This window comes from Desulfosporosinus sp. Sb-LF (assembly GCF_004766055.1).
GTDB lineage: Bacteria > Bacillota > Desulfitobacteriia > Desulfitobacteriales > Desulfitobacteriaceae > Desulfosporosinus.
Genome location: NZ_SPQR01000007.1, coordinates 1 through 57,671, shown reverse-complemented (window position 1 = coordinate 57,671; position 57,671 = coordinate 1). Strand labels below are relative to the sequence as shown.

The 57,671-nt window shown below is 43.0% G+C and carries 56 protein-coding genes, 1 tRNA gene and 1 rRNA gene (1 of these 58 running past the window's edge); 11 read left to right on the top strand and 47 right to left on the bottom strand.

Annotation, left to right across the window (positions count from 1 at the left end):
- On the top strand, window positions 1-666 hold the 3' portion of the coding sequence (locus E4K68_RS11865) for an MFS transporter (RefSeq protein WP_135379155.1). The gene continues 519 nt to the left of window position 1, outside the view; 666 of the gene's 1,185 nt are visible here — the last part of the coding sequence; its start codon lies beyond the left edge, outside the window; its stop codon occupies window positions 664-666.
- Between the two features lie 123 nt (window positions 667-789).
- Here the strand turns inward: E4K68_RS11865 and E4K68_RS11860 are convergent, their stop codons facing one another.
- The 7 genes from E4K68_RS11860 to E4K68_RS11830 form a co-directional block, all read right to left on the bottom strand.
- Complete coding sequence (locus E4K68_RS11860; RefSeq protein WP_135379154.1) at window positions 790-1,377, bottom strand: TetR/AcrR family transcriptional regulator; 588 nt, start codon at window positions 1,375-1,377, stop codon at window positions 790-792.
- An 87-nt stretch (window positions 1,378-1,464) separates the two neighbouring features.
- Window positions 1,465-1,752, bottom strand: a complete 288-nt coding sequence (locus tag E4K68_RS11855; protein WP_135379153.1) for a winged helix-turn-helix domain-containing protein — start codon at window positions 1,750-1,752, stop codon at window positions 1,465-1,467.
- A gap of 31 nt (window positions 1,753-1,783) precedes the next feature.
- Window positions 1,784-3,871: a ferrous iron transport protein B gene (feoB, locus tag E4K68_RS11850; RefSeq protein WP_135379152.1), complete on the bottom strand. Its 2,088-nt coding sequence runs from the start codon at window positions 3,869-3,871 to the stop codon at window positions 1,784-1,786.
- Between the two features lie 86 nt (window positions 3,872-3,957).
- Window positions 3,958-4,224, bottom strand: coding sequence for a FeoA family protein (locus tag E4K68_RS11845; protein WP_135379151.1), 267 nt, complete (start codon window positions 4,222-4,224; stop codon window positions 3,958-3,960).
- Window positions 4,225-4,360: 136 nt separating this feature from the next.
- Window positions 4,361-5,029, bottom strand: coding sequence for a hypothetical protein (locus E4K68_RS11840; protein ID WP_135379150.1), 669 nt, complete (start codon window positions 5,027-5,029; stop codon window positions 4,361-4,363).
- An 889-nt stretch (window positions 5,030-5,918) separates the two neighbouring features.
- A complete protein-coding gene (locus tag E4K68_RS11835) occupies window positions 5,919-6,242 on the bottom strand; it encodes a zinc-ribbon domain containing protein (RefSeq protein WP_135379149.1) in 324 nt (107 codons plus the stop codon).
- A gap of 161 nt (window positions 6,243-6,403) precedes the next feature.
- Window positions 6,404-6,901 (bottom strand): HD domain-containing protein, encoded by a 498-nt coding sequence (locus tag E4K68_RS11830; protein ID WP_135379148.1) that lies wholly within the window; start codon window positions 6,899-6,901, stop codon window positions 6,404-6,406.
- A gap of 104 nt (window positions 6,902-7,005) precedes the next feature.
- Between E4K68_RS11830 and E4K68_RS11825 the strand changes: the two genes are divergently transcribed.
- The 3 genes from E4K68_RS11825 to E4K68_RS11815 all read left to right on the top strand — a co-directional run bounded on the left by E4K68_RS11825 (window position 7,006) and on the right by E4K68_RS11815 (window position 9,404).
- Complete coding sequence (locus tag E4K68_RS11825) at window positions 7,006-7,986, top strand: glycosyl hydrolase family 18 protein (protein ID WP_135379147.1); 981 nt, start codon at window positions 7,006-7,008, stop codon at window positions 7,984-7,986.
- A gap of 130 nt (window positions 7,987-8,116) precedes the next feature.
- A complete protein-coding gene (locus tag E4K68_RS11820) occupies window positions 8,117-8,413 on the top strand; it encodes a late competence development ComFB family protein (RefSeq protein ID WP_135379146.1) in 297 nt (98 codons plus the stop codon).
- A gap of 316 nt (window positions 8,414-8,729) precedes the next feature.
- On the top strand, window positions 8,730-9,404 hold the full coding sequence (locus E4K68_RS11815; protein ID WP_135379145.1) for a Crp/Fnr family transcriptional regulator: 675 nt from the start codon (window positions 8,730-8,732) through the stop codon (window positions 9,402-9,404).
- Here E4K68_RS11815 and E4K68_RS11810 read toward each other — a convergent pair.
- The gene (locus E4K68_RS11810; RefSeq protein ID WP_135379144.1) at window positions 9,401-10,258 is read right to left on the bottom strand and encodes a hypothetical protein; all 858 of its coding nucleotides are present in this window, start codon (window positions 10,256-10,258) and stop codon (window positions 9,401-9,403) included. The genes E4K68_RS11815 and E4K68_RS11810 overlap by 4 nt on opposite strands.
- A gap of 141 nt (window positions 10,259-10,399) precedes the next feature.
- On the opposite strand from E4K68_RS11810, the gene E4K68_RS11805 reads away from it, so the two are divergent.
- Window positions 10,400-12,649 (top strand): DEAD/DEAH box helicase, encoded by a 2,250-nt coding sequence (locus E4K68_RS11805; RefSeq protein WP_135379143.1) that lies wholly within the window; start codon window positions 10,400-10,402, stop codon window positions 12,647-12,649.
- 51 nt (window positions 12,650-12,700) lie between these two features.
- On the opposite strand, the gene rd is transcribed toward E4K68_RS11805, so the two are convergent.
- The 5 genes from rd to E4K68_RS11780 form a co-directional block, all read right to left on the bottom strand.
- On the bottom strand, window positions 12,701-12,859 hold the full coding sequence (rd, locus tag E4K68_RS11800; RefSeq protein ID WP_135379142.1) for a rubredoxin: 159 nt from the start codon (window positions 12,857-12,859) through the stop codon (window positions 12,701-12,703).
- A 100-nt stretch (window positions 12,860-12,959) separates the two neighbouring features.
- A complete protein-coding gene (locus E4K68_RS11795; RefSeq protein ID WP_135379141.1) occupies window positions 12,960-13,409 on the bottom strand; it encodes a hypothetical protein in 450 nt (149 codons plus the stop codon).
- A 28-nt stretch (window positions 13,410-13,437) separates the two neighbouring features.
- Entirely contained in the window at window positions 13,438-14,130 is a 693-nt protein-coding gene (locus E4K68_RS11790) for an HAD family hydrolase (protein ID WP_135379140.1), read from the bottom strand.
- 418 nt (window positions 14,131-14,548) lie between these two features.
- Entirely contained in the window at window positions 14,549-16,717 is a 2,169-nt protein-coding gene (gene ldhH, locus E4K68_RS11785) for an L-lactate dehydrogenase (quinone) large subunit LdhH (protein WP_135379139.1), read from the bottom strand.
- A complete protein-coding gene (locus tag E4K68_RS11780) occupies window positions 16,718-17,296 on the bottom strand; it encodes a lactate utilization protein (protein WP_135379138.1) in 579 nt (192 codons plus the stop codon).
- Between the two features lie 475 nt (window positions 17,297-17,771).
- On the opposite strand from E4K68_RS11780, the gene E4K68_RS11775 reads away from it, so the two are divergent.
- The 3 genes from E4K68_RS11775 (at window position 17,772) to E4K68_RS11765 (ending at window position 19,165) form a co-directional block, all read left to right on the top strand.
- Window positions 17,772-17,847 (top strand) — tRNA-Ala (locus E4K68_RS11775).
- Between the two features lie 192 nt (window positions 17,848-18,039).
- Complete coding sequence (locus E4K68_RS11770) at window positions 18,040-18,819, top strand: tetratricopeptide repeat protein (RefSeq protein ID WP_135379137.1); 780 nt, start codon at window positions 18,040-18,042, stop codon at window positions 18,817-18,819.
- A 148-nt stretch (window positions 18,820-18,967) separates the two neighbouring features.
- The gene (locus E4K68_RS11765) at window positions 18,968-19,165 is read left to right on the top strand and encodes a hypothetical protein (protein ID WP_135379136.1); all 198 of its coding nucleotides are present in this window, start codon (window positions 18,968-18,970) and stop codon (window positions 19,163-19,165) included.
- 65 nt (window positions 19,166-19,230) lie between these two features.
- Here the strand turns inward: E4K68_RS11765 and E4K68_RS11760 are convergent, their stop codons facing one another.
- Together E4K68_RS11760 and E4K68_RS11755 are read right to left on the bottom strand one after the other, a co-directional pair.
- The gene (locus tag E4K68_RS11760; RefSeq protein WP_135379135.1) at window positions 19,231-20,829 is read right to left on the bottom strand and encodes a prenyltransferase/squalene oxidase repeat-containing protein; all 1,599 of its coding nucleotides are present in this window, start codon (window positions 20,827-20,829) and stop codon (window positions 19,231-19,233) included.
- Window positions 20,830-20,952: 123 nt separating this feature from the next.
- Window positions 20,953-21,405 (bottom strand): N-acetyltransferase, encoded by a 453-nt coding sequence (locus tag E4K68_RS11755; protein ID WP_135379134.1) that lies wholly within the window; start codon window positions 21,403-21,405, stop codon window positions 20,953-20,955.
- 239 nt (window positions 21,406-21,644) lie between these two features.
- Here E4K68_RS11755 and E4K68_RS11750 point away from each other — a divergent pair, with 239 nt between their 5' ends.
- Window positions 21,645-23,012: an ATP-binding protein gene (locus tag E4K68_RS11750; RefSeq protein ID WP_243450351.1), complete on the top strand. Its 1,368-nt coding sequence runs from the start codon at window positions 21,645-21,647 to the stop codon at window positions 23,010-23,012.
- On the opposite strand, the gene E4K68_RS11745 is transcribed toward E4K68_RS11750, so the two are convergent.
- The 7 genes from E4K68_RS11745 to guaB form a co-directional block, all read right to left on the bottom strand.
- Complete coding sequence (locus E4K68_RS11745) at window positions 22,987-24,237, bottom strand: hypothetical protein (RefSeq protein ID WP_199241755.1); 1,251 nt, start codon at window positions 24,235-24,237, stop codon at window positions 22,987-22,989. The two genes, E4K68_RS11750 and E4K68_RS11745, sit on opposite strands and share 26 nt — an antisense overlap.
- 126 nt (window positions 24,238-24,363) lie before the next feature.
- Window positions 24,364-25,443: a P1 family peptidase gene (locus tag E4K68_RS11740; protein WP_135379132.1), complete on the bottom strand. Its 1,080-nt coding sequence runs from the start codon at window positions 25,441-25,443 to the stop codon at window positions 24,364-24,366.
- Window positions 25,444-25,504: 61 nt separating this feature from the next.
- Window positions 25,505-26,287: an undecaprenyl-diphosphatase UppP gene (gene uppP, locus E4K68_RS11735; protein ID WP_135379131.1), complete on the bottom strand. Its 783-nt coding sequence runs from the start codon at window positions 26,285-26,287 to the stop codon at window positions 25,505-25,507.
- Between the two features lie 76 nt (window positions 26,288-26,363).
- Window positions 26,364-26,945, bottom strand: coding sequence for a TetR/AcrR family transcriptional regulator (locus tag E4K68_RS11730; RefSeq protein ID WP_135379130.1), 582 nt, complete (start codon window positions 26,943-26,945; stop codon window positions 26,364-26,366).
- 136 nt (window positions 26,946-27,081) lie between these two features.
- On the bottom strand, window positions 27,082-28,254 hold the full coding sequence (locus tag E4K68_RS11725; RefSeq protein ID WP_135379129.1) for a glycerate kinase: 1,173 nt from the start codon (window positions 28,252-28,254) through the stop codon (window positions 27,082-27,084).
- Window positions 28,255-28,259: 5 nt separating this feature from the next.
- A complete protein-coding gene (locus E4K68_RS11720; protein ID WP_135379128.1) occupies window positions 28,260-28,592 on the bottom strand; it encodes a hypothetical protein in 333 nt (110 codons plus the stop codon).
- A 53-nt stretch (window positions 28,593-28,645) separates the two neighbouring features.
- Window positions 28,646-30,100, bottom strand: coding sequence for an IMP dehydrogenase (gene guaB, locus E4K68_RS11715; RefSeq protein WP_135379127.1), 1,455 nt, complete (start codon window positions 30,098-30,100; stop codon window positions 28,646-28,648).
- A 172-nt stretch (window positions 30,101-30,272) separates the two neighbouring features.
- Here guaB and E4K68_RS11710 point away from each other — a divergent pair, with 172 nt between their 5' ends.
- A complete protein-coding gene (locus tag E4K68_RS11710; protein WP_135379126.1) occupies window positions 30,273-30,773 on the top strand; it encodes an HD domain-containing protein in 501 nt (166 codons plus the stop codon).
- 53 nt (window positions 30,774-30,826) lie between these two features.
- Here E4K68_RS11710 and E4K68_RS11705 read toward each other — a convergent pair whose 3' ends face one another.
- The 16 genes from E4K68_RS11705 to phoU form a co-directional block, all read right to left on the bottom strand.
- Complete coding sequence (locus tag E4K68_RS11705) at window positions 30,827-31,084, bottom strand: translation initiation factor 2 (protein WP_135379341.1); 258 nt, start codon at window positions 31,082-31,084, stop codon at window positions 30,827-30,829.
- 99 nt (window positions 31,085-31,183) lie between these two features.
- Complete coding sequence (locus tag E4K68_RS11700) at window positions 31,184-32,029, bottom strand: PHP domain-containing protein (protein WP_135379125.1); 846 nt, start codon at window positions 32,027-32,029, stop codon at window positions 31,184-31,186.
- A gap of 38 nt (window positions 32,030-32,067) precedes the next feature.
- The gene (locus E4K68_RS11695) at window positions 32,068-33,021 is read right to left on the bottom strand and encodes a dipeptidase (RefSeq protein WP_135379124.1); all 954 of its coding nucleotides are present in this window, start codon (window positions 33,019-33,021) and stop codon (window positions 32,068-32,070) included.
- A gap of 78 nt (window positions 33,022-33,099) precedes the next feature.
- A complete protein-coding gene (locus E4K68_RS11690; protein ID WP_135379123.1) occupies window positions 33,100-33,360 on the bottom strand; it encodes a stage V sporulation protein S in 261 nt (86 codons plus the stop codon).
- Window positions 33,361-33,529: 169 nt separating this feature from the next.
- A complete protein-coding gene (locus E4K68_RS11685; protein ID WP_135379122.1) occupies window positions 33,530-34,312 on the bottom strand; it encodes a TIGR00282 family metallophosphoesterase in 783 nt (260 codons plus the stop codon).
- 98 nt (window positions 34,313-34,410) lie between these two features.
- Window positions 34,411-34,935 (bottom strand): hypothetical protein, encoded by a 525-nt coding sequence (locus E4K68_RS11680; RefSeq protein WP_243450350.1) that lies wholly within the window; start codon window positions 34,933-34,935, stop codon window positions 34,411-34,413.
- Window positions 34,936-35,130: 195 nt separating this feature from the next.
- Entirely contained in the window at window positions 35,131-36,675 is a 1,545-nt protein-coding gene (rny, locus tag E4K68_RS11675) for a ribonuclease Y (RefSeq protein WP_135379120.1), read from the bottom strand.
- A 288-nt stretch (window positions 36,676-36,963) separates the two neighbouring features.
- Window positions 36,964-37,497, bottom strand: coding sequence for a RecX family transcriptional regulator (locus E4K68_RS11670; RefSeq protein WP_135379119.1), 534 nt, complete (start codon window positions 37,495-37,497; stop codon window positions 36,964-36,966).
- Window positions 37,475-38,521, bottom strand: a complete 1,047-nt coding sequence (gene recA / locus E4K68_RS11665) for a recombinase RecA (RefSeq protein ID WP_135379118.1) — start codon at window positions 38,519-38,521, stop codon at window positions 37,475-37,477. The genes E4K68_RS11670 and recA overlap by 23 nt, the downstream gene beginning before the upstream one ends.
- A 374-nt stretch (window positions 38,522-38,895) precedes the next feature.
- Window positions 38,896-40,509: a DEAD/DEAH box helicase gene (locus E4K68_RS11660; RefSeq protein WP_135379117.1), complete on the bottom strand. Its 1,614-nt coding sequence runs from the start codon at window positions 40,507-40,509 to the stop codon at window positions 38,896-38,898.
- Window positions 40,499-41,773, bottom strand: coding sequence for a competence/damage-inducible protein A (locus E4K68_RS11655; protein WP_135379116.1), 1,275 nt, complete (start codon window positions 41,771-41,773; stop codon window positions 40,499-40,501). Before E4K68_RS11655 ends, E4K68_RS11660 begins: the two co-directional genes overlap by 11 nt.
- Window positions 41,774-42,052: 279 nt before the next feature.
- Complete coding sequence (locus tag E4K68_RS11650) at window positions 42,053-43,522, bottom strand: AAA family ATPase (protein ID WP_135379115.1); 1,470 nt, start codon at window positions 43,520-43,522, stop codon at window positions 42,053-42,055.
- Window positions 43,523-43,549: 27 nt separating this feature from the next.
- Window positions 43,550-44,068 (bottom strand): hypothetical protein, encoded by a 519-nt coding sequence (locus tag E4K68_RS11645; RefSeq protein ID WP_135379114.1) that lies wholly within the window; start codon window positions 44,066-44,068, stop codon window positions 43,550-43,552.
- A gap of 278 nt (window positions 44,069-44,346) precedes the next feature.
- Window positions 44,347-44,904, bottom strand: a complete 558-nt coding sequence (gene pgsA, locus E4K68_RS11640) for a CDP-diacylglycerol--glycerol-3-phosphate 3-phosphatidyltransferase (RefSeq protein WP_135379113.1) — start codon at window positions 44,902-44,904, stop codon at window positions 44,347-44,349.
- Window positions 44,901-46,232, bottom strand: coding sequence for a 30S ribosomal protein S12 methylthiotransferase RimO (gene rimO / locus E4K68_RS11635; RefSeq protein ID WP_135379112.1), 1,332 nt, complete (start codon window positions 46,230-46,232; stop codon window positions 44,901-44,903). Before rimO ends, pgsA begins: the two co-directional genes overlap by 4 nt.
- 121 nt (window positions 46,233-46,353) lie before the next feature.
- Window positions 46,354-47,004 carry a phosphate signaling complex protein PhoU gene (phoU, locus tag E4K68_RS11630; protein WP_135379111.1) on the bottom strand — a complete coding sequence of 217 codons (651 nt, stop codon included), beginning with the start codon at window positions 47,002-47,004 and terminating at the stop codon, window positions 46,354-46,356.
- A gap of 246 nt (window positions 47,005-47,250) precedes the next feature.
- Between phoU and E4K68_RS11625 the strand changes: the two genes are divergently transcribed.
- Window positions 47,251-47,862: a hypothetical protein gene (locus tag E4K68_RS11625; protein ID WP_135379110.1), complete on the top strand. Its 612-nt coding sequence runs from the start codon at window positions 47,251-47,253 to the stop codon at window positions 47,860-47,862.
- Between the two features lie 98 nt (window positions 47,863-47,960).
- Here the strand turns inward: E4K68_RS11625 and E4K68_RS11620 are convergent, their stop codons facing one another.
- The 9 genes from E4K68_RS11620 to rrf all read right to left on the bottom strand — a co-directional run.
- On the bottom strand, window positions 47,961-50,234 hold the full coding sequence (locus tag E4K68_RS11620) for a YgiQ family radical SAM protein (RefSeq protein ID WP_135379109.1): 2,274 nt from the start codon (window positions 50,232-50,234) through the stop codon (window positions 47,961-47,963).
- 81 nt (window positions 50,235-50,315) lie between these two features.
- Complete coding sequence (locus E4K68_RS11615) at window positions 50,316-50,807, bottom strand: YajQ family cyclic di-GMP-binding protein (protein ID WP_135379108.1); 492 nt, start codon at window positions 50,805-50,807, stop codon at window positions 50,316-50,318.
- A gap of 28 nt (window positions 50,808-50,835) precedes the next feature.
- The gene (locus E4K68_RS11610; protein WP_135379107.1) at window positions 50,836-51,630 is read right to left on the bottom strand and encodes a helix-turn-helix domain-containing protein; all 795 of its coding nucleotides are present in this window, start codon (window positions 51,628-51,630) and stop codon (window positions 50,836-50,838) included.
- A 187-nt stretch (window positions 51,631-51,817) separates the two neighbouring features.
- The gene (gene mnmH / locus E4K68_RS11605) at window positions 51,818-52,867 is read right to left on the bottom strand and encodes a tRNA 2-selenouridine(34) synthase MnmH (protein ID WP_135379106.1); all 1,050 of its coding nucleotides are present in this window, start codon (window positions 52,865-52,867) and stop codon (window positions 51,818-51,820) included.
- 74 nt (window positions 52,868-52,941) lie between these two features.
- On the bottom strand, window positions 52,942-55,281 hold the full coding sequence (locus E4K68_RS11600) for a DNA translocase FtsK (RefSeq protein WP_135379340.1): 2,340 nt from the start codon (window positions 55,279-55,281) through the stop codon (window positions 52,942-52,944).
- Between the two features lie 267 nt (window positions 55,282-55,548).
- Window positions 55,549-56,250, bottom strand: coding sequence for an ATP-dependent Clp protease proteolytic subunit (locus E4K68_RS11595; protein WP_243450349.1), 702 nt, complete (start codon window positions 56,248-56,250; stop codon window positions 55,549-55,551).
- Between the two features lie 220 nt (window positions 56,251-56,470).
- A complete protein-coding gene (locus E4K68_RS20650) occupies window positions 56,471-57,076 on the bottom strand; it encodes a hypothetical protein (protein WP_199241754.1) in 606 nt (201 codons plus the stop codon).
- Between the two features lie 215 nt (window positions 57,077-57,291).
- Window positions 57,292-57,546 (bottom strand): hypothetical protein, encoded by a 255-nt coding sequence (locus E4K68_RS11585; RefSeq protein ID WP_135379104.1) that lies wholly within the window; start codon window positions 57,544-57,546, stop codon window positions 57,292-57,294.
- Window positions 57,547-57,586: 40 nt separating this feature from the next.
- A 5S ribosomal RNA gene (rrf, locus tag E4K68_RS11580) occupies window positions 57,587-57,671 on the bottom strand; the annotation flags it as partial.

The following is a 57,671-nucleotide window of genomic DNA, read 5'->3' as shown; positions in this document are numbered from 1 at the left end:
TTCGTTGCCTTATTACTCTTTTTCTTTGCCCCGAAAAATGATGTCTTAGGTGGAAACGCGCCGACCTTGTCTGAAGTCATTTGTTCCTTACGATCAGCGCGCTCGGAACTACTCGCTATTACTAGTGTTATCGCCATTCGTTCTTTAACTTATACTGGATTGTTAACAATCCTTCCGTTATATTTCCAAGCTCAAAAACTTTCTAGTATTGCCGCCAGTCATTTAGTCTTCGTAATGCTGTTCTCTGGTGCAATCGGAGGAATCTTGGGGGGATTCATTTCAGATCGCTATGGTCGAAAACCTTTAATTGTCAGTTCTCTTATCCTAGCTACCCCTCTCTTCTATGGTTTCACACAAACGCAGGGCACCCTCAGTATTGTTTTCTTAGCCCTAGCCGGCGCATCCCTCCTATCTAGCTTTTCCGTGACGGTAGTAGCAGCGCAAGAAGCCATACCAAATAATAAATCGTTGGCGGCTGGGTTAACTATGGGATTTGCTGGTGGAGTGGGTGGCCTTCTGGTCATTTTAATCGGTCGTATTGGAGATCTCTACGGTTTGTCCACTGCGATTTCCGTGTTATTCTTTCTACCCATCGCAGCGGGAATCATCGCCCTTTTTATGAAAAATAGGCCTACTGCAAAATCAGAACGTTTAGCCGCTCGGTGATCTTAAATTCGACTGAAAAATATATTGGACCATAAAAAAGGAGTTGAAACAAACCTCGCTTCCAGCTTGTTTCAACTCCTTTTTGTTCAAGAATTTGTTTTATTTTCCTTATTCAAAGAATGATTAATCTTTAATTTTAAAAGCTCCATTCATTAAATCAAAAATAATATTCTCTACCCCATTTAAAGAACGCGGTTTTTTAGAAAGCACCCAATCGCTCATCACAGCATCTAACGTCCCAAAGAACATCTGCCGGCCTACCTTGAAATCACTCAGAACCATTTCGCCCTTTGCAACCCCTTCTGCCAGGACTAGTTCAATCAACTGAAAATACTCTCGTAGAGGCCCCGAAATGGCTTCCCTAATCTGCGGATCGGACTGACGGATCTCAATCTGAGTGACCATAGCCAGAGAACGGTTTTTCTGCATATATGTGATATGGGTTCTTGCAATACGCAATAGCCGTTCCTTTGTTGTCTGACACTGAGCAATTTCTTTACGAATTTCTTCTGTAAATTGACCCATCCTATCCGTAAAAAGGCTAACAAGGATATCCTCCTTATTTTTAAAATAAAGATAAATTGTTCCGTCCGCAACTCCAGCTAGTTTGGCAATTTTGGATACTTGACAGGAGAAATAGCCATATTCTGCAAATGCCTCCGTAGCAGCATCGAGAATAGCCTGATATTTTTCCTCACGTGGCTTACTCATTTTATGCATGGACTCCCCTCTATGCTGCCCAAATCTTATTTGTGATCACATTAATACCTTGACACAAAAGAGACTATGCGAAGAACCTTACTTGGTTTTCGAATTCAATAATGTTTGTCCCCGCTCCGAGAGCGCCCAAACTGAGAACGTTTCAGATGAAACAAATCCACACCCTTCACAGTGACCGCTACACCGATCCGCGTCACAGTTCGCACTGCAGCCTTGTCCAAATAGTTCACGACTTATATAGCCCATATGTTCCATTTGCTCTAAGGCGCTTTCAGTTTCCCTCACAGAATAGCCAACTTCGTGGGCTAGTTGTGCCATCGACAATGATTCCTTGCGTCCCAGTATTTCCAATATATTTGCAAGCATACTCATTCACTCCCAAAGGGTTTTTAGCATTTTAGTGAATACCCAACGCCAGTCCTCCGTGAAAAACAATCCACCCAACGATAAAACTAAGAATAAGGTTATAAGCAACTCCAAAGCTGGTCCAACCTAAACTTCCAGATTCCTTATACGTTGTGACGACAGAAGCAAGACAAGGGATATAAAGCATATACACCACCAGAAATGTGTACGCCCCCAAAGAAGTCATAGCACCCGTCATGGCCTGTGCGATGGACTGTGAAGCATCTGCGGCCACGCCATACAAAATACCGAGGGTTGATAAGGTCGTTTCTTTAGCCGTAAAGCCAAAAACAATGGCAACCATGATCCGCCAGTCAAATCCCAACGGTTTACCAATTGATTCCAACAGTCCTCCCATTTTACCTGCCCATGTTGCATTCATTGGAACTCCTTGCGGATACGAACTCAAAACCCAAACCACAATCGAAGCCACTAAAATGAATGTCCATGCCCTTTTTAGAAAGGAGTACGTTTTCTGCCAAGTAGGCCACAGAATATTACGCAACGTAGGGACATGGTAAAGAGGGAGTTCCATGACAAAGGCCGAGCGTTCAGTTTGCTTGACAACTCTTCTTAAGAAAAGTGCAGAGAACATCACAAGGAGCATACTTATCATCAGAAGACTTAGCATAACTAAGGCTCCACGTGAACCAGGGAAAAAAGCTGCCACAACAGCACTCATTACTCCTAAGCGCGGAACACAAGGAATCAATGGATTAATAAGCATAGTAATCAAACGGTCTTTAGGGTCCTCCAACGTTCGCGTAGCCATAATCCCTGGAACGTTACATCCGAAACCGGAAACCAAGGAGAAAAACGATTTCCCATGCAACCCCATAAGTTGCATAAAACGATCCCCCAAAAACGCTGCACGTGCCAAATACCCGCTGTCCTGCATAAAGGAAAAGAAGGCAAAGAAGATAGCAATTTGAGGCACAAAGGCCAAAACAGCGCCTACCCCCGCGAAAATACCGTCTCGTACCAAACTTTGGATAAAGTCAGGCGCATGACCCCATTGTAACAAAGTCACCAAAACATCGCCCGCCCACGCCATACCTTGTGAAACAGCTTCTCCTAATGGCGCACTGGCAACGAAAGATCCCCAAAACACTAACGCTAGAACTGCGACCATAATTGGATATCCCCAAATTGGAGATAAAATCCAACGATCAAGTAAATCCGTCCATGTTGGTTTAGCCAGATTTTCCTGTGTGATAAACTTCGGAAGAATCTGCGAAATGTATTGATACTTAGCATCGGCAAAGGCCATCTCGAACTGATCTTTGCTCCACCCTTCTGACTCATACTTTGAGAGCAGTGGCTCTCCTGGAAGCGTAATTGCTTCTTGAAGTTCATAAATTACGCCATCTCCAGAATCGCAACAGGAATTCTTGTCCTTACTTTTTGGGGATTTCGCGGAAATTTTCTTCCACTCTTGTCCGATTTCCGAATCTCGCTCCAAACGTTTAATAGCTAACCACCGCAATGGATACTTTGTTGCCCATGTGGTGCCTGCCAACAATCCTTCCATTGCCTGAATTCTTTGTTCAAGATCTTGTGGATAGTGGACATCACCCGACAACGGATCTTGTTCCTGCTCTCCTACACGAATAGCTTCCATAAGGAATTCTTCTACCCCTTTTCCTCTGGCCGCTATAATTTCAACCACGGGAACCTTTAAAGCAGAGGCTAAATTACTGGCATGAATGGTTATCCCAGCAGATTGTGCTAGATCCATCATATTTAAACCGATAACAACACGGGGAGTTAACTCCAGAACCTGGAGAACTAAGTAAAGATTTCGTTCAATATTTGAAGCGTCAACCATAGCCATTACAACATCAGGCTTTTCTCGGAGAATATATTCACGTGTGACGATCTCTTCTTGAGAATATGCAGTCAGACTATAGGTTCCAGGAAGATCAATTAACTCTATCTCCTGATTGGCTCTTTGAATCACACCCGATTTTCGTTCAACTGTTTTTCCAGCCCAGTTTCCAACTTGTTGGTTGGAACCTGTTAAAGCGTTAAAAACCGTACTCTTTCCGACATTGGGATTACCCATAAGTGCTATCTTCATGGTTAGCCGCCTCCTCTCATCTAGCTTCATAATTATGTCCTTGCGGCAAACTGTTTAAATTATACAAGATTATAGACTATAATGTCCTATCGCCCTGCCAATGAATGTTCCTTGTGTTCCTGCTGCATCTTCGTGACAAGAATTTTAGCACATTCCCCTCGACGCATCGCTAAATAATACCCTTTCAATCGAACCTGAAGTGGACCGCCTAAGGGAGCCCGACGAACAACCTCTAACTCAACCCCTGGAACAATGCCCATGTCCATCATCCTGCGACGCAAAGCACCGCCGCCTTCAATACGTTCAACATACGCCCGTTCCCCCGGTTTTAAATTCTCTAAAAAACGTTCCATCGTCTATCCCTCCTGTTATAATGATAATCATTCTCAGTAAAACGTCAAGTGATGCAATTGATAATCTATCTCATTTATAGAATACTATTCTTTCCTAACCCTGTCAATAGAAATAATGATTCTTACCTGGCTCTACCTAAAGAGATTGCCTAGAAGGTTTTCTTTTTGAAAGCTTTTCTTTTATTAATCTAACATCTTCATCAATAAACCTATGCGTGATGTTGCTCACATCGAATTTTAGAATCTTAAAAACGAACTGAATAATATATCCCAATGTTAATGCCATGGCCAAAGTTCCTACCCCGACGAGCCCGCCTAAAAGATACCCTACAATTAAAACACTTGATTCAATACCATTTCTTATAAACCGAACCGATTTACCTGTCTTCTTTGTTAATGCGATCATTAACCCATCTCGTGGCCCCGCGCCCAATTCAGCCCCAATATAGAAATAACTGGCAACTCCAATGACAGTCATCCCTAGTACCATCATTATTACGCCAGGTAAAACATCATTAAAAATTGGAATCATATGATTAAGCATAATTAAATCCATAAATATACCGATAAATAGCATATTGAGTAGGGTTCCCCATCCTAATCGTTCTCCCAAAACCGCGTTCAATATTACCAGTATACTTCCTACAGCAATACTTGCCTGACCCATGGTAATACCAATAAGGTGCGTCATTCCTTGATGAAAAACATCCCAAGGTGAAAGACCAAGGTTAGCGTTGATCGTTAATACGATACCTACTGCATACAGAAAAAGACCTATAAAAAGTCTTATTAACCTTAGAATCATTTGTTTCACCGCTTATCACCATAACCTTCCACAAATATAGGTGCCACAAACTAAATAGTTGTCTTGGACCAAAATTCTCTAGAATAGCATAAAGCACTAGAATCATGAGATCTTTCAAATTTGAAATACTTAGTGTCTCTTTCAGCGATCATAAGTGAAGACACAGATATAAGTCCCTCATAAAGAGGTCAAAATGAAGAGTAGTGAATCAATTTACGAGTTGAGAAGGGTTCAATGACCAAAAGCTAAGATATTCCTTTGATGATACTACCCATTTAAAGAGCAAATTGCACAAGCCATTTCCTATATAATTATAATTTATTAACTCCATGATTTCGAATCTAAGTAATATCCTGCTCGTTTCTCACAGCTAGAACGTCTTCCTTCTTATATAGATGGTCCAATATCTTTGGAGAACAAAACTATTCATTGACTTATATCCCCGGCTTTTGTCGGACTCTTTTTAATGGGCGCTAAAAATGCGCCACATTCTAAATTCCTTGGGGCTTTAATGTAGCGCGTAATGTTGGGGAACACTCGAACATAAATCGGGGTCCTGGTGATGTAGGATGACATATTTAATCTTTTCCAACGGCATAATAGTACTAGATAGGGATTGCAATGAAGTCCTCCATTCTGACACCAATCCAATAAATATTGGTGGCTATTTCAACGATCTTAGGTAAACTCATGATGATTCTCCCTCATTTGTAGAGATTTCAACTGGGCGGGTCCTTCGCCTATGAATACACCCTAGTTTCATTCTATCATGCTTTACTACGTAGAAAAAAGGATTTCGTACCGTAGGAAAACTTATGTACCTGAAAACTTATTCTTTTTGACACGCCAAAAAAGGCCAGGGATTACCCCTGGCCTTTTGTTAATTTTTCTAGTAACGACGCATAGATTGGAAGCAATCTCGACAATACACAGGCTTCTCACCTGAAGGTTGGAAAGGAACTTCCGTTTGTACACCGCAGTTTGCGCAGACTGCGGGAAACATTTGACGTTGCGGGCGACTACCATTACTACCGAAGCCACCACCGTAATTACTCCGACCACCGCCCATTTGTTGTTTGCGGGCTTGACGGCAAGAGGGGCAACGAGTTGGATCATTTTCAAATCCTTTTTCCGCATAGAAATCTTGTTCGCTAGCCGTGAACACAAAGTCCTGACCGCAATCGCGACATGTTAGAGTTTTGTCTTGAGCCATAATAACTCCTCCTTATTGGGTGTTCCTTGTACGCGTTGGATCCTGCACAAATTTTCATCCGTCTCACCAAATAAGGTCCGAAGTATGGATTCCAATTTTATTTAGGCCCAAGTCTTAACAAGCACACGGTCAGTATAGCAGAGCGTATGCTCAGAAGCAAACTAAACTTTTTCATTTGAGGAATCTATTCCCAACTCTTTCAAAGTATTCTTTAGCCTGGCAACATGAAAAGGTTTTGTCATCTCATCTCCATGAAAATGGCAATCAATAATATCAGCGTCCTTCACAAGTTCCTCTAGAGGGGTTCCAACCTGATCCTTCTTGGAATGGTTAATAACCGCATTGACAATCTGCTCTCTGATTTTTTCATCATAGACTTTCCCCTCAGTCAAAAAATATCGAACTAGTTCCTCTCCTTTAGGGGCATGATCCAATTGTTTTCCTGACACCCAGCGGCCCATGTCGTGTAAGGCACAAGCTAAAGCTGCCTGCTCCTTGTCTATGCTCCGCTGTTCCGCTAGCAAACGACCGATTTGGGCACAGCTTGTTGCATGAACCTTCTCCCATGTTATTGGATAATCGCGTTCCATAGTCTGTCCCTTTAAGTTATCCAGCAGATCATAGATTCTTTGTAAGTTATTAATAAAATTCCATTTCACGACGTTTCCCTCCTTGAATATTTTACCATGCAAAAAAAGAAAATTATTGAAGTTATTTTTCATATCTTATCCTAGGAGTATTGCAACATGAGGAGGAGGACTGTTTGAATTCTACTTGGACAGCCACAGCACGACGCCTTATCGACAAACGATTATGGATACTCGGATATATTTCCGAAGATTACCAAGGAGATTTGCGCGGAATTGATTCGCTTCGGCAACAAAGTTCTCACATTGATGTTTATGCTGATTTTGCCTTCCAGCTTCTACCCAACGGACAGTTTACTGGTCAAGTCAATATGCTTGCGCTTCAAGAGGCCCACGAACGAGACATTGCCTCATTTATTCTCTTCCATAATTTTAATGGTGAAATATTTGATCCTCAGCCTTTGCGTTCTGTTTTATCTTCTACTGCCTCTCAGCGGAATTGCATACGCCAGATGATAAATTTGCTCCCCCCCAAAGCAGCTGGGGTACATGTGGATTTTGAGGGCGTAGAAGCCCCTTACCGAATTCCTTTTCTGTCGTTTCTAGAATCTCTTAGAGCGGAGTTGCATAATCGTGGTTTACTTTTAACCATTGCTATCCCTGCCAAGCGTTCGGAGTGGGAGGCACCGGGTTATGATTTTGCTGGTATTGGGAGGCTATGTGATTCAATAACCCTCATGACCTATGACGAACATTATGCAGGTGGTTCGCCCGGTCCAATAGCGAGTTTACCATGGATGACTGACACGCTCGACTATGCCATTCGCTATATCCCCAATGAAAAGCTATTATTGGGAATTCCAGTCTACGGATACGATTGGTCCAACGAACCTACGCGAATTGTTCCAATGCGTGATATTCCTAATTTGGTCGCCCAAACCAATGCACGAATTCTTTGGTCAGACCCCGCAGTTGAACCATACTTTTATTACTGGCGAGGTCGAACAAAACATACTTTATGGTATGAAAATGAACTTTCCTCAAAGGTTCGCCTCGGCTTTGTGAAGAGTTATCGCTTGCGGGGAGTTGCTATATGGCGCCTCGGGTATGAAACAAGCCGTTTTTGGCAAGGAGTCGCGAGCAAACTTAAAAGATAGGCTAAACTTACCTTCGCATTGATAATAGAGCATCTTCATCGAGAGGATGCTCTAAAACCACTTGTTCTTTGATCGATTACCCTTTATTATTAAAATAATTAAAAAAATCTAAAGGTGGTGGAATTTTTCCATGTATGACCTCAAGAATTACACAGAAATAGCTGTCCGTCAGGCACTTCAGGATTACCTCCATCTTAACAAACTCTCCTGCTCTTGTGAACAATGTAAAGCTGATATTATGGCATTTGCCTTAAATCGGCTACCTGCCCGTTATTATGTTTCTCCACGTGGCGAAATTATGACTCAATGGGAGTCCCACGCGGTTCCAGACCAGGCACGAGTAATGTCGGAGGTTGTACGTGCCGCCCAACAAATCAGCGCCACACCGTCGCATAAATTCCGTACAACTACCGATGATGCAAATTAGTTATTGATTACGATGATGACCACCAATATTCCTACAACTATTAATCCTACCACTCGAAAAGGGGTATTAATAACCAGTTGTACGCGTACTGGAGTCCATTCAATGCCAATCATACCATTACCTCCTCGCTCCCTTCTAGTGTATGATGTTATTCTACACGCTGTGAAAAAGAGGAGGCCTCAGAGGCCTCCTCTTTGTATACTATTCGAAACTCCCCAACACGAGCTCTCTTATCCTAAATCATTTTTATGATTTCGTGGTTACTTCTACCTATTTGATTTGGTGCGAGTTAAAATTCAGAAATGAGGTCTTTTTAGTGCTTAAGCCTGAGGATCTTCTCCGCTTTTCTTTGTTTTCGTCTTTAACGGCTAACGATGTGAACCCCCTACTCCCTCATCTGAAAGAGCGCCGTTACCGTCGTGGGCAACTATTATTTGTTGAGGGGGAGATTGGTTCATCAGTTTACTTTGTCCTTTCTGGCCAAGTAAAGCTCAGTAAATCGACACCAACAGGCGAGGAACAGATTCTCGATTGGTGTGGACCCTACGATTGTTTCGCCGAGGTTCTACTTCTCGAAGCTGGCTCATACCCAGTTACTGCCGAAGTTCTTCAAGACAGCACACTATTAGTCTTACATAATGAAGTCATGCCGCGAATTTTAGAATCTAACCCTGCACTTTCTGTAGCCCTCATTCGGACTTTGAGCCGACGATTAAGACTTGCTCAAGAGTTCATTCGGGTTCTAACAAATCGTTCCACTGCAGGAATTCTCGCCGCCCTTTTTCTTCGCCTAGCACGGCCTGCTACAACCCCAGGTCATCCTATTTACATAGATGCCTCGTTTACGCATCGGGATCTGGCCAGTATGATTGGCACCTCCCGTGAATATGTTAACAGAGCCATTAACGGCTGGAAAAAATCTGGGATTTTGAGACTGGTCGATGATCGATTAGAAATCATAAAGCCCCATGAATTAGCAGACTGGCCTTAATTAAACCCCAGAATATTAGTACCTACTGGTCTTTCTAGTTGGTTTATAATGCGCGAACATTCTTCCCAACTGATATTCGACTGACGGCGCCAGAAAACCATTGTAGCCCTTGTTTTTTCACATTCTCGTTCATTAAGTAAGCTTTGGTTCGGCATTTTACCTCCCCAAGCTTTAACCCATTCTTGATAACATTGAATCAGTTCTGTCGATTGACTTTTTAAATATCGCATTGCATAGATACTCGTTAACCAATGAATTACTTCATCTTCCCCACCCCTGGCGTAGACTTGGCCGTCCAAGTCAGTACCGGCAATCAAAAGGAGCAAAAACAAGAAATGTACGCGCACAGCCTGTCTCAATGACTCAGGGTTCATCTGTAGAATTTCTGCAAATCTGCCCAACGGCTTAAGAAAGAGTTTTACACTTGGATCTCGGTAAGTACAAGTTCCAAAAGCAACCAGTGGAATTGGGAAGACATCCTCCAAGCCACTCTCTTGTAATTGCCCGACTAAGTCCCGTTCAGCCTGAACCAAACGTTGTTCTCTCATTAAAAGTTGGTCCTGCGTCTCTTTTAAGAAGGATTCCGCGTCCTTGGGACGCTCTGGAAGGGCATCAGCCCACTCACGTAATCGTGAACGCCTTGGCATTAGAATATCAATCAGTGATCCAGTTTCTTGATGCAATAGTTTGAATCCCTGGCGTACACGTTCAGGGTCACGATATAATCCCCTCATTAAAGCTTCTGCTGTACGGGGAATTTCTACAGATTCCTCAAATCGTATAATCGCTTCTCCGTTTCGCTCCGGAAACTTAAGTCCCATAGCCTGTTCGATATCTAATCGCAACGAAGACACCACGGTTCCCCTCCTTAGCCTTGTCTCTTGTTTCATCCTATGGATACTGGAGATCATTCAGACCATACTCGACTTAAATTTGACCATTATTCACCACTTTGTTAAAATAAGTAAAATGATATCAGAAACGAGCTGACGAACATGGCTGAGCGCACTTATCACGAATTTAACCTCGACCCATTTCAAGAAGAGGCACTTGATGCCATTGATGCTGGAAAATCAGTTATCGTAGCAGCCCCCACAGGCACCGGAAAAACCTTGGTGGCTGATTATTTAATCGAGAAAGCTATGAATGAACATTTGAGAGTGATCTATACGGCACCGATCAAAGCATTAAGTAATCAAAAATACAGAGACTTTAAATCACAGTTTGGAGAAGAGGCAGTGGGCATTATGACAGGAGATGTTGTTCTGAATCCGACAGCACCTCTCCTTATTATGACGACAGAAGTTTTTCGCAACCAAGTCATCACAGAAGATCCTAATCTCGAGTTTGTCTCTCACATTGTTTTTGATGAAATTCACTGGCTTAATGATGAGGAAAGAGGCACAGTCTGGGAAGAATCCATCATTCTGGCACCACCCAAAATGAAAATTCTTGGCTTGAGTGCTACGATCGCGAATGCACGAAATTTAGTGGATTGGATCAAATCAATCCGCAATGAAGAAGTTGCTCTCATTGAAGAAACCAAGCGGGTTGTTCCTTTAGAATACTTTTACTATACCAAAGACACAGGCCTTGTCGATTATGATCAACTTTGGCATTATTATCGTCAGAAACTCAAAAACCGGACCAACGATGAAAACCCGTTTGGCCCAACGACTCACTTGGACCTCATTCGTACAATTCAGCGTGACCATCTTCCTGCACTGTTCTTTGTTTTCAGCCGCAAACAATGTGCCTTAAAAGCCATGGAATTAGCGACTATAGCTAATTATTTAAGGTCTCCCGAACGCCGAACAGTTGAAGAAAAATTTCTTCAACTGTTCGGCCCAGAAATCGAATGGTCATCCTCGACTCGTCAGCTTAGGCGTTTATGTACAAGAGGGATTGCCTATCATCATGCTGGGTTGCTACCCTCTCAGAAAGTCATAGTCGAAGAACTCTTCTTAGCACGGCTGATCAAGGTACTCTACTGTACAGAAACCTTTAGTGTTGGGATCAACTATCCCGTCAAAGCGGTTTGTTTTGATTCACTTAATAAATATGATGGACGCAATTTCCGTCCACTTGCCAATCATGAATTTTTCCAAATGTCTGGTCGTGCTGGGCGTCGTGGACTTGATGAGAAAGGCTTTTCGTTTGCTCTTGTTGACTTGGCCTATATGGAAAAAAGTCCTCCACCTAAGTTCCAGTTAAATCGTCTCGAACCACTTACCAGTCAATTCAGACTTACCTATAATACAGTTTTGAACCTCACTGCGACTTTAACGCAGGCACAAATAGAAATCTACTTTCAGAAGAGTTTCGCGGCCTATAGCTACCGATTCGCTTCAGATCATCTAAACACCGAATTAGTCAATATTCAAAAACAACTTGAAGAGGCCCAACACCATCTCTGCGAGGAAGTGGGATCATTCAACTGTCCACTGAAACATCATCCCAAGCGAAAGGATCTTGAGAAGCTCCGGAAGACGTACAAAGCTTTAGGTCCCCGAAAACAAAGCCGTGTTTACGGACGTGAAATGGCTCGTAAAATTCGCTCCTGGGAAAAGTTATTAGCCCAAGCTCCGAAGAGTTGCCCTTCACAACGACAAGATACCTGCAAGGGTCTGGATAAAACCTACCTAACGCTTAAACAGCAACAACAGAGCCTTCAAACGTCATTGGCGAGCCTTCCGGAGGAAAACGCCTTCCTCCACGAATTTGAGTACAAAAAAAATCACCTTCGCCAAATAGGGTATTTGCGTAAGGATGAACTTTTGCCCCGCGGCACTTGTGCAAGCCATATCTATGTTCAAGAACTTCTAGTGACCGAACTAATCTACTCTGATGTTTTCCCCCAACTCGATGATGATCAAGTCAATGCCTTGCTGTCAAGCATTGACTTTGAAGCAAGAAAAAATGATGTGTTTCAACGTGCTGCAATCTTCGAGTCAGCTCCTATCAAAGAAATCGTAGAGTACATCCAAAGTATCTGCGGGCAAGATTCCATAAGATTCGACCCACGTGTGGCTGGGCTTACTCATGCATGGAGTCAAGGAAAAACTTTTGAAGAAGTCCAATCCTTATGTAACCTTGATGAAGGAGACATCATCAGTGTTTTTCGTCGAACCATCGATCTCATGCGTCAGATGCGGGAAGCTGTCAGTGATTCTGCACTGCGAATCCGCCTAAAAGTATGCATGGAAAAACTTGACCGTGATGAAGCGGCCATAATGGAACTTTAGGAAAAGCGAAAGGGAAAAGCTCTTTCGCTTTTCCCCACTTAATCCTATAAATTACTCGGCTTCAAACTCACTTTTGCCCACTCCACAGAGTGGACAAACCCAATCTTCCGGAAGATCCTCAAAAGCAGTACCGGGTGCAATTCCCGAATCGGGATCCCCAACAGCGGGATCATAAACATAGCCACAAGCTGAACAAACATACTTTTTCATAAAAAGCCTCCATTCATTTTTAGTAGATAATTTCAACGATTAATTCTATCATTTTTTGCATTCATACGCCAACACTCAGATCCATTCATGCCAAATGCGATTATCTCAAGGATCCCTTAGACAATGAAACACTATAATTGTTTAAGACGTAGCAGCGAAAGTCATCGACACATTGACAAGGTTCGTTATGATCACAAAAACCCACCTCAAGCTTACCCAATAAATGGTGATGCAGAATATGTACGTTAACGTATAAGTGATTTACCCGCTCGTTAACTTCTAAATAGTACCTTACCGAAAAATACAAAAGAACGAGTCCACAGAAACTCATAGGCACCCCGATACCTGGTAAAAGCCAAGGAATCAACAAACTACTTAAACCCAAGAATACTACGATCAGTATCCCCAGCGTTGATTGAAATTTAGCAAGCTTCCACTCATTATAACGGCTAAGAAATTCATTGAGTAACCGAGCCATTCGTACAGATTGAACCGGCAAATTCGGGTTTTCCACCGTTTTGCATAGTATGGGCTGATAAAGCATTCCCATGCTTGCTCCTCCATTCTCGCCCACAAGATCATAAATTCCCTTGACTAATTAAATGGACAAGATCATCAAGACAGCCCAAATAATCCGTCTGCATTTCAGATTGATTAGTTCCTACATAAAAAAGCTTCATCCCTAGTTCTTGGCATACCTTATCTTCAATATTATCACTGACCAACAAACAGCTCTCAGGTTTAACGTCAAGACAATCCGCAATCTCTCTAAAGAACTCAAGATGGGGCTTACAAAAATGAAAGTTATCCCAGGCAGGAATGACTTTGAAATGATCCGGATTTAGCCCAGCCCAGCGAAGTTGCTCTCGTATAGCGATTAACGGTATCACTGGATTCGACGCCACAGCAGCTAAAAATCCCTGTTGAATAGCGTACTCAACCACCTTTGCCCCTTGCGGAATAACCCGAATCAAGCAACGCAACGCAGGGAAATCGGATTCATAAAACTCCTCGAAAATTGGATGTAACGTTTGGTACGATTGATTCGTGGCTTTACTAAAGTCGTCATAAAACGTCTGCATATTTGTTTGCCCAGGTTTAGGTTCATTCCGCATAACTTCCATCGATTTTAAAAGTTGTTTTGAAAACTTATCTGGCGGGAGAAGATGCGCAAAGCGCGGAGCCAAAAATCCAAGATAATTTCGCATGAAGTCAGACGAATTTATATTTGTCAACGTTTCTTTTATGTCAAAAAGAATAGCTTGAATCACGACTGTTTCCTCCTATTGAGGTCTCAAACGCAGAACGATTCTATCTTCTGGTTCTATGCTATATTATTCTCCTTTTCCTTACGAATTCCTTCTAGTTTTAAATAAGTTCCATTCAGGCAAATTGTTTTTTCCTAATTTTCATAAAAAAGACCCCAAGAGAGTGATGATCTCTTAGGGTTCCTCAACAGTTCTCAGTTCTCGCAACGACCCGCTCTGCTTAACAGAGGTGCAATACTGAGACTCCCTTCTCTAATGTGCTGCAGCACATTAGAGAAGGCCATTGCTTAATCTTTAGAAGGCTCCAACCTTTTCCCTCGACGCGATTTCGCTTTGCGGCAAAACATTGCCTTACTTCCATCCGGATAAAAGGTTGTTCACTTACTTAAGTTTACTTCTACATCCAGAATGGAAAATCCTTCTATTTTTTATTCTTTTTTTTCATTTTCTTTCGTTTCTCCAATAGTAGCTCTGCAGTGTGTATAACTCTGATGTTAGGATTTTTCTTATCTAGGCCGCCAGCAATTTGCATTAAGCACCCTGGACAATCAACAACGACGACGTCTGCACCAGAGGCTTCAATATTACCTAGTTTACGATCCAAGATGGGACCTGACAGCTCAGGGAATTTTATTGAATAAGAGCCTGCGAATCCACAACACCGATCTGATTCTTTCATCTCAACAAGTTTTACCCCTGACGTATTACTCAAGAGTTTGCGAGGTTCAGCATAGATACCCATTTTCCGTTTCAGATGACAAGAATCATGATACGTAACTTTTAAAGGTTCCCCATCTCCACCAGGGGTTAAGCCGCCGAGATCAGATAACAGTTTAGAGAAATCTAAAGACTTACGACTCAGTTCTTCAGCACGAGCAGCTAACGCTGGATCATCTTCAAGAAGTTCTTTGAAGCTGTCTTTAAGAGCGTGTGTGCAGGTAGGACAAGCGGAGACAACGTAATCAACCTTTTCCGCCTCTAACGCTTCAATATTTATAATCGCAGACTTTCGCGCGTTTTTACGGTCACCCATATACGTAGCTGGAGCACCGCAACATGATTGCCCATCTGGAAATACAACTTCATAGCCTTTTTCATTGAATGCGGCAATAACCCCTTCACCAATCTTAGGATAGACAAAGTCAATCAAGCAGCCTGCATAGAATGCAATCGTTCCTTTGCGTTTCTTAACATCTTGCTTGATGTTCTTAAACACATCTCGAAAAGGAACTTTGGCAACTGCTGGCAAACTTTTCTTCTCCGTAAGACCCGAGAGAAACATGGGTAAATGACGAATAACCGGCTGCCCTTTGGTGAACGGCTTTTGAGCAACAGATGCCATGCGCAACAACGAATGGAATAGTCTCCGATTAGAAACCACATCCAAGGCAAATTTCTGGGTGAACGGAAGCCCTTCTTTTTCACCCATACGGTTTCGCATCTCTAAAATCATCTCTGGAATATCTAACTTTCCTGGGCATACCTCGGAACATTTTCCACATTGGAGACAAAGATTTTGCGGGTTTTGAGCATCTTTTTCAGAATTTAAGAAGTTAGTTAAGATGGTTCCAATCCCACCTGTATAAATATGTCCATAAACATGCCCACCCACAAGTTGGAAAGCAGGACATACATTCAGACACGATGCACACCGAATACACTGGAATGTCTTTTTAAACTTTTCGTCGTTATACATCTTTCGTCGGCCGTTGTCCATTAGGATAATGTGAAATTCCTTGGTCTGAACTGAACCATCTGGGAGATAGGCTGGCGTTGCACCCGTTACCATGCTTACATAACTGGTAATTTTTTGACCCGTCGCACTCTTAGGGAGTGCCTGAAGTATGTATCCGGCATCCTCAAATTTTGGTACCAATTTTTCTATGCCCACTAAATAGACATGCACCGGGGGCAAGGTGGATGTTAGACGAGCGTTTCCTTCATTCGTCACCATAATCAAAGTACCTGTCTCTGCAACGGCCATATTGGCTCCAGAAATCCCCATATCCGCCTCTAAAAACTTTTTACGGAGTTCTACCCTAGCCGTTTTAACAAGTTCAGAGATATCAGGTTCATTTACCCTCTTTAAGTGTTCGGTAAACGTATCTGCGACCTCTTCTTTCGTCATATGAATTGCTGGCATCACCATGTGAGAAGGATGTTGTCCCGCTAACTGTACAATCCATTCTCCCAAATCTGTTTCCTGCACATCCATACCTTCAGCTTGCAATGTTTTATTGAGTAAAATCTCCTCAGAGGCCATGGATTTAGACTTGACAACCCGTTTTGCACCTTGTTTCCTAGCCAGTTCAAGAATATATTGTTTTGCGTCTTCGCCGGTAGTTGCACGAAAAACCTTCGCTCCTCTGGCAGATGCTTCTTTTTCGAACTGATCCAGCATTTCGTCCAAGTGAGTTGCTGCATAGGACTTCACACGAGCGATATTCTCGCGTAGTTCCGTAAAGTCATAACCCTCGTATGCCTGCTCACGTGATATAGTGTAAGCATCACCAAAACGGCCCAACGCTCCGCGTAATACTTTATTGTCAAGTGCATTTTCGATTTTTGTTTTAAATTGTTTATTAGCCATTTAAGCCACTTCCTCTACTTGCTCATCAACAAAGATAACGACGAGTTGTTTGGGACCATGGACCCCGATCGTCAAAACGCGTTCAATATCTGAAGTTCTACTTGGACCTGTGATAAAACCCACAAATCCAGGAATTCTAGGGAGTCGATGGAGAGTTGCCATAGTTTCCATGAGTGTTGGAATGAGTTTGGATGTGGAAACAAGTGCGACATGGATAGGCACCAGGGTGGAACATAGGCGCTGATCAACATTCGCATCTGCGTCCGCTTGAACAAGAGTTCCAAGTTCAGCAATAGCATAGTTAACTTGCGTGATACCTGCATGTGCATCTGGCGTAACTTCACGAAAATGGTCTGTCATTACGACTATACCAGCTTCACCCAACTGATTTTCCATAGTTCCTTTGCGTGAGATTGAAGCATTTAATAGTGCAACATTCTGTACCCCTTTTTGCTGAAGCACTTTACAAAGAAGTTGTCCTGCTTCTTTAGCGGTTTCAACACGATAACATTCTCCAGACACGGCTTCCAATTTCGTTTTAAATCGTTCATATAACTCAGTTGTTCGATCAATTCCCATAAGGCTCTTCCTCCTTCGGTTTTTACTATTTATAATTAAACCAACATATCTATTAAATATATTGGTCTGACCATCATGCCATTTACCTTATTTTAATGTATATTTTCAGAAGTATCAATATCTTCGGTATTAAAAATTGAAATATTATAATAAACTTCTTAGGTTTCGAGATTTAACTAAAACTATATTTAGAAGATGGTTTTTTAGCTGTCTGTCCTATCTTTTTTCGAGAACAATTTGGAGAGTCTACTACCGATAATTTGTTAAAAACGGTAATCCAAAACGTTGTTATAAGAATTTCTCCTATAATTTACAAATTGATTTTCGACAAAATTTGCGTTATGGTTAAATAAGTAAGTCTGGTAACCTAATTTCTAGACCTTGCGCGCAAGAGGATTTCCGGACGCGGAAATCCTCCAAAAATTTTCGAAGAAAACTTGCAATTTTTGAACATTGGATTATAATTGTTATTATTGGGGGTATAGCTCAGCTGGGAGAGCGCTAGATTCGCATTTTAGAGGCCAGCGGTTCGATTCCGCTTACCTCCACCATAAGACTATTCGGAAATAAGAACTTTAAACTTAAAAACGAAAAGCTGTTGACAGTATATTGACTGTAGGCAGCTTTTTTTCTATGTTAATAACAATTTGGCCAGGTCTTTATGACCTGGCCAAATTGTTATTAACATATTTATACGTGTTCTAATTGCATCTTGTCTGTCGTAACATGAAAGGGGGGATAGAATGCGAAGTGTGCAGTTCGATTTAGAAATACTTTACGTGCAAAAACTATATTTTTTTATGTACTTAGCAACACTTACCCTACTGGCCACAACGATTACTACTTGGCGGTTTGGGTTGAACAGTGGCCTACATCTTCTATTAGGTGGCCTTTGCGTTTCCTATGTAGCCATGATAAAGAAGAAAACCTTTACTCCTCCTGAAAAGAAGGTAACAGCCAAACGAATGGCCCGTGCGATTTCACAAGACACCAGTCCCATGTCGATTGCACGTTTTGCAAGCCAACTTTATTACTACTTCCAAGCGCCGACAATAGCTATATCGCTTCTAGAAAAATTCCTCCCTAGTCATGATCCCTTGCTCTGTACGACACTTGGGGATATTCTGTTAAAAGAAGGCAATACAATACGAGCGCTCTATGTATTGCGTGATAATCCCCACTCTTTAGTCGACCCTCTTATGCTTGCGACGCAGGGCCGTGTTCTTGTACAAGTTGGAAAAATTCCAGAAGCCGCCCAATTATTCGAGCGAAGTTTACATCTGGAACAACAACACGGATTTCCACATAGTGGATCCCATTGGCTTACTCAAAAGATCCTAACTCTAAGTTATAAAGCCAGTATTCATCATTCATTAGCAGACTGCTATGTTTGGCTTGAAGATCTCCCTCAAGCCAAACGTCATTACCGGGCTGGAAACCGACTTTTACTTGATCCTTCGCTTTGGCGTCATTGCCCAGTCGATGAGAACCATTCTGCAAAAAGCAACAAAAACTCTTATTAGTTCTTCATTATTTTCTCTTTTATCCTCGGATCGATCTCCCTATTCCAACAGGTTTTTCAATGGCGATTCCCTATAATAAGGATAAAGCTAGTATATTACCGCAAAATCAGACAAGACTAACCTCATGTTTTCGAATGGAGGGTGAAAAATGCTGTCAATTCAAGGTGAAGAGGTCTTGGAATTTATTCGTGATTTCGAAACATCCTCTCGTGAATATCTCCTCTCCAAAGGGTTGAGTGAATACGAGCTAACCAACGCCTACCTCGATTTGCAATGGGATTTCCTCCATGCAATTCTCAGACAACGCGAACAAAAAAACTTCACAACCCCATTCTGTTCACAATAACAAACTCTGAGCTGATGCCCCAATCACGTTACGTGCCAAGTAAATGATTGGGGTTTTATACTCGGCTAAAACTTTTTAAAAAACAATCCCTTGCCCTTGTCCAACCTTTGATAGCGTTGTAATGCGCGAATGGCCGTAAGCGCAGTTGTTATCGGTTCCTCATAATTCCACCCCTTTGCATAGACTCCACGGTAAGAAGGCTCAAATGAACCATCACTTTTCTGGACTGCAAGGAGACTTCTTATTCCTTTATTAAAGACTTCTCTTGGAACCATTTTTGAATATCGCCATAACCCTGTAATAGACAAGCTAGTCTCGACTGCTGAACCCCAACCTCCATCGTGATTCTGAGCATTCACAAGAAATATCTGTCCTTTTTTCTTTGCCACACTGATATTACGTGCTGTGTTCCACCGTTCCCAACTGAACTTCCACTTGCTGAGTAATTCTAAGGCCTGTGCGGTACTATAGATGGACCCCGTAAACCAAGATGCAGGGAATGCACCTTGATCATCTTGCTGAGCTAAAATCCAATTTATACCACGCCATATTTGTTCATCTTGAGAACGAGAACGTCTCCATAAGGCCTCTAAAACGTGAATGCTAACATCAACACTCGAAATATAGACGGGGAACTCTGTAGAGACATTGGGAGGTACACCTTGAAAGCTAGGAAATGTCCCCCAGCTTCCATCAAAATTCTGTAACCGCTTCAGAAGGTTAACTCCCAACTGATTCTGTTCCCCGAGAACTTGGTGTAACCCGATCAAGGCAACAGCCGTATCGTCCAGGTCAGGGTGAGTGTACGGAGGGGTACTTCCATAACTACCATCCGCATTCTGGGCTTTCTTTAACCAATTCAGTGCTGGATTTAGCCAAGGAATTTCTGAAGGTCTCTGAGTTGTCTCTCCAAAGATGCTCAAAGCCCAACCCATAGCCCAATTTCCAAGTTGATCAAAAGCAGGCCACCCACCACTTGGATACTGTTTCTGTACCAACCATTGTGCAGCTCTTTGTGTTTGTACAAGATTACTCCCTTTGCTAATAATCGCAAGAGTCGCTAAACTCGTTGCAATTATATCTTCCGCCCAAGAACCGTCAGCCATCTGTGTTTTTAAAAGGTACTGAATCCCTCTTTGAATTCCATCTAGTGAGTTTGAGGCAAGAATTGAAGCCGCAACAACAACCGGTCTTCCATAGTGTGGCAACTTAGTTAATATCCTATCTTCCAGAATAGTTGGAAGTAAAATTTCCTCCGGAGTGGGACCCTCTAGGCCTGGAACCACCCTTTGTCCTAACGAAAGAATCATATAAGAAAATTGCCGTGCTTGAGACAAAAGTCTCAGTTTGGCCTTCCACCCACCTTGACTTCCCCGAAGAACCATCCTGACGATTTGGGTGATCTCTTCATCAGGTGTATCACCAGGGAATTTTCCCCAGCCTCCTTTATATTGCTGCCTCAACCATTGTATTCCACGCTGTTGAGCATCCTCAAATCCCCTTCCGACTGCGAGTAAGGCAAGGGCGGCAAGCGCAGTTGCCCCTGGGCTCGAGGATATACCGTGCGCTTCGTCAAGACTTCCCGACAGGATCTGCTCCACACCTTCAAATACAAAAAAACGTGCCTTTTCAAACCCCTCATGGACTTCGCCTTTAAGCTCCATAGCACCGTCTCCGTCCTCATATTTAGCGCAATGCCATAGTATGTTTTATGTAACTAAGTGGAAATTAGTTCCATAAAACATTAGCCGAACCTAAAGGTCCGGCTAAACTATTCTGCCCACATGTTATAGGATACGGCTGACGGCAATCTCATCACAATTAGGAAACTTGATACAATTGATACACTCTGTCCAAACCTTTTGAGGCATTTCATCCTTACTGACTTGTTCATAACCACAGTGTTTAAAGAACTCGGGCTGATAGGTTAGAGCAAAGAGCTTCGTACATCCTAGTTCCCTCGCTTCTTCTTCAAGTCCTTTAACGATCTTTGTTCCTATCCCTTTCCTTTTATAGTCACTAGAGACTGCTAATGCTCGTATTTCTGCCAAATCACTCCAAAGGACATGGAGGGATGCAACCCCTACTAACTGACCATCTATTTCCGCCAGCAAGAATTCGCGAATATTTTCATAAAGCATATTTCTTGATCGGCCCAGCATGAGTCCTTGTTCTGCATTACTATTAATTAATAACATCATTTCTTCAACATCAGCTATTCGGGCCTTACGCAATTTCATCTCTATATCTCCTTTAAGCGTTTTGCATAATTATACAACATTTATTATATTGTTGCATCTCCTTTTTTGAATATACTTTCGCCGCTTGACCAATAGGATTTCTCATTTTGTATCTCCTTTTATGACAAATTTCCACATCTTAGTATGATACACTATGTCGTACGATATAGCTTCGATGGTTTTGGGAGGAGATTTGTATTGTGGTTTCCCTGAAATTCCGTTTTCTCCATAGACAGAGTATGTTTATGATATTGTCTCTAGTCCTCATTATAACCACTATTATCAGTAAAACCCTACATCTGCCGGGCTTTTTTCGCATCATTTTCGCGTTCTTCCCGTTCATGGCTATCGTTTTATGGTTTAGACTTTGGTCAAGTGCTTGGGGCAAAGCCTGGGTCATGTCAGCCGCTTTGCTTTTGGTCATTTCACGAGTATCTCCAAGCTCGACCCTATTTCTTTTAGTTCATGTACTCTTCCTGCTTGGGGTCATGTTTCTCTTTGATCACAAGGAAACACAAGAACGCCTGCTTCATCAACGTCACATCAAAGCTATGCGTGTGTTGCTTCGGCAAAGTCCCCCCTTAATCAAAACCCTCGACTATACACGCGAAGCAATTATCTTATTGGACCATACAGGATCTATTATAGAATCAAATCCTCAATCGAGCCTACTTTTATCGTTACCTGACTCCTCTTTACTAGGCCAATCTATATCTACTGTTCTGGGTATTTTACCAAATTTTAAACCGGATACTCCGCCGGAGCACGGTGAAATCATCTGGAAAAACCCGTCAGGAGTAGAAAAACACCTGCGGTTTCAGACTCGGCCTCTACTGGACTTTGATATTCAATGCTGTACGGTCCTACTGCTTTTCGATATTAGCGAAGAAAAAGAACGATCTGAGGCCTCTTTGCAAGCAGCAAAGTTTCTCATTATTAGTGAGGTCTCTGCGGGTTTAGCGCATGAAATCCGCAACCCTTTAACAACCATCAAAGGGTTCATGCAACTGATTACACCCGAACAGTGGCCCCAGTTCTTTCGTCCATATCAACAACTGATTCTCGATGAAATCCAATCCATTGATCAAATGTTGAGTAAATTCGTGCTACTAACAAGCCCAACAGCACCTCAAATGAAACCTGTTGACTTGACCGAAGCCATTCATTCTATGGCGGAAATAACCCATCCCATTTGTCTCTCACAGAGCGTAACCCTCATTCTCCAACTCTCCGTCACATCGGTCCACGTCATTGGTGACCACGAACAACTCCTCCAAGCGCTTCTATTTATTCTAAATAACGCCATTGAAGCCTCACCCAAAGGAGAAAAGGTCATCATTCATTTAGAAGAACAAGAAACGCTCGTAAGGATCAGCATTATCGATTACGGTTCTGGTGTTCCCAAAAACCTACGTAATCGGGTCTTTGATCCCTTCTTTACCTCAAAAAAAGAAGGGACCGGACTGGGTTTAACCATTGCTCAACAAATCGTCCTTGCTCATCATGGCAAACTTCACTTTTCCGAAGATGAACCTATTTGTGGAACCGAAGTAGTCATTGATTTACCGCACTCCTCAAGTTTCACGAGGGGCATCCTTTCTGCATAAGTGAACCAGTCAAAAGTGTACCTTGACAATTTAGCTCATAAATTCCTTTGTCACGCCAATTTTCCGGCAACGTCCAGATCGGAAACTTATCCGTATCTTTTAGCCAGCAATACCAACGTCGAAGTTCTTCCTCTTTACTGAGGGTTGTAAGCCAGTGTACTCGACCATCCCAACCTAGCGGTTTTCCTTGAGCATCTTTGGCACAGACGAGAAGCATACTTCTTTCCAACACACTTGCCAACAAAACACTTCGCGTCGCTTTTGTTAAGGGTTTTTCGAAAATTGGACAAACAACACTTAGTTGTCCATTGCCTTGAAAAAAATACCATTCTTCCAATTCGATGACAGAGTTTTCGCTACGCTCTCTCGGTAACCACGGCCATGGCCATGGACTCCCCCAAAGCGATTTCAAGACTCCTTCACCCTGATGAAGCCACAAAGTGATGAGATCTTGGGTGCGAAGTTTGCCTTCAAGCTCCAAGGATTCGAGGTAGTCGAGAATGCCCCAAATTGCCGTACAAAATTCTTGATTCAGAGAACCAGCGGCGTCCACCCACCCTTGTTTATGTAAATGTAATAGTTGTTCATTCGTTTTAAGCCACTTCACTTTAGTCGTCAATACAAATTTCTTGCCCGAACGACGCACTTCAGCAATTTCAAAGTTTCCCCAAAGGAAACTAATGTGCCGAGGTTTTATTTCTATGCGAACCCGACGATTCGCCAATTGACCAAAAAAGGTGTTCACGATTTTTAGTTGTTGTTGAGCGACAGGATTTAAGCCTTGTCCCCAGCGATTCCAATCTGGACGTTCTTCCCCCAGGGCGTATCTTGTCCGGCTAGTTTGTGACTCCTCAGGAATAAGGTATAGACTTGGAGTAAGCTTTTCACGCCAATAAACCGCTCTTGCAAAGATATTTCCTCCGATTTTAGTGAGCCCATTGATAAAGGACTTTGAAAAATCAGGTGCAACAAAATAAATTACAGTTTTCGCACCATTGCTTAGTCGATTTCCCCATAATAGACCAGCGAGAAGAAACTCTTCTTCTCGCTGCATTGAAGAAGTTGCAATAATCCCAACTCGTAAAGTCGTCTCGACACCCATAAAATATGTATAGTGTGGGGGGAGACGACTTGCCTTTTTTTTATCATCCGGGTATTCCTGCCAATTCCTCACCATAAATAGGTCAGGATGAGCGTCCCAGATCAAGTTCCAGGTAATACTCACGATGAACCTCCCTTAGCTTTTCTCCATAAACATGTTTACCAACATGTTTACGCGCTAAGGGCGAAGATCATGACAAATTTCATGAAAACCTGTTTGCATGGAACCATATACGCTGTCCATTACCTCTTATGTGGATGCGAACCCTCCATGCCAGCCACGGACCAGATTAAGCGTTTTCTCAATAGGCAGGGCATGACGGATATTTCCATCTCGACCTTGCATAGTTTGTGCTAGAAATAGGGAGTTCCAAATGCTTTCTGCCGTGGCTTCAACAACAGCTCTGAAATAATCATCCAGCTCCCAGTCTGACAAAACGTTGTCATCGCCAGAATAAGTGCTGACCATTAAGCAAAAATCACCGCTGCCAGTCATCGAGATTGACCCAGTACGCGCTATTCCTAAACAGGCTCGACGAGCAAGTTGTTTTAATTGCCATCGTGATAATGGAGCGTCTGTAATACCCACAAGAATTAATGAACCTGGAATGTACCCTACTCCAGGCACTGAAAGAAATTGTCCGACAGGAACCCCTGCTAAGAGGAAATCACGTAACAGGCCGAAATTTGCCAGAGCGAGTATCCCTACGACATGCCTACTCTCATTATGATTAAAAACAAGACGGGAAGAACTCCCAATTCCCCCTTTCATTTGAAAGCAGGACATTCCCACTCCAGCACCAACATTACCCTGCTCTATCGGCCCCTTAGTTGCCCGTTGAATGGCAAGTATAGCATCCCACGGCTTAACATGGCGCCCTCGAATATCATTTAGATATGAATCATCGCATTCCAAAACAACGACATTAGGAGTCCGTGCATCATTTCCAATTTCGGGATTTTGCTGTAAAAGATACGTGATGACACCGTGGGCTACATCATTGACACTAAGCGTATTAGTCAATAATACCGGACAATTGAGAATCCCCATTTCTTGAATAAAGGGAACACCAATCGATTTTCCATATCCATTTATAACCTCGATCCCAGCGCGACAGGGTTGCCGATAGATATTACCAGGACAAGGGAGAATAGCCGTCACACCTGTTCGAACAGGACCCCCTCTGGCAGGAATTAGCGATCCAGCACCCTTAATTAGAGAAACATTTCCTACACTAACACCAGGCACATCCGTAATGTCATTATTGGGGCCCACTGGCACATGCCCCATCCAAAGCCCTAAATTTCTCGGTGTGCTTCTTTTATGCATTAAAAATCCCTCCGCTGTTACTCTATGGTTAACAACAGAGGGATATGAATGGACGAGATCTCTAATGTCCTGCTAAAGCGAACCCAATCACAACGATACCAATTAGAAACCGGTAACCTACAAAAAGTCCAAAGTTACTGGTTCTTAAATACCGCAGTAAGAATGAAATACTAAGAATGCCGACAACAAATGAGGAAATAACGCCAACCGAAAAGGGTAAGTTTATGGAAGCCATCGTTAAATGCCGAAGTTTCAATAGTCCGGCGCCCATAATAATAGGTGTAGACATAAGGAAAGAAAAGCGGGCAGCATCTTCTCTGGTTAAATCTAAGAAACGAGCCATTGTCATAGTACTTCCGGAACGAGACACTCCGGGAATAATCGCTAGCGCTTGCGAAAGTCCAATCCAAACAGCATCTGCAAGAGTCATCGTATCCATTTTACGAAGTTGACGTTTGCGATCTGCGAGATATAAGAGGATCCCCATGACAATCATCATAGTTCCGATGAGCAAAGGAGAACGAAAAATAGTCTCTGCTTTTTTCTCGAGCGCTAAACCAAACAATCCACCGGGTATGGTCGCTACGATTAAGTACCAGAAAATACGTTTATCATTTGAAGCACGACGTCGCAAGGCGGCTCTAATCAATCTGACCCAATCGTTCCAGAAATACAGAACCACAGCCAACAAAGTACCCATATGAAGTGCAACATCAAACGTCAATCCCGGATCTTCCCATCCAAAAAGCCATGGGATTAGTACAAGGTGCGCAGAGCTAGAGATAGGCAAAAACTCACCCAAACCTTGCACAATACCTAATATTAATGCGTGTAAAACCGTCACTTCTCACCCTCCATTCAAAACTAGAATAACTATACCACACGTAGCAAAGAATTTAAACGACAAAGCTCCTTCACTCTCAGGCCTCCTGCTGATTGTCCGAGAGCCCGTCTAAAAACACAGCAAGCGAATGGTTTACTTCTTCATGCAAATCGCCCACATCAGAAACAAACCAGCGGATAAAATGCTGTACCACCATTCCCTCCAGGCTTTCAGCCAAAAAAGCAGGATCAAATACTCTGCTAATTTCGTTGTTTTGTTGCCCGACTGTCAAAATTGCAAGGAGAGCATAATGCAAACTCATATCGTAATCTGCCCCTTCGCGATTTCGCACCGTGACCCATGCGATTTCCCGATCTTCTATCATAAATCCTACCCAAGCTTGAAGAAGGTCCCCTAATCGTTGCCGGGTGCTTACAGTGGGCTCTTGACGTCCTTTATTTACCAGGTCCTTCCATGTTCGACGTGAAAATTCTAATATAACAGCCTCTTTTGTCGAAAAGTAATTATAAAAAGTCCCTTTTCCCACGTCCGCTTGCTGTGTAATTTGTTGGACAGAAGTGGCTGTGAATCCTTGTAAGCGGAAAAGCTGCATTGCGTTCGTGAAAATCCTTTCACGCGTTTCTTTCTTTTTACGCTCTCGACGAGACAACTCCGTCATTTAAAATCCCCCTTTTTAGATGAGATAAAAATAAGTGTAAGTCAAAATGAATAGCCACTATATTCATTCTTCAACTTCCATTTTTATCCTTCTTTTTCAGGAGTATTTTGTTAGATATTTTCCCTCAAAAGTAGTATTAGCTTCCTAAGGGCAATTTCTTACTTTTAGTTACAGACTCCTGCCCCAGTTTCCAAACTGTTAAAATCCTCCAAACCGCACGTTCCAGTTGCTCTTCTACTTTCATAAAAGCCTCTTTCAAGGTTGACGGCCCTTCAGAAACACTGAAACAGCTCGCGATCCCGTGAGTTACGAGAAAGTCTGGGGGACCCTCCACAGATCCCGATATAATCAGTACAGGGACATCGTACTTACGTGCTAAGGCCGCGACCCCAACAGGAACTTTGCCGTAGGCCGTCTGAAAATCCGAGCTTCCTTCACCTGTTAAAACCAAATCAGCGTGCCTAATTTTCTCGTCCGCATTGGCAACCTCTAAAACCATTTGTGACCCTGGTCGCAATTTTGCTCCAAGAAATCCGACAACACCCGCTCCAAGCCCTCCTGCAGCACCTCCACCCGCCAGCTCTAATAGATTGATACCCACCAATTTGCTCAATCGTTCTCCAAAGTTTTGTAGAGCCGCATCTAGGACTCGAACATCTTCAACTTTTGCACCTTTTTGAGGGCCATAAACAGCGCTGGCACCCTCAGGACCACATAGCGGATTTTGAACATCACAGGCAACTTCAATCTTAACCTTCTCCAAACGAGGGTCCAATCCAGACAAATCAATTGTGACGAGATTGGCAAGTGCGGCTCCTCCCTGGGACAACTTTTGACCCTGAGCATCAAAAAGCTTGGCGCCCAATACGACCGCCAGCCCGGCTCCTCCATCGTTCGTCGCACTTCCACCTATACCGAGAAGGATTTTCTTCACTCCACGATCGAGAGCATCTCGAATCAGTACACCAGTCCCCTGTGTGGTCGTCAGTAGGGGGTTTCTTTCCCAAGAACTTAAAAGGGTTAAGCCCGAAGCTGCAGCCATTTCGATGATAGCGGTCGCTCCATTGTCAATAAGGCCATAGCAGGCCCGTATAGGGCGCCCTAGCGGGTCTGTAGAGTTGACCTCAATCCTTATCCCACGTACCGCGCTAAGTAACGCATCCACTGTACCTTCGCCCCCATCTGCCATCGGGATCATCTCAATCACACTGTCAGGGTAAACCCGTTGAACACCCCTACGCATTGCATAAGCCACATTTAAAGCATTTAAGCAGCCCTTAAAAGAGTCAGGTGCTATAACAATTCTCACGATTATCACTCCTTTGATTGAGCACGGTGACCAATTATTAGACCAGCCTTAAGAAAAATAAAGAGGCTCATATAGTCTATGACGACGATCCAACTTTGAATTGAGATTGCTGATGCACGAGCAACTACATAGGACAAAAGGTTAAATAAAAGAGCCGCAAGGAAGGCGGTGCGCTCATTCTCAACCTGCGGACGATATCCCACTAAAAACCCAAGCGGGTAGAAAACTGCAAAGTTAAACGCGATTTGATTTAGTGCACCACCTGTAACAAAGAAACCGCCCCAAAAAAGAAAGAGCACAGTTAATAACAGCTGATAGCGCCAAAAAGCGAAATTCATGGTTACCTCCCATCAAAACAGGGAGAGAGTGATACTCTCTCCCTAATCTATTATTAACTGTAGTTTGGTGCTTCTTTGGTAATTGTCACATCGTGGGGATGGCTTTCGCGCAATCCTGCAGCTGTAATGCGTATGAAGCGAGTTTGTGTTCGAAGCGCCTCAATGTTCGGTGTTCCACAATAACCCATTCCCGCTCGGAGACCTCCGATCATCTGATAAATGGTTTCAGCAACAGGTCCTTTAAAGGGGACACGTCCTTCAATTCCCTCTGGAACAAGTTTTTGATCTTTTTGTTGGAAATATCGGTCACGACTTCCTTCTTTCATCGCTCCGATTGATCCCATCCCTCGGTACACTTTAAAACTCCGTCCCTGATATATTTCCATATCTCCAGGGCTTTCTTCAGTCCCAGCAAAGAGGCTTCCGATCATGACGATACGAGCACCAGCTGCCAAGGCTTTGACTATGTCACCCGAGAACTTGATACCTCCATCAGCAATGACTGGGACACCATATTTTTCTGCTTCTTCAGCGCAATCCATAACGGCTGTGATTTGCGGAACTCCAATGCCAGCCACCACTCGAGTAGTACAAATCGATCCTGGTCCTATCCCGACCTTGATTGCATCTGCTCCCGCTTCGATCAAGTCACGAGTTGCCTCAGCAGTTGCTACGTTTCCCGCAATCAGCTGTGTTTCCGGAAAACGTTCTCGTAACATCCTTACCGTTTCAATGACCCCTACCGAGTGCCCATGTGCCGTATCTAAAACCATAACATCCACACCAGCGTTAACTAACGCTTCAGCTCGTTGTAATGTATCCGTCGTGACACCAATGGCCGCACCCACACGTAGACGACCACGTTCATCTTTAGCGGAATTAGGATACTGGCGAGATTTTTCGATATCCTTGATCGTAATGAGTCCTTTGAGCATACCCTCTGAATCCACAATAGGTAATTTTTCAATCTTATGTTGACCTAAGATTTCCTTGGCATGGTCAAGAGTCGTACCCACAGGCGCCGTCACCAGATTAGTCTGGGTCATAACCTCTGCAATCATCCGATCAAAATCTTTCTCAAAACGCAGATCTCGATTGGTCAAGATCCCAACAAGCTTTCCTTCAACGGTAATTGGGACCCCTGAGATTCGATAACGTTCCATAAGCTTCAATGCTTCGTTAATACTGTCGGTTGGATGTAAAAAGATAGGATCCGTGATGACTCCATGTTCAGATCGTTTAACTTTGTCGACTTCTAATGCTTGCTGTTCTATGCTCATATTCTTATGAATAATCCCTATTCCACCTTCACGGGCCATTGAAATAGCCATCCGTGAATCTGTAACAGTATCCATTCCAGCACTCATGAGCGGAATATTAAGTTTAATCTTTTTTGTTAGGTACGTGCTCACATCAACATCTCGAGGTAGAACCTCCGATTTTGCTGGAACTATGAGAACATCATCGAATGTAAGGGCTGCATCTTGAATAATACGATTGGACTGCATGATTGACTCCCTCCGAATAGTTTTCTAATTAGTATAACAGATACCTGCATAAAAGGACAGATTTTTGGGGTTTGCGTCACTTATTTTCAATACTTTTTATTTATATGAAAAAACATTCGTCAGCTTGTCAAATGGGAGTCTGCTCATTATGATAGGGAAAGGAGGAAGAGACATGTTTTACCGTGTGCGCCAATTCATCCAAGCGTTCCATCCCCAGATTGATTCTTCAAAGATTACATGGGCCTTGAATTACTTATCTCCCGAGGCCACAACACTCTTTCTAAAGCAGTCAAAGACTGAACAACTCCATGCTATTGAAGTGACACAAAGCATTATTATGGCTGAACACCCCTTGGCTTATTCCGATTTTCAAAGTCTCATAACCGCTGCACTCCTTCACGATTGTGGAAAATCTATCATCTCTATCCGTCTTTGGCATCGGGTCTATATCGTCCTAATGCAGAAAATGCCTGTGTCCCTTTGGACTCGCCTTGAGCAGGGTCACACCATTCTCGCATCTCCCTTAAAAATGGCGACACAGCACGCCCTATGGGGTGAACGTTTAGCCCAGAAGGCAGGGTTAGATCCTAAAGTTTGTCGTTTAATCCGCGAACATCACTCTCCCCAAACAGACCTAGGGCGTATTTTGGAGCAAGCTGATAATGCCCATTAAATCATCACATATTTACCCCAACGGCACAAAAGGCATGAGTCCCGCTAAGGTACTCATGCCTTTTGTGCCGTTGCTTCCATTTTCTCTTGAAGTTCCACCATCTCTTTGTTTTTAGAAAGAATCCATTTGGCAAATCGCTTATTATTTCGTTGCAGTCGTACGTTTTCCTTTTCTAGGCGGTAAACTAAGGCCACCTTTTCTCGTTCAACTTTTTCTAACAGATTCATGAGTACTCGACGGCTTACTCTCAAGTGCTCCACACGCTGTTCTAGTTCCCCGATGCGCGCCCTTAGTAAGTTCATTTCTTCCATGGAATCCAATGCCTTTCGCCCCCTCGGCTCAATCTACATTGGTATTCTATGCCGGAGAAATGCATTTTAACCCTTGGCCAAGAAAACACCTTTTTTACCCTAATACTTGCACCGAACTAAATCAAGGATTTGCTGGATCACATCGATCGACACTCCCCAACGCCCAAGCTTCACGCCAGGTTTGCGTGCCTCCCCATGAAAGTCAGATCCTCCCGTTGCAAGTAAGTGGAATTCTTGGGCTATCGCACGAAATTTCATTTCATCTTCTGGCTTATGTTCGGAATGTGCGACTTCGATGCCTTGAAGACCTACTTCGACCCAAGCCGGGATTCCTTGTTCTAGACGATTCATACCAGGGTGGGCAAGGACCGCAACGCCACCAGCTTCTCGGATTAACTCAATCCCTTCTTCAGGGGTTAGTTTATGGAGTCCAACATAAGCCGGTGACCCCGAGCCGATATAACGATCAAAACCTTCCCGAATACTACTTACGTATCCTTGGTCAATAAGCGCCTGGGCGATATGCGGGCGTCCAATGGATTCTCCCTCAGCCAAACGTTGAATTTGATCAACATCGATATGAACCCCCATCAATTCCAAACGATTGAGGATTTCTAGCATGCGTTGTTTACGAGCTTGGCGCAAATAACTAAGCTTATCATTTAAGTAGTCAGACGTAGCATCGACCTCGTATCCAAGAATATGTACTTCTTTTCCATGCCAATCCGTGTTAAGCTCAATCCCTCTGAGAATCTGCAACTGATAATTTGTCCCAGCTTCCTCTGCCTCTCTCCACCCCTGTATCGTATCATGATCTGTAATGCCAATTCCTTTTAAGCCCAGCTCAGCAGCGGAACGGATAAGTTCAGACGGCGTTAGCAGTCCATCAGACGCGGTCGTATGACAATGCAAATCTGCTTCAAATAGAGCAAGTGTTGGCTTCACGATATAACCCCTTTTCTGTGGTTATCTACTTCCTGCCCTTATTTTAACACGCTCGATAATAAACGCATAAAATTCCGACCCGCAATCTGTTCAAGCTCCAATGTCGAAAACCCAATCTTCGCCAAATCATTAAGTAGCCTATAATAGTCACCGACATGCTCTAGTCCTTCAGGTGTTTCACTGATCCCATCAAAATCCGAACCTAGTCCAACCGCTTCTACCCCAGCCACCTCTGCAATATGGCTAATATGGCGTACCACATCGTTTCGAGTCGTCGGACCCGTTTCTTTCAAAAATCGGGGATAAAAATTGACCCCTACAACGCCCTTCTGTTTTGCCAAAGCTCGAAGTTGAGGATCTGTCAGATTACGCGGGTGAGGACATAGAGCCTTGGCACAGGAGTGGGTAGCCGCGATAGGATGCTTTGAAAGCTCTAATACATGCCAAAATCCCGCTTCATTGAGATGAGAAACGTCAATAAGCATCCCAAGTTCATTCATTCGTAGAACGACTTCCTGCCCCAAATTCGTTAACCGACTTTGAGTACATACTTCTCCAACCCCATCTGCTAAGGCATTACGTTGGTTCCAAGTTAGCCCTAAGGCCCTTACGCCCAATTTAAAGATAATATCCAGCATAAAAGCATTTTCGCCCAGAATTTCTCCGCCCTCCACACTCATGAGGATACCAATTCGAGTGGGATCAGGTATTTGCTTAAGATCTAGTTTTTTCTGAACCAAGAAAACTTGCTCAGCATGATCTGCTATGAATCGATGCGCTCCTTCAATTAATTGTAGCCCCCGCCACGATGACATAGCTGGTTTATACTTCGTCTCAATGAAGGCGGCCAGAAACTGAAGAGATACGCCAGCTTGCTTAGCTCTTGGTATATCCCATTGTCCTCCTTCAGATGGGTCATTCAGTGTCCTCTCACCCTCTACAAAATGAATTAAACTATCACAATGGCCGTCTACGATAAAGTAATTCTCCATACTGACAGACCTCCTCTGACATAGACATAATAAAGCACCTGTCTACAATTAAGCAAACAGGTGACTCTAAAACGACCCTTAGCGTGGTTGAACAATTAACTTAATCGCTGTTCTCTCTTCCCCGTCAATTACGACGTCAGTAAACGCTGGGACGCAAACAAGATCGACTCCACTTGGAGCCACAAAACCACGAGCAATCGCAACAGCCTTTACAGCTTGGTTGAGAGCTCCAGCTCCAATAGCCTGTAGCTCAGCACTGCCTCGCTCACGTAGAACCCCTGCAAGAGCACCTGCAACCGCGTTCGGACTCGATTTTGCTGAAACTTTTAAAACATCCATTAGATACATCCTCCTGCTCGAAATCGTTTACAAGTATTACCACAACTATGAATATATGTATTCGAGAGCAGGTGGGCAAAATCCTCTTTTGTTTCAAAGAATTTTCAGATTTCGATCCAGCATTCAGAATCAAAAGTTCCTAGCGTAATTCCAAGTTTTAAAAAATACTTTAAGCATCTGCCACTCGTTGAATCGCCTCGATTTTCCGCGCTTTTCCAGATTCTTCATCGATATCTAAGATTACAGCATTGATCTGAATAGGGCCATTCGCTAACTCGAATTTCGCAGGAAGTTGGGTTAAAAATCGATTGATAATAATTTCTTTTTTAACTCCCAACACTGAATCCCGTGGTCCTGTCATGCCAACATCCGTAATATAAGCTGTCCCTTGCTGAAGCAAACGGGCATCGGCTGTCTGAATATGGGTATGAGTTCCCAGAACAGCGCTGACCTTGCCATCGAGAAACCACCCCAACGCAACTTTTTCTGAAGTTGCCTCCGCGTGAAAATCGACAATGATAATAGGAGTTTCTTGCTTCATTTGATTAATCCAACGTATAGCTCCACTAAAGGGGTCCTCTAAGGGTGGCAAGAATATACGGCCTGAAAGATTAAGAACGCCGATTTTGCTTCCTATGGCTCGTATAAATCCATATCCTTGTCCGGGTGCTCCTACTGGATAGTTCGCGGGTCGAATAAGCCTTGATTCACGATCAATGAAATTCATAATATCTCTTTGATCCCAAACATGATTCCCCATCGTCAAAAACTGAACACCGTAATTATAAAGTTCCTCGGCTATCTCTTTCGTCAGACCTTTTCCAGCCGCAGCATTTTCTGCATTAGCGATGGTGACATCAACATTATAGTCTTCCTGAAGAGGCTTTAGAAAACGTTTAACAGCTTCCCTTCCAGGTTTACCCACAATATCCCCAATAAAAAGTACGCGCAAAAAACGTACCTCCTTCCAAATCAACCAAACTATAGTCTCGATAACATTCTATTATTTGGCATTTTACGACTGTTTATTCACTCGATGATTCTTAGTAACTAGCTCTTAAAGACTAACACCCGGCCCTTTTCTCGCAACGCAACCACATTTTTATCGATATCACAGGACTGGATTGAAGACAGCATTTGGCTGATCATTTCTTCCTGAAAAACTTGTTCATCTTCTGGCAAATCTATTTTATCAAAAACAAGATGTTTTTTGTATTCCCGTTTTAATAGCTCAACAATAAGCCCCACTTCACGTTGTGTCATACTATCGACATCTCGTGTTATCATAAGCACACAGACATTTTCCTCACTCCGGCAAGCAATCTCGCAAATTCGCATGCTCTGCCTTTCGAGTTGATGGAAGAATTCTAAAGCAGGTTTAAGGACCCTTTGGAGGGAAGAGACCTCTTGGTGTTGCGAAATGATAAACGTGAACTTAAGAGCATGCTGATCTAGGCAATAATGAACCGACCCCATCTCAGAGTATCTTAACAAAATTGAAGTCAGTAGTCCTACGCCGTCTTGGACACGTCCCCCATCCTTATGCTGCAAATTATTGAACATCCTAGTTTTCATTCCTCTCTAATTCGGACCTTAACAAAACACTAATTCGGCATCGAACTGCAAATTCCTGCTTAAAAACCTCCCCATCCGACTGGGTATATTTGGTCCTCATCTACGATGACGACAGCAGACGGTTTATTTGATTATCCCCGATTACTATAAAAAACAGGCGATCCCCAGGATCGCCTGTTTAAATACTGCCTATGGCTATTTCGCGAAATCAACTGCTCGAGTCTCACGAATCACTACAACCTTGATTTGTCCCGGATATTCGAGTTCTTCTTCAATACGTTTACTAATCTCACGCGCAACCCGCGGAGCAAGTACATCGTCAATTTTGTCGGGTTTCACAATTATGCGAACTTCTCGCCCTGCTTGAATAGCAAAGCACTTTTCTACTCCTTCAAAACTTTCGGCGATTTCTTCTAATTTTTGTAGACGTTTGATGTACGTCTCAAGTGTTTCTCTTCGAGCCCCTGGACGTGCAGCAGAAACCGCATCAGCAGCAGCCACTAGGACTGCAACAATGGTTTTCGGCTCTACATCGTTATGGTGAGCTTCGATAGCATGTACAACATCACTGGATTCCTTATACTTACGGGCAAGGTCAACTCCAATTTGTACATGTGTCCCTTCCATTTCGTGATCAACAGCCTTGCCAATATCATGCAGAAGACCCGCACGCTTAGCAAGCTGAATATCAACACCTAACTCCGCAGCCATCAATCCTGCCAAATGAGATACTTCCGTCGAGTGCTTTAAGACATTCTGTCCGTAACTTGTACGGAATTTAAGCCGACCAAGTAAGCGAATTAATTCAGGATGCAACCCATGGACACCCGTCTCAAATGTCGCTTGTTCCCCTTCTTCGCGGATTTTTTGGTCGACTTCTTTCTGAGCCTTTTCAACCATTTCCTCAATCCGCGCAGGATGAATACGACCATCTGCAATGAGTTTTTCCAGAGCAATTCTTGCAACTTCCCGACGAATCGGATCAAAACCTGACAAAATAACTGCTTCAGGCGTATCATCAATAATAAGATCAATTCCTGTCAAGGTCTCCAAAGTACGAATATTACGTCCTTCACGGCCGATAATTCGACCTTTCATTTCGTCGCTAGGTAACGCCACAACTGATACAGTCGTTTCAGCTACATGGTCAGCTGCGCAACGCTGTATAGCTAAGGCAATAATGTTTTTAGCCCGTTTCTCGGCTTCCTCCTTGGAACGAGTCTCAATTTCCTTGATCATGATCGCTGACTCATAGCGAACCTCTTCTTCAACTCTCTTTAGCAGTAGCTGCTTAGCCTCTTCCGTGGTCATGCCAGATAAGCGTTCTAACTCCGCTTGCTCTTTTCCAACAAGCTGGTTTAACTCTTCTCGTTGCTGTTCTACTTCATTTTCCTTGAGATGAATATTTTCTTCTTTGCGTTCAAGTGACTCGATTTTACGGTCCAAGCTCTCTTCTTTTTGAACCAAACGTCGTTCAAGCCGTTGGAGCTCACCACGCCGTTCCCGAGTTTCCTTTTCTACTTCATTGCGAATAAGCATGACTTCTTCTTTAGCAGCAACGACAGATTCTCTTTTCTTGCTTTCAGCTGCAGCAAGGGCATTCTCAACGATGCGCTTAGCCTCTTCTTCTGCCGATCCAATACTCTTTTCAGCAGTATTTTTGCGAAAAAGCCAACCTATAAAGACACCTAGACCTAATCCTACCAAAAGGGCGACTAAACCGGTAATAAATGCGATCATACGTATACACCTCCTTGTTTGTCAAAATTCTATTTTTTCACATTAAAAAAACTGGTTTTCAAAACCAGTCCCATAAGCATAACCTTTAAGACGGGTAGTTCCCCCCGTTTCCTACAACTCTCGTTAGTCAAAAAAGTCCCTATATTAGCTGACTACTACGAAATCTATAAGAAAACCATTAAAGGTTAAATCTTAACAGAGACAGGTCTCTGTTAAGATTTTAATATCATTTGTAAACATTGTCAAGCTTGTCCTAAACTGGTGCATTCTATACCCCAAACCCTAGCGCTATTCAACATAATTATCAGTTTTAATTTGGTATAGTACGTCTCGCACCATCTCCGAAGAATATCCGCGTTGTCCAAGCTTTCGAGCAACTTTTTGCTGAAGCCATAGTTCACGTGGAATAGACCTCTTTGTTTGTTTAACATCAATTCTTTGTTCCCAATGTTTGCCCTCTTGGACCCACCACCGTTTTGCGAGGGTTAGACATTGCTGAAACTCATCATCACTTGAATACGCTAACTCCAACGCTTGTTCAATCAATTGGGACTCTAACCCTCGATTTTGCAAATCTTGTTGGACCCTTTGCCGAGAATAATGCTTGAGTCGGTTTATCGAGTATGCCATCGCAAGGTCTCGGTCGTTGAGATAACCCAACTTCTCCATTCTTTCCAGCACATCATTAACTTCCGAGCTTTCAAAGCCCTTTTGCTTGAGACGTGTCTCTAATTCATAATGGGTTAGAGCTCGGCGTGATAAACAATCCAATGCAACTTCCCTGGCGCTTTTTGAAGGTTTAAAGCTCGTCAAGTGAACCATCTTCTGCTTCTTCGTCTTCGACCATGGTTACAATGGGGTTCATGTTCGTGCGAATCAGTTGTTCAAGAGTGTTTGCCATCTCTGGGTGTTGCTTGAGATATTCTTTAACATTCTCACGCCCCTGCCCTAACCGCTCACCATTATAGGAGTACCAGGCCCCCGATTTTGCAATAATCTCCATTTCGGTGCCAATATCGACAATACTTCCTTCACGAGAAATTCCTTCTCCATACATAATGTCAAAATCCGCTAGTTTAAAGGGTGGCGCTACTTTATTCTTCACGATTTTGACTCGGGTTTTATTACCGACTATATCCTGCCCTTGTTTCAAGGCCTCTTGCCGACGAATGTCCATCCGGATCGTGGCGTAAAATTTAAGCGCCCGACCACCTGTTGTTGTCTCCGGACTTCCAAACATAACGCCTATTTTTTCACGAATTTGATTGATAAAAACAACACAAGTATTACTTTTGCTGATGGACCCTGTCAACTTTCGCAAGGCCTGAGACATGAGACGGGCATGCAAACCAACATGATTGTCTCCCATTTCTCCTTCAATCTCTGCTCGAGGAACTAAGGCTGCCACAGAGTCAACTACTACGATATCCACAGCAGCACTACGTACAAGTGCCTCACAAATTTCTAACCCTTGTTCTCCAGTATCCGGCTGAGCTACCAGCAAATCATCAATATTAACTCCTAGGGCCTTAGCATATACTGGATCAAGGGCATGCTCTGCATCAATGAATGCAGCTGCTCCGCCCAATTTTTGGGCTTCAGCTATAATATGCAGCGCGACAGTTGTTTTACCCGAAGACTCTGGTCCATAAATTTCAATAATCCGCCCGCGCGGCACCCCTCCAACCCCCAAAGCAAGATCTATCGCTAGAGAACCCGTCGGGATAACGTCGATCGTCATTCCTGCCGAAGATTCCCCAAGTTTCATAATCGATCCTTTGCCAAACTGCTTCTCAATCTGAGCAAGTGCAATGTCAAGTGCCTTTAGCTTATTCGTTTCGGCCATTTCGTTTTCCTCCTCATCTTGGTCAATGTATTTTGTGGTTATCTTTGCGGTTGGCAAAACATCTGTTCGGTTCTCATTATAGAGGTAGGCCTTGATACTTGTCAATTTCTTTATTTTACAACCGACTATATTAGAAATTATATTACAAAATTCTTCTAATTCGCAATATGAAATTGGGGGTAAAATTAGCTTGATATTATTTCAAGACGTTGATGGCAACTAATCCAAAAAAAGAGGATTATACACCAACAAAGTGGTTTATAATCCAGAAACAATTTGTTACAGCCCTTTCGCATATTCACGTAAAGGAATTCACTGCAAAATGTGACTATTGCAAAGAGAACACGTATGAAAATAATTACTTCCCATGTTTACTAATCATTCTCACGAGCTTTGGCAGGTTCAACACTCACCCTACGCCCTTTGATCATATTTTGATGCATGCAGCTCAAAACCCTAGAGGCATATTCCTCAGGAATTTCTACAAAAGTAAATTTGTCATAAATATTAATCATTCCTATAATGTTCCCCGAAATTCCACTTTCATCGGCAATCCAACGAATAATATCTTGAGGGCGAATTTGTTGTACCCTACCGATGTTCATGAAAAAGCGCACCATACCCGCAGCTGCTCCAGTGTTTTCAAAATGATAGTCATCTTGAGCTTTGCCTTCGATGCGTTCTTCTACGCTCGCTCCCTCGACCGCAAATTTTAGGGCAGCGGCTGCCACATCAATTGAATCATATTCGTCGAACAATTCCCCAACGATCGCACGATAACTCCCCAGTCGATCACCCTGGATCAGTCTTATGAGCTGATTCTTAAGATTTTCTGCCTGACGCTCACTTATATCAGATAACGAAGGAAGTTCCTGCCGACGGATTCGCGTCTTCGTAAGATTTTCAATCAGCCGGAGTTGGCGATATTCCTTAGGCGAAATCAAGGTAATTGCCTGCCCTTTACGTCCGACACGTCCGGTTCTTCCAATTCGATGCACATAAGATACCGGATCCTGAGGAATATCAAAGTTGATGACATGGGTCACATTATTAATATCCAAGCCTCTTGCTGCTACGTCTGTTGCCACCAGTAATTCGGACTTTCCATCTCTAAACCGTTTCATGACTCGATCCCGCTGTTGCTGGCTTAAATCCCCATGCAAAGCATCCGCAAAATATCCCCGGGCTTCAAGAGCCACTACAAGCTCATCAACCCCACGTTTTGTGCGACAAAAAACAATTCCCTGCCCAATATCCTCCATATCGATAATTCGGCCTAAAGCATCGACTTTAACACTCTCCCTAGTCTCATAAAAGACCTGGTCAATCAACGGAACAGTTAATTCATCTCGACTAACTGATACAGAACGAGGAGAATTCATATAGGTCTGAGCTAATTTGCGAATTCCCGGCGGCATTGTTGCCGAGAAAAGCATAACTTGTCGACCTTCGGTAGGAACTTCTCTTAGAAGACTCTCAATGTCTTCTATAAAACCCATATCTAACATTTCGTCCGCTTCGTCAAGAACCACCATTTTTACATGTTGCAGGCGAAGCGTACCCCGGTTCAAATGGTCTAACAACCGGCCAGGAGTTCCAACGACCACCTGATAACCCATTCGCAAAGCGCGAATCTGACGATCAATGGGCTGGCCACCGTAAATTGGCAACGGTTTTACATGCTTATATTTTCCAATTTTCGCAATTTCCTCAGCGACCTGGATCGCCAATTCACGAGTTGGAGTGACTATAAGCGCTTGTACGGCTTGGAATTTAGAATTTACCTTCTCAGTGACCGGGATACCAAAAGCTGCGGTTTTACCTGTTCCGGTCTGGGCCTGACCAATTATATCAACGTCTTCAAGAGCAATCGGGATTGCGGCTTTTTGAATTGGAGAAGGTTCTTCAAAGCCCATCTCTGACAAAGCTTGTAAAACCTGTTTGCTCAACTGAATATCACCAAACAATTGTAAACGTTCAACCATCACCTAATTGTAGTCTCCTTTCGTTCTTTAACATGTGCAGCCTTACCTCATTTAAAGCCGCTTGAACGGTCAACTGGCGAACAGACTCCCGTTCTCCATAAAACTGAAATTTTTTCGCATGAATCCCTTCAGGCGAAGCTAATCCAATATAAACAAGCCCCACTGGTTTTTCATCAGTACCGCCACCTGGTCCTGCTATTCCTGTCGTTGAGATAGCCAGGTCAGTGCCTGCCTTTGAACGGATTCCTTCGGCCATCTCCTTCGCCACCTCTTCACTCACTGCGCCGAACGACTCAAGACTTTGATGACTCACCCCAATAAGCCCTTGTTTTAAGGAATTAGAATAACTAACTACTCCACCCAGATAGAATTCAGAACTTCCTGGCTCCTGGGTGAGGGCAGCGCCCAACAAGCCACCTGAACACGATTCAGCCGTTGATATGCTCCAATGCTTCTTTTTTAGATTTTCCCCTACTATGCCGACCATGGTTTCCTGATCACGGCCAAAAACTTTGTCTCCTAAACGACGGCGAATCTCTTCTTCAGCCCAATTTAAAGTTTCTTTAGCTTCCCCAGACGTTTCTTCTGAACTTCTCGCCACTAAGCGAATGTGCATCTCAGCTCGTTTAGCCAGTAAGGCCATCGTAACATTCTGCAGGCTCATCAGTTCACCAAGTACCTCTTCAATTGCCGATTCACCTATGCCAAATACTTTAAGGACACGTTCGTTCATCCTTATGGCTTGCGGTCCAATAATCTGTTGCAACTCTGACCATGCATAATTATCGAACATGGGCCTCATTTCGAATGGAGGACCCGGCAATATAATAACGGTCTTACCGTTTTTTTCGATGATAGCACCAGGCGCTGTACCAATGGGATTAGGCAAGATTTTTGAGTCTTTAGGAAAATAGGCTTGTTTTTCATTACCCGAAGGCATGGGAGCTCTCCGACGGCCAAAGAACTGTTTAACTTGTTCTAAGCTAAATTCGTCTAACTCCATCTTTAAATCCAAGACTTTAGCAACAAGTTCCTTCGTTAAATCATCCGCGGTCGGACCTAACCCTCCTGTTGTAACGAGGAGGTCTGAACGCCCGATTGCCTGCCTTAAAACCTGCTCTAAGCGCCCAGAATTATCACCGACTGTCGTATGATAATCTACTTCAATACCAAGAGAAGACAATTTTCCTGTCAAGTAATGAGCACTCGTATTCAGGGTCTCTCCAAGTAATAACTCGGTCCCAGTTGCCACAATTTCAGCCTTCATCAGTTTATCACTCTCCTATTATCAACGCAAATATCGAACTTCTTATACTCTTGGTTAGTTATTTCTTTTCTTACCCAAAATTATCCTTCTTCCCATGCAAAATAGTGTCAAGAACTATTCATCGCGCTCATTCATTAACAAACCTTTAAAGTGGTGCTGCCCTATCCGAAAAAAGAGGATTATACAAAATGGTAATTAATCCTTGAATTCATATGGATTTTTTAAATAGAAAGGGGTTGTAACAAACTGGAAGACCAGTTTTGTTACAACCCAAACTGTTTAAGCTATATTTTGTAAGTGTGTTCGCAAAGTCTCACCACTCAAAGTTTCCTCTGACTCTAGAATCTTAGTAATTCTCATTAATTTTTCCTTATTCTTCTTAATTATTTGCCTTGTTCGTTCTTCAAGGTCAATTAGGATATCTCTCGTCACCGGTTGGCGCTGTTCGGCATTCAAGAGGGAAACATCTGTAACCCCTAAAGGAGACATACCTGCAACCAGCATCTTCTCAACGAGGTTAAGCGCTTGTTCGTAATCACCCATAGCACCTGTACTTTTTGTGCCAAGAATCTGCTCCTCTGCAAGAGCCCCCGCTAAAGCCACCATAATCTGCTCTTCCAGCATCGCTTGCGTATAAAGATATAGATCGTCTTTCGGGTAATGACGAACATATCCCAAGGCGTTTCCTCTTGAACGAATAGAAACCTGTGAAACCGAGTTAGGTCTGACCGTTTCTGCTAGCATGGCATGTCCGCTCTCGTGGATCGCTACACGTCGTAATTCATCAGCTGTTGGCTTTCGATCAAGTTTTTCTCCCAACATCACTTTCTCAACTGCTTCATGCAAATGGCGATTTGTAATTTCATTAGCCTCTTCACGCAAGGCAAAAATTGCCGCTTCGTTAGTTACACTCTCCAAATGTGCTCCCGAGAAACCAAATGTTTCGTGGGCAATTTCTTCTAGATTAACCCCCTGAGCTAAAGGTTTATTTTTAGTATGGATTTTCAGAATAGCAACCCGACCTTCCTTATCCGGTAAATCCACTTTGACCTGTCGATCAAAACGCCCTGGTCTAAGTAACGCTGCATCCAAGGCTTCTGGACGATTCGTTGCCGCCATCACTAAAATGTGAGCCCCTTGCTCAGCCTTCAACCCGTCCATTTCAATCAAAAGTTGATTAAGGGTTTGGTCATACTCATGATGAGAAACATTACTTCCGCGCTTCGCTCCTAAGATATCCATTTCGTCAATAAAGATAATGGCACTTTTTTTCTTTTCCTTCCGTACCATTTCACGTGCTCTCCGAAATAAACTCCGAACTCGTTCTGCCCCCACGCCAGCATACATTTCTACGAATTCACTTCCTGATACTGACAGGAAAGCTGAATTGGTGTATTTTGCAGCTGCCTTGGCTAACAATGTTTTTCCCGTACCTGTTGGCCCGGACAACAATATGCCTTTTAACGGTCGAATCCCCAAGGTCTTCATCCGATCAGAGTAGAGTAGAAAATCTAAAGCTTCCTGTAATTCCTTTTTAGCGACACTCTGTCCCCCAATATCCTCAAAATTGATCATGGTGGTGGCTATAGCCACTCCATTGCCATTTTTTAATACCTGGCGTGAAATGACAAAGGTCCAAACAAAATAAGCGCTCACTAGCAGTATTCCGATAGGCATGACATTATACCCCATGACTAGTAGAAAGGCGAAGATACCTAATCCAAAGCCAATTAAGATATCCAATTTCATCCGCTCTCCTCCTTTCAGTTTGTTAAATTATTCTTTTTCACTTGGTAAAAAGTTCACTTGCCCATGCCGTTCTATCACTTCAATCAGTTGCGCATCCCCTTGATTAAGAATTACGTAAATTGCATCTGAATCCATTTCAAGTTCAAGCTGTACTCCAGCTTTATCAGCCTGCGTTCTAACGTTTTGTGCCATTTCTGTGAAATTACCACGTACAATTCCTTCTTGAAGAGCAAACTGCATTTGTCCAAATAATTTCTCCAGGGAATCATTACTTCGATCAAGATATCTAATAGGAACCTTGCCTGCTATCTTCTCTAAGCTTAAGCTAACTTGACGAAGGTTTGATATCTGGTTCGTAACCACAACCATCTCATCCTGACCATTTTTTTGTACAGTTTTAGCGGATATTACACCTGGGATTTGCTGACTTTGATGTTGGATCGTAACGTCAATCCATTTCTTCTGATAGACGAACTTGCCCCCTAATAACAAGGCAAATATGACGATACCTATAATACTTGTCAGCATAATTCGTTGTCTCGTCATCTCATCTTCCTCCATTATGCATAATTCGTAGTATATCGACATTATAGCATGAGGTATATCAGTAAGAGAATAAATCTTATATCCACATTAGTAAAAAACTGGCAATTTTTTGAGCAAGAAAGAATGCCAACGATAGAACTTGATATGTTAATTATATAACAAAAATGAGTGCATCTGTAGGCACTCATTCTTTGCTATATTATATAATTCCCTTATGTTAAGAAACACTTCAGGTTCAAATCACGCTTTATTTTTTGAAATGATAATTCTGCTACGAACTATTTATGCAATAATTTACGAGCTTTGAGTAAATAATCGAGACCCGAAATAACAGTGAAGATCAAAGCAATGTATAATAGAGGTTGGCCAATTTTTATGCCAATCATTGAAAGCGGCCAGTCATGTAGCAATATTGCAGAAATCGCTACAACTTGGGTTATCGTTTTAATTTTTCCAAGTTTACTGGCACTGATGACAACTCTATCCACAGCTGCAATTGCTCGAAGTCCTGTCACCGCGAACTCTCTTGCCAAGATGATCCAGGCAACCCAGGCAGTCACCTCTCTAAGTTCTACTAAGGAGATTAATGCAGCGGAAACCAAGAGTTTATCCGCGAGCGGGTCCATGAATTTGCCCAAGTTCGTAACTTGGTGACGTTTACGAGCAATATAACCATCTAAACCATCTGTAGCTGAGGCCAAAATAAAAATCACGGCAGCTACTAAATCTTGATGAGGGAACAAAGTGTGACCTTTGGGAACTTGTAAAAGAAGAAATGCCATGAACACAGGGATCAAAATGATTCGCGCTAAAGTTAGACGATTGGGTAAATTCACGAGACAACCTCTCCTATTAAATCGTAGCTATCCGCCTCAAGGATGCGAACTTTAATCATGTCACCCACATGAAGTGAGGTCTGAGTATCTGTGATATAGACCTGTCCGTCGATTTCGGGAGCATCCCCTTCTGTCCGACCCATCCACCGTCCGTCCGGTAATTTCTGTTCAAGTAAAACTGTAACAACTCGATCAAGCCAACGTTGCTGCCTTGCATAGGAAATATCTTGTTGGATCTGCATAACCAGTTCTCGTCGTTGCTCACGAACTTCTGGCAAAACCTGATCCTCTCTTTGCCCAGCGGGTGTATTCTCCTCCTGTGAATAAGGAAACACCCCAAGTCGATCAAATTGAACACGTCGAATTAAGTCGACCATACTCTGAAATTCCTGCTCCGATTCTCCCGGGAATCCTGTGATCATGGTGGTCCTAAGTGTGATGTCAGGCATAGCACAGCGTAGTTTTTCAATAAGCGTTTCAGCTTGCTCAATTGTACCACGTCGATTCATATCTTTAAGAATTTTATTATCCGCATGTTGCAAAGGTAAATCTATATACTTACAAACTTTGGGTTCCTGACGCATGGTTTCGATTAGTTCATCCGTAAAACGCTCAGGATAACAATACATCAACCGGATCCATTCAATCCCCTCAATTCGAGCGAGTTGTCGAATCAATTGAGGAAGACGGAGTTCTCCATATAGGTCAAAACCATAACGCGTAGTGTCCTGAGCCATAACCATAATTTCCTTAACCCCTTGAGCGGCCATGTCCTGGACTTCCCGAATAATGGACTCTTCAGGGCGACTCCGAAAATGCCCTCGCACATATGGAATGACACAATAAGTACAGTAATTATCACAGCCCTCCGCAACCTTTACATAGGCTAGATAATCGGGCGTGGAACGTTTACGTGGCATGCTATCAGTATGAAGAAAATCCGGTGCACCTTCTTTGATAAGAGACATACGAGTTTCATTAGTCGCTTGAACTATTTTAGTAATTTCATCAATACTCCCAGTTCCAAGCACACCATCCAATTCAGGTATGTCTTGTATTAATTCAGCCCCGTACCGTTGCGCCAAGCACCCTGTCGCAATCAGTGTCTTACAACTTCCTGATTCCTTGAACCCTGCCATTTCAAAAATTGTCTCAATCGATTCTTCTTTTGCCGATTGAATGAATGTACAAGTATTAACAACAATAATTTCAGCCTCTTCAGGGTTTTCAGTTAGTATGTAATCTTGGGATAGAAATCCCGACATTACTTCGCTGTCCACTTGATTTTTAGGACACCCCAAAGTGACAACCGCAACTTTTTTCGTCAACGTTACACCTCATATCATTGGTCTACCTTTCTTAGTATAAACCAACACTTCCACCAGGTCAAAAAATATTCAACATAGCAAACTTAACTCTTCAGCCTTCTATAAATATGATTCATTAATATTATTTGTTAAGGTCCTGTCTGTCAGCCGTTGCAATATATATTACGTTTTCTCCAATATTGGTTGCATGATCAGCAATCCGTTCTAGATAGCGACCCACAAAAGCTAAGTACATACCTTGATCTAAGTTTTCCGGTTTTTCAGTCATAATAACTAATAGATCACGTACGACTTGATTATACAGTAAGTCAACTTCGTCATCCTGCAAAGCCAAATTTTGGGCGAGTTCCATGTCTTCGTTAGTATAAGCCTCTAGGCCCTGCCTCATCATTCCAAGTGCCTTTTCAGCCATAAGAGGAATGTCAACGAGTGGTTTACATAGAGGTCCATCAATTCTGCGCACTATCTTCGCAATGTCGATAGCCAAATCGGCCATCCGCTCGAGATCTGTCGATATTTTCATTGCTGAAATAATCTTCCGCAAGTCTTTGGCAACTGGCTGCTGGGTTGCGATCAAGCGCACACATTCATCATCCATCTGACGCTCAAAATCGTTGACCTTTTGATCCTCATTGATCCAAAACTCTGCTTGAGTCCGATCCAGGGATATTAGGGTTTGCATACATCCTTGTAAGATTCTTTCAACCTCATTACCCATATCTTTAAGTAATTTTGTCAAAGCAAGTTGTCCTTCATTCAGTGATTGCCGCATTTAATATCCTCCTCATATATTGAAAACACCCTATAATAATGTCTTCCGTTCGTAGTTCCCATGACATTTGCTGATTTCTCCGGGCTATTGTGCATATTATGCGTCAAAATAAGAATTGTATAATCTTTCTTAATTGTTTCGTGTAAAATTTGTGTCAAATGGCTACATTTAATGTATAAAGAATAAAAGGACTTGCAAAATCATTGTCGAATTAAGTCCCTAAGAAACTTTAGTGAGGTGTCAACTATGTTTGAGCAATCGATAGAACCTATCGACACATGTGGCTGTGGCGATGTAGGATTCCTAACAACCCGATCTATTCCTATTGACTTGGCCCACGGTGTCGGTCAAATAGATAATGTTCCTGTATATCACTGCCATTCCACTTCCTGCCGTGAGTTTACCCTACCCCCTATCGTCTCGCGTCGCCTCGAAGATATTGCGGAACAGATGGAAAACTCCCAATCGACGGTAGCCGTCTATACCTGGGAATCCCTTCAAGCAGAGTCTCCCGACTTTCTTCAAAGAACGAATGAGCAAATCCACCTACAGACTTTTACTCTTCAGTTTGGTGGCCGCGAATATGCAGATGCTCGCGTTTTTCTTATTATACCTAGCCAAGCCATCTTTTTCAAAAGTACGTTAGAGGACACAGAATACTATCTCCTCCGTTACGATGCAGAGACACGCACAGAAGGAACATGGTTTTCTTTTTTGAAATTTTATTATCAAGAACCAGAATTAACGTACGAAGATTTCCTTGAATGGTCAGAAGAGGGACACCTCAAAGAGTTAGGGCGTATCACCCTTGATGAGGTAGAGGATACGTTGATCGATGAGTTTGGCGACTGGACATAAGCAAGCGACGTGAGTAGGTAGGTGAACCTACTCACGTCGCTTTTTTGTAGAGATAGTTTTTAGTCCGTTCGCAATCGCTCCATTGCTACGATTGCTGCTTATTTGTTGTTTTTGTTCTTTGCCCCACGATGTTTTTTTTGGCCCTTGTGGATTTGATTGTCAGAACCTCTCCAGAATCGCCCCTTTTCTTGAACACCCTCATTTTCTGCTTCTTTGCTTGGTACACTTTTATACGCGGGCTCTGCACTTCTTGTATCTTTATAGCGCCCCTCTTTGCCTGGTGCACCTTTATACGCGGGCTCTGCACCCCTTGCGTCCTTATAGCGCCCCTCTTTGCTTGGTGCACCTTTATACGCGGGCTCTGCACCCCTTGCGTCTTTATAGCGCCCCTCTTTGCCTGGTGCACCTTTATACGCGGGCTCTGCACTCCTTGTGGCCTTAAAGCGCCCCTCTTTGCTTGGTGCACCTTTATACGAGGACTCTGCACTAGATACTTCTTTTTTCTTCATGCCCGATCGCCTTGTTGGTCCTTTAACTTTTTTATTGCCCGGTTCGTTCGAATCGTCACGTAAATATCGTTTCGGCCTAATCAGACATTTAGGCCCATACCCGATTAGATCTTCACGATGGACTAAGCGTAAGGCTTCTTCCACTAACTCATGGTTTCTAGGAGATCGATATTGAATTAGAGCTCTCTGCATCGCCTTCTCATGCATGCTTCGTGGTATATAAACTGGCTCCATAGTACGAGGGTCTAAGCCCGTGAAATACATACAAGTGGAGAGGGTTCCCGGGGTTGGGATAAAGTCCTGGACTTGCTCCGGATTGACACCCATGTCACGGACATATTCAGCTAATTCGACAGCCTCTTTCAAGGTACTTCCTGGATGAGACGACATCAAATAGGGAACAAGATATTGCTCTTTTCCTATTTGATGATTTACATCTTGGAATTGCTGCACAAATTCTTCGTACACGGCTTTTCCAGGTTTGCCCATCAAGCGGAGGACTTTATCACTAACGTGTTCAGGAGCGACTTTCAATTGGCCGCTGACATGGTGCTCACAAAGTTCCTTAATAAACCTCGAATTTCGATCAGCTAATACTGCATCATAACGGATACCTGAACGAACGAACACCTTCTTTACCTTCGGCAAGCCACGAAGGCGGCGTAATAGATCCAAGTATTCCTCATGATCATTATCAAGTTTGTCGCACGGTTCAGGGAAAAGGCACTGTTTGTGTGAACAAGCCCCTTTTGTCAATTGTTTTTGACATGCAGGGCGTCGAAAGTTGGCTGTGGGGCCTCCCACATCATGAATATATCCTTTAAAACGATCATTCCATGTCATCTGCTCAGCTTCCCGAATAATCGATTCGGCACTTCGGCTTTGGATGATGCGCCCTTGATGAAACGTTAACGCACAAAAAGAGCATGCGCCGTAACAACCTCTAACACTGGTAAGGCTAAATTCAACCTCTTCAATAGCCGGGACCCCTCCTAGCTCTTCGTAAGACGGATGATATGTTCCCATAAAAGGCAGAGCATAGATGGCGTCCATTTCCGGTTGAGTTAAGGGAAGTGACGGCCGATTTTGGAGCACGCTTTTGCGCCCATGAGATTGAACCATTGGTTTCCCATGAAAAGGGTCCTGTTGGTTATATTGCACCCAAAATGCCTCAGCATATTTTTTCTTATCAGAAGCAACCTCGTCGAAGCTTGGAAGAACGAGAGCCTCTTGAGGCGCAGCCTCTCCCGTCAATGGGACCATAGTTCCCCTAACATCCGTTATTTGACCAATCTGCTCTCCATTATTCAGACGTTGGGCAACCTCCACGATCGACTTTTCCGCCATTCCGAATACTAGCAAGTCAGCTTGACTATCTAGTAGTATGGATCGCCGAACGTCATTACTCCAATAGTCGTAATGGGCAAAGCGTCTCAATGAAGCTTCAATCCCACCGATAATCACGGGAACACCCGGAAGTGCTTCCCGAACGCGATTTGTATAAGCGATGGTTGATCGATCTGGACGAAGATCTGGTTTTCCTCCAGGAGAATACACGTCCTTGTGCCGTCTTTTTTTAGCTGCGGTATAGTGATTAACCATCGAATCAAGATTGCCTCCAGTGATCAGACATGCCAAGCGGGGTTTTCCCATCACTCGAAAATCCTTGAGATCTTTCCAATTGGGCTGGGCCAAAATTCCCACACGGAAATCGTGTTTTTCCAAGATGCGTGCAATAATTGCAATTCCAAAGCTTGGATGATCGACATAGGCATCACCAGTAATCAAGAGGAAATCCAGTTCATTCCAACCAATAGCCTCCATATCCGACCGACTCATGGGTAAAAAATTTCGTATGCGCATATTCTCACCTTTCTGCTAAAACAACACTTAGGATTAGACGTAAATAACCTTTACAAAAGAGAAAAGAGGGGCAACCCCTCTTTATCGATAGTTGATGAACTGTAATTCGATTCCGAAGTCTTCCTTACGTAGTAGGGCAATGGCTGCTTGAAGGTCATCTTTGTTCTTGCCAGTCACACGAATCTCATCGCCCTGAATCGAGCTAACTACTTTAACTTTATTATCTTTTAAAACTTTATTAATTAACTTCGACTTTTCTTGGGCGATCCCCTGTACTAACTTTACCTCCTGCTTAACGGTGTCACCGGCCGCCGATTGTGCCTTCCCATATTCTAACGATTTCAGAGAAACTCCTCTCTTAACAAGTTTACCCTCCAGAATATCAATGACATTGGTCAACTTGAAATCATCATCTGAAACCAATATAATCTTATCCTCTTCGAGCTTTATGGATGATTTACTGTTCTTAAAATCAAACCTCTGCGCAAGCTCTTTCTGAGCTTGCTGAATTGCATTAGCCACCTCAGGCAAATCTACTTTTGAGACAATATCGAATGAAGAATCTTTAGCCAAAATATAAACGCTCCTCTCAACTCAATAATTACAGGGATTTTAAGACGTCTGGAGTTAATACAACGTTATGGACAACTTGGCCTTCCTTTCCCAAACTCGGGTATGGTCTGCCGTTTAAGGTGACCGAAAGACCACCTGCATTTCCAACTGTAACTAGTTCAATTTTACTTGTCCCTTTAATTTCTTTGCTTGACCCAGATGAAAACGTCCCTTGTAGCGAAGGATGGCCGTCCACCTGGACTACAACCCAACAGGGTTGCGTGAAAACTAACTGTGCGGTTAAACCATCCATTGTAGCTGCAATAACATTTTGTGGTGTGCTTTCCGTCACTGGTGCACTCGGAGTAGGTGTGGGTGTTGATGTTGGTGTAGTAGGTTTTGATGTAGCAGTCTCTGTTTGCGGTGCGCTCGGCAGGGGTGGCATGGTATATGGGGTGTCTGCGATTTTTTGCCCACGTGAGTTCAATCCGGCGATCACAATGACGAAAGCAATAATCACAATCGCCAAACTCCCTATGATCGTTGGTCTAAACCACAATGGTCGGGATTTTACCACCATTTGAGACTTTTCCAGAACAAGAGCGGGCTCTGAAGTTATTGATTCATTAAAAAGTGCGATGATTTCATCCGGGTTTAAGCCCAGTTGTTTAGCATAGGTTCGTAAATATCCCTTGGCATAAGTTGTTCCAGGGAGTACTCCATATTCCTCTGCTTCTAGTGCTTGAATATAGCGAACGCGGATTTTCGTGATTTCTTCTGTGTACGTTAAGCTCCATTCTTTTTCTTCCCTTGCGACCCGGAGCATAATTCCTTCTCCTGCCATTGCTTTGACCTCCTTTTTCGGTAGACGATAATAGAATCCATCGTATTCTCAAATACACACTGTGATACAGCTTCTTTTTCCCCACGCGAAACCTTCGTCGTATCCAATCGTACGATTTTCATCTTCTAGTAAAGTATCTCCTAAAAAGTCAACTAGCACACCTAATTCGGCACGAACAACTCTTAGTTTATGAATTGATTTTCGGGGAAACCTTCTCATCCAGATAACCCTTCAATTCCCTAGACGCCTTCACCGGATCTTCATAGTTCAAATAAAATGTATACTCTGAACTTGGCTCATTGGGATAGGCATAAAGTTTATCATAGTATTCGACAAGCAACCGTTCTGTAAATACATCCAAGCAGTTTGTCTCTAATAAGTCACGTAATTCTCGAACTTTGACATGTCCCAAGGTTTTAATCAATCTCTCCAAGGCAATGTCTATTTCCTGAAGTGCATTGGGTACCGCAGTATACTCGTTTAATAGACGTTGCACCCGATTTTCCAAAGAGTCATAATGAAGAATCTGAATACCGTCTTGCATTGCTGTAAAGAAATTGGTCGGTAAAGTCACCCTTCCAATGCGTTTACTCTCACACTCTACAATAATATAAGGAAAATCGCTTAACAATTCAAGTTCCTCATACAATAAACCTTCAAATTTTTTCTGGGATGGCGGATCCCCTAGACCCATAGCACCAAATACGGACCCACGATTATTTGCGAGTTTCTCAAGGTCAATCGCGGGATATCCTTCAGCACGTAACTGTCTCAAAAGTTCCGTTTTTCCAACTCCTGTATTTCCGCGAAGCACCACAACCTGAAATGGAAGCTTATTTTGAAAGTAATCAACTATTTGATTGCGATAGGCTTTATACCCACCCTGTAAGCGATAAATAGGAATGCCCATTAATTCCACGACCGTCGCCAGAGACTTACTCCGCATCCCGCCTCTCCAACAAAAAAGAACCAACGGACCTTCCCTTGAAAGTTTCTCCACCGTCTTGACTAAATCCGGTAGTTTCGGGCTAACGATGCGCAAACCCTGTTCACGAGCCAAAATCGGACTGGATTGGGTGTAGATTGTACCAATCTCAGCACGTTCTTTGTTATCAAAAAGGGGAAGATTGATAGAACCCGGGATCGTTGCCTCAGCAAATTCCCCCTCTGAGCGTACATCGATGAGAATGGGGTGTTCTAGGGATTTTAGGTCTTCTACCTTAATTTCCTTAATCATTGCTAAACTTTATTCCTTCCAACTAGGTCATATTCAATACTCCTTATCATAAATCCTACTGCAAAATTATGCAACTAATGTGCAATCTCATCGGCCCACTGACCAAATTTTAATTCAAATTGCCCTCTTGTCATTAATACCTCGCGAGGTTTTGAGCCTTCGTATCCTCCGACGACCCCTTTACCCTCAAGAAAATCCATCAAGCGAGCAGCACGAGTATACCCAATGCGTAACCGGCGCTGTATAAGTGAGACTGAAGCCGTTCCGCTTTCAATAAAAAGCTGGGCAGCTTGATAAAACAGTTCATCTTCCATCTCTTCCTTATTCGTATTCACCAAATCCATGTTAGGGATCTCTTGATACTCAGGCTTCGCCTGATTTTGGAGGTATTCAACCACGTTTTCCACTTCTTTATCTCCCAAGTAACACCCCTGTACACGCAAAGGCTTACTCGCACCCATCGGATAATAGAGCATATCTCCACGACCCAGTAATTTTTCCGCCCCGTTCATATCCAAAATAGTTCTAGAATCAGTTTGAGACGAGACCGCAAAGGCAATTCGTGAAGGAATGTTTGCTTTAATCAAACCAGTAATTACGTCAACCGATGGACGTTGCGTTGCCACGATCAGATGTATCCCTGCAGCCCTCGCCATTTGAGCTAAACGACAGATCGCATCCTCTACATCGCTGGGTGCTACCATCATCAAATCAGCCAACTCATCAATGATCACCACGACATAGGGTAACGCAGGATGCTCCCCCTTCGTTTCTTGAGTGCGAAGAAAGTTGTAACGGACAATGTCTCTCACACCCGATGCCGCGAACAATTCATAACGGGTCTCCATTTCTGTCACAATCCATTTTAAGGCGCCCGCCGCCTTTTTAGGATCCGTTACAACGGGGGCAATTAGATGTGGGATTCCATTATAGTTAGCCAATTCAACCATTTTAGGGTCAACTAACAAGAACTTTACTTCATCTGGGCGCGCCTTAAATAATATGCTGTGAATCAATGTGTTAATACAGACGGATTTTCCTGAGCCAGTGGCTCCCGCAATCAGAAGATGGGGCATCCTCGTTAAATCAGCAATCACTGGCGTCCCCGTAATATCCTTACCTAAACACAGTGCCAACTTACTCGCAGTCCCTTGAAATTCCGTTGTCTCTAGGACTTCTCGAAAATGAACCATTGAAATTTCTTTATTCGGTACCTCAATGCCCACGACTGATTTTCCTGGAATAGGTGCCTCAATACGCACATCTGCGGAAGCCAAGCTCAAAGCGATATCATCAGCCAAGTTTGTTATTTTACTTACTTTTACACCTGGAGCTGGTTGAGCTTCATAACGCGTAATAGCAGGTCCTTGAGTAACCTGAGTTACTTTTATCTTCACTCCAAAACTGCCCAACGTTTCTTCGAGAATTTTTACATTATCCGCTAAATCCTTATTAAGTCTTGGATTTTTTACTTTCAATGATTTGTTTAATAAGACGACTTGAGGAAGTTGATAGTTCCCATCTTCACGGGTTTGACGTGAAATAGGCGTACTTGTCACTTTTCCCGGTGAAATTATCGTATTCGAGTTCATCCCACCCTTAACACCTGTAACACCCGTCATCTTCTCAAACCCTAACTGCCCTTTAGGTAACAAATCAGTTCCGTTAGCTTCGGTAGGAAGTTCGTTCTGATCTTCTAAGGTTTTGATAACCAGTGGTCGTTCTACTACATCAGGATCCAGCGCCACGGGTATCTCCTTAGGTGGAATACCCTTTTTCTTGCTCACTTTCGCATCTACTTTTGAGTCCACTGAATACACAGACTCCTTGTCACTGGGTTTTTCGCCTTCAGAGTTCTTTAAAACGTCCACAAAATCAGCGATTTGGTGCTTCATCCACTGTCCAGATTCTTTCCCAACCTGACCAACCTCTTGCATTCCCTGAATTAACGAGCGGTTTGTGATGAGTAAGGCACCGATGAGCGAACCCATGATTAAAATGACATAACTTCCGGGTATGCCAATAGTAGTTTTCAACAGAATTGTAAGCCCTGCACCGACTAATCCCCCACCATGCCCAAGCTCGCCTTCATGAAGCATGTCATCCCGCGAAAATGCTTCTATGCCCGGTAACTGAAGGTGGAGAATACCAAGAAAAACAAGCCAGAGAAGGAAGATCCCTGCACCCTTAGACCCCAGACGGCGCGTTTCCTTGTTCATAATCGTCAGACCCCATGCGCCCACCATAATGGGAATAAATACCCTTCCACCTCCAGCCAACACTGTCAAGAGGTGTCTGATTTGTTCGCCAACCACGCCACTTCTGTCTGAGTAAAGCGTGACCATTCCTAAACAAGCCATTCCGACGACAAAAACCCCGATTACTTCATTCCGTATAGTCTCCTTCAAAGACATTACACCTATATTCGCCTTTGTATTTAACTTGCGGCGTCTTTTAGCCTTCGCCACAGACCAATCCTCCAAACATAAAGAAATTTTATATTTATTCTACATTCTATAAATTCCACAAAAGATAGCGTTCTCCTTTTCATTCCTGTAAATACACGAAAAAAATCAGCAACACCTTTAACATACAGATCCCTAATAGTATTCTTATGTCAAGTATTGACCCTATATTTTCCAATAAATTAAAAAGCGGCTTTTCGCCGCTTCTCTTAAATCTTAGACTCCGTTCTCTTGACTTTGCTCAATTAAACGGTTAAGTTCTTCAAAGGCATCTTTAACTCCGCCTACTGCTTGGATTAATCCAGCATCAACAGCTTCTTGCCCAATAAGGATTGTACCAATATCCTGAGCTAACTCACCAGTCTTGAACATAAACTGTTCTAGATTTTCCTTACTAATCTTAGAATGTGAATAAATGAATTGGTCAATTCGTTCTTGCATTTTTCGTAAGTAGTCGAATTGTTGATGCCCATTTATGACTAATCCGGTGTAGCGAATCGGATGAACGGTCATTGTCCCCGTTGGTGCAATAAGACTACTCGAACAACTGACTGCAACCGGAATCCCAATACTATGGCCCCCGCCAAGAACTAAGGAAACTGAAGGCTTACTTAAACTGGACAACATTTCTGCGATCGCTAGTCCTGCCTCAACATCTCCACCAGCAGTATTCAAAATGACAAGAATCCCCTCAACATTAGGGTTTTGCTCGACAGCCAATAGCTGCGGAATGATATGCTCATATTTAGTTGTTTTGGACTGGGCCGGTAAAATCTGATGTCCCTCGATTTGCCCAATGATCGGTAGACAATAGATTCGTTCTGTCACACTCGGAAGTTGTATCTGTCCTAATTCCTTTAGATTTGATACCGGAGCATCCTTATTTTCTTCAGGTGAAAACGTTTCATTAGAAAGCACCCGTAAGACCCCCTTCGCTAAGTCAAAAACCCTCTCGCTGTACATTTCCTAATTTTGTGATAACTAAAGGCATATATTTTTGAGAGGTTCTCTATTATTATGGAGGTTTGTTTCTAAAATCATACATTTTCTGTTTAATAACCAAGTAATATTCAGCTTGAAGGAAGCCAAGAAATTGCAAAAACACCAACCAAGTAAACTGGTGGTGCCTTTGCATGTTTTACATAAGCACGTTACTTTCTACATTGGACTTTATATCTGAGTATATAGGTTGGACTGTATTTATTTGCGTATTCTGAGTAGTCGTTTTACTTTGGATACCTTCAACAATTGACGGTTTATGAAACGTGACTAACGCTTGAGCTGTGGTAATTCCGTATATAATATTGTTGAACAACTCAGCGTAATGCGTCTTTGTCATATGTGGCTTAGTTGCAAATATACTAAATCGTCGACCAAGCCCATAGATAAATTCCCATGTTACTGCACCAAAGAACGCTCCCTTTAGAGTAGCATGGTCTTTTCCTGTCCTTATTAATAATAAGTTTAAAGGATACGCTAGAGTAGCACCAGTTATAAGATGCATAATTTGACCAAGTATGAAGTTTTTTCGCTGATTAGTTCTAAAAGGACGTACATAAACTGAACCAGCAATATGTCCATAAAGAGCCTCCGTCTTTCTTGTCCTCCAAAATATCAAGTTTGAAACATCCATCGTTAATGTTCCTAAAACCCCCGAAAACAAACTAAGTACAACAGAATCTTTCATTTTTAAAACTCTTTGTACGGTTTTAAAAAAACCAAAAAGCCTATTTAATTGTTCCATTATTTAACCCTCCATTCTTTAAGCAACATTGGTGCGACGTTTTTTATAATGTGTAAAAAGAGCGATATTTACTCAAAGAAAATTTAACAAAATTAGATTTATAATGACAAAACTGGTAATTAGAATATAAATAATAACTTCATAATGAGTTTGGAGACAACACAAAAAGACTACCTCGTTAGAGATAGTCCTTTTGCTGGTTACCCGGCGATGACCTACGTTCCCAGGGGCCTGCGCCCCAAGTATTCTTGGCCCTGAAACGAAAGGCGAATGAGCCTTTCGCCACACTGCGACTTACAACGCACTCTCCGGCAGTGTGGATCCTTAACTTCCGTGTTCGGTATACGAAAGTCGTGCGAGACTTTCGCCACACGGCAACCCATAACGAAAACTCCAGCAATGTGGACCCGAAGGGGTGGAACTCCGACCCCATAGACGTTTAAATGCTTAAAAATCGTTCGTTCTAACACAAAAAGACTACCTCGTTAGAGATAGTCTTTTTGCTTGTTTACCTGGCGATGACCTACGTTCCCAGGGGCCTGCGCCCCAAGTATTCTTGGCCCTGAAGGTCTTAACTTCCGTGTTCGGTATGGGA

What these genes read in the sequence shown, in the direction of transcription:
- E4K68_RS11855 (WP_135379153.1), bottom strand. Translation starts at nt 1,752, where the DNA reads ATGCTTGCAAATATATTGGAAATACTGGGACGCAAGGAATCATTGTCG.
- E4K68_RS11620 (WP_135379109.1), bottom strand. Translation starts at nt 50,234, where the DNA reads ATGCGCATACGAAATTTTTTACCCATGAGTCGGTCGGATATGGAGGCT.
- E4K68_RS11755 (WP_135379134.1), bottom strand. Translation starts at nt 21,405, where the DNA reads ATGAAATTGCGTAAGGCCCGAATAGCTGATGTTGAAGAAATGATGTTA.
- E4K68_RS11845 (WP_135379151.1), bottom strand. Translation starts at nt 4,224, where the DNA reads ATGGAACGTTTTTTAGAGAATTTAAAACCGGGGGAACGGGCGTATGTT.
- E4K68_RS11835 (WP_135379149.1), bottom strand. Translation starts at nt 6,242, where the DNA reads ATGGCTCAAGACAAAACTCTAACATGTCGCGATTGCGGTCAGGACTTT.
- E4K68_RS11820 (WP_135379146.1), top strand. Translation starts at nt 8,117, where the DNA reads ATGTATGACCTCAAGAATTACACAGAAATAGCTGTCCGTCAGGCACTT.
- E4K68_RS11610 (WP_135379107.1), bottom strand. Translation starts at nt 51,630, where the DNA reads ATGGCAGGAGAAGGAATTATGCTCCGGGTCGCAAGGGAAGAAAAAGAA.
- E4K68_RS11795 (WP_135379141.1), bottom strand. Translation starts at nt 13,409, where the DNA reads ATGGGAATGCTTTATCAGCCCATACTATGCAAAACGGTGGAAAACCCG.
- E4K68_RS11625 (WP_135379110.1), top strand. Translation starts at nt 47,251, where the DNA reads ATGTTTGAGCAATCGATAGAACCTATCGACACATGTGGCTGTGGCGAT.
- feoB (WP_135379152.1), bottom strand. Translation starts at nt 3,871, where the DNA reads ATGAAGATAGCACTTATGGGTAATCCCAATGTCGGAAAGAGTACGGTT.
- E4K68_RS11740 (WP_135379132.1), bottom strand. Translation starts at nt 25,443, where the DNA reads ATGCATAAAAGAAGCACACCGAGAAATTTAGGGCTTTGGATGGGGCAT.
- rny (WP_135379120.1), bottom strand. Translation starts at nt 36,675, where the DNA reads ATGATCGCATTTATTACCGGTTTAGTCGCCCTTTTGGTAGGATTAGGT.
- E4K68_RS11860 (WP_135379154.1), bottom strand. Translation starts at nt 1,377, where the DNA reads ATGAGTAAGCCACGTGAGGAAAAATATCAGGCTATTCTCGATGCTGCT.
- E4K68_RS11750 (WP_243450351.1), top strand. Translation starts at nt 21,645, where the DNA reads ATGTTTATGATATTGTCTCTAGTCCTCATTATAACCACTATTATCAGT.
- E4K68_RS11805 (WP_135379143.1), top strand. Translation starts at nt 10,400, where the DNA reads ATGGCTGAGCGCACTTATCACGAATTTAACCTCGACCCATTTCAAGAA.
- E4K68_RS11840 (WP_135379150.1), bottom strand. Translation starts at nt 5,029, where the DNA reads ATGATTCTAAGGTTAATAAGACTTTTTATAGGTCTTTTTCTGTATGCA.
- E4K68_RS11600 (WP_135379340.1), bottom strand. Translation starts at nt 55,281, where the DNA reads ATGTCTTTGAAGGAGACTATACGGAATGAAGTAATCGGGGTTTTTGTC.
- E4K68_RS11655 (WP_135379116.1), bottom strand. Translation starts at nt 41,773, where the DNA reads ATGAAGGCTGAAATTGTGGCAACTGGGACCGAGTTATTACTTGGAGAG.
- E4K68_RS11645 (WP_135379114.1), bottom strand. Translation starts at nt 44,068, where the DNA reads ATGACGAGACAACGAATTATGCTGACAAGTATTATAGGTATCGTCATA.
- E4K68_RS20650 (WP_199241754.1), bottom strand. Translation starts at nt 57,076, where the DNA reads ATGGAACAATTAAATAGGCTTTTTGGTTTTTTTAAAACCGTACAAAGA.
- E4K68_RS11670 (WP_135379119.1), bottom strand. Translation starts at nt 37,497, where the DNA reads ATGGTTCACTTGACGAGCTTTAAACCTTCAAAAAGCGCCAGGGAAGTT.
- E4K68_RS11730 (WP_135379130.1), bottom strand. Translation starts at nt 26,945, where the DNA reads ATGACGGAGTTGTCTCGTCGAGAGCGTAAAAAGAAAGAAACGCGTGAA.
- E4K68_RS11770 (WP_135379137.1), top strand. Translation starts at nt 18,040, where the DNA reads ATGCGAAGTGTGCAGTTCGATTTAGAAATACTTTACGTGCAAAAACTA.
- ldhH (WP_135379139.1), bottom strand. Translation starts at nt 16,717, where the DNA reads ATGGCTAATAAACAATTTAAAACAAAAATCGAAAATGCACTTGACAAT.
- rd (WP_135379142.1), bottom strand. Translation starts at nt 12,859, where the DNA reads ATGAAAAAGTATGTTTGTTCAGCTTGTGGCTATGTTTATGATCCCGCT.
- mnmH (WP_135379106.1), bottom strand. Translation starts at nt 52,867, where the DNA reads ATGATTAAGGAAATTAAGGTAGAAGACCTAAAATCCCTAGAACACCCC.
- recA (WP_135379118.1), bottom strand. Translation starts at nt 38,521, where the DNA reads ATGGCCGAAACGAATAAGCTAAAGGCACTTGACATTGCACTTGCTCAG.
- E4K68_RS11695 (WP_135379124.1), bottom strand. Translation starts at nt 33,021, where the DNA reads ATGGAGAATTACTTTATCGTAGACGGCCATTGTGATAGTTTAATTCAT.
- E4K68_RS11690 (WP_135379123.1), bottom strand. Translation starts at nt 33,360, where the DNA reads ATGGATGTTTTAAAAGTTTCAGCAAAATCGAGTCCGAACGCGGTTGCA.
- E4K68_RS11710 (WP_135379126.1), top strand. Translation starts at nt 30,273, where the DNA reads ATGTTTTACCGTGTGCGCCAATTCATCCAAGCGTTCCATCCCCAGATT.
- E4K68_RS11780 (WP_135379138.1), bottom strand. Translation starts at nt 17,296, where the DNA reads ATGGGAATTGATCGAACAACTGAGTTATATGAACGATTTAAAACGAAA.
- E4K68_RS11760 (WP_135379135.1), bottom strand. Translation starts at nt 20,829, where the DNA reads ATGGAGCTTAAAGGCGAAGTCCATGAGGGGTTTGAAAAGGCACGTTTT.
- E4K68_RS11720 (WP_135379128.1), bottom strand. Translation starts at nt 28,592, where the DNA reads ATGAATTTCGCTTTTTGGCGCTATCAGCTGTTATTAACTGTGCTCTTT.
- E4K68_RS11705 (WP_135379341.1), bottom strand. Translation starts at nt 31,084, where the DNA reads ATGGAAGAAATGAACTTACTAAGGGCGCGCATCGGGGAACTAGAACAG.
- phoU (WP_135379111.1), bottom strand. Translation starts at nt 47,004, where the DNA reads ATGCGGCAATCACTGAATGAAGGACAACTTGCTTTGACAAAATTACTT.
- E4K68_RS11650 (WP_135379115.1), bottom strand. Translation starts at nt 43,522, where the DNA reads ATGAAATTGGATATCTTAATTGGCTTTGGATTAGGTATCTTCGCCTTT.
- E4K68_RS11765 (WP_135379136.1), top strand. Translation starts at nt 18,968, where the DNA reads ATGCTGTCAATTCAAGGTGAAGAGGTCTTGGAATTTATTCGTGATTTC.
- E4K68_RS11680 (WP_243450350.1), bottom strand. Translation starts at nt 34,935, where the DNA reads ATGAAAACTAGGATGTTCAATAATTTGCAGCATAAGGATGGGGGACGT.
- guaB (WP_135379127.1), bottom strand. Translation starts at nt 30,100, where the DNA reads ATGCAGTCCAATCGTATTATTCAAGATGCAGCCCTTACATTCGATGAT.